This window comes from Streptomyces sp. NPDC021115, assembly GCF_044333065.1.
Taxonomy (GTDB): domain Bacteria; phylum Actinomycetota; class Actinomycetes; order Streptomycetales; family Streptomycetaceae; genus Streptomyces.
The window spans coordinates 1-47,595 of the sequence record NZ_JBIRQF010000036.1 but is presented as its reverse complement, the minus strand read 5'-3'; the positions used below and the strand labels follow the sequence as shown (position 1 = coordinate 47,595).

The 47,595-nt window shown below is 69.6% G+C and carries 26 protein-coding genes and 3 pseudogenes; 13 read left to right on the top strand and 16 right to left on the bottom strand.

What is annotated here, in order from left to right:
• The 10 genes from ACH4TL_RS45190 to ACH4TL_RS45145 all read right to left on the bottom strand — a co-directional run.
• Positions 1-5,187 (bottom strand): type I polyketide synthase (locus tag ACH4TL_RS45190; RefSeq protein ID WP_398425510.1); only part of this gene is annotated, 5,187 nt, incomplete at its 3' end.
• 428 nt (positions 5,188-5,615) lie between these two features.
• Positions 5,616-8,345 carry a LuxR C-terminal-related transcriptional regulator gene (locus tag ACH4TL_RS45185; RefSeq protein WP_398425508.1) on the bottom strand — a complete coding sequence of 910 codons (2,730 nt, stop codon included), beginning with the start codon at positions 8,343-8,345 and terminating at the stop codon, positions 5,616-5,618.
• Positions 8,346-8,399: 54 nt separating this feature from the next.
• Entirely contained in the window at positions 8,400-9,074 is a 675-nt protein-coding gene (locus ACH4TL_RS45180) for a LuxR C-terminal-related transcriptional regulator (RefSeq protein WP_398331549.1), read from the bottom strand.
• Between the two features lie 537 nt (positions 9,075-9,611).
• Positions 9,612-12,413 (bottom strand): AAA family ATPase, encoded by a 2,802-nt coding sequence (locus tag ACH4TL_RS45175; protein WP_398331552.1) that lies wholly within the window; start codon positions 12,411-12,413, stop codon positions 9,612-9,614.
• A gap of 4 nt (positions 12,414-12,417) precedes the next feature.
• Positions 12,418-15,000 carry an AAA family ATPase gene (locus ACH4TL_RS45170; RefSeq protein ID WP_398331554.1) on the bottom strand — a complete coding sequence of 861 codons (2,583 nt, stop codon included), beginning with the start codon at positions 14,998-15,000 and terminating at the stop codon, positions 12,418-12,420.
• A gap of 296 nt (positions 15,001-15,296) precedes the next feature.
• Entirely contained in the window at positions 15,297-18,131 is a 2,835-nt protein-coding gene (locus ACH4TL_RS45165) for an ATP-binding protein (RefSeq protein ID WP_398331557.1), read from the bottom strand.
• Between the two features lie 114 nt (positions 18,132-18,245).
• Positions 18,246-19,007: a DeoR/GlpR family DNA-binding transcription regulator gene (locus ACH4TL_RS45160; protein WP_398331560.1), complete on the bottom strand. Its 762-nt coding sequence runs from the start codon at positions 19,005-19,007 to the stop codon at positions 18,246-18,248.
• A gap of 330 nt (positions 19,008-19,337) precedes the next feature.
• Entirely contained in the window at positions 19,338-19,622 is a 285-nt protein-coding gene (locus ACH4TL_RS45155) for an integrase core domain-containing protein (RefSeq protein ID WP_398331563.1), read from the bottom strand.
• A gap of 53 nt (positions 19,623-19,675) precedes the next feature.
• On the bottom strand, positions 19,676-20,032 hold the full coding sequence (locus ACH4TL_RS45150; RefSeq protein WP_398331566.1) for a recombinase family protein: 357 nt from the start codon (positions 20,030-20,032) through the stop codon (positions 19,676-19,678).
• A 303-nt stretch (positions 20,033-20,335) separates the two neighbouring features.
• Entirely contained in the window at positions 20,336-20,776 is a 441-nt protein-coding gene (locus tag ACH4TL_RS45145; protein WP_398331569.1) for a hypothetical protein, read from the bottom strand.
• A 151-nt stretch (positions 20,777-20,927) separates the two neighbouring features.
• Here ACH4TL_RS45145 and ACH4TL_RS45140 point away from each other — a divergent pair, with 151 nt between their 5' ends.
• Together ACH4TL_RS45140 and ACH4TL_RS45135 are read left to right on the top strand one after the other, a co-directional pair.
• The gene (locus ACH4TL_RS45140; RefSeq protein ID WP_398331571.1) at positions 20,928-22,187 is read left to right on the top strand and encodes a sensor histidine kinase; all 1,260 of its coding nucleotides are present in this window, start codon (positions 20,928-20,930) and stop codon (positions 22,185-22,187) included.
• Positions 22,172-22,819 (top strand): response regulator, encoded by a 648-nt coding sequence (locus tag ACH4TL_RS45135; protein WP_398331574.1) that lies wholly within the window; start codon positions 22,172-22,174, stop codon positions 22,817-22,819. Before ACH4TL_RS45140 ends, ACH4TL_RS45135 begins: the two co-directional genes overlap by 16 nt.
• 66 nt (positions 22,820-22,885) lie before the next feature.
• On the opposite strand, the pseudogene ACH4TL_RS45130 reads toward ACH4TL_RS45135, so the two are convergent.
• The 5 genes and pseudogenes from ACH4TL_RS45130 to ACH4TL_RS45110 form a co-directional block, all read right to left on the bottom strand.
• A pseudogene (locus ACH4TL_RS45130) lies at positions 22,886-23,086 on the bottom strand (Tn3 family transposase); the annotation flags it as partial.
• 301 nt (positions 23,087-23,387) lie between these two features.
• Positions 23,388-24,203: an oxidoreductase gene (locus ACH4TL_RS45125; protein ID WP_398331612.1), complete on the bottom strand. Its 816-nt coding sequence runs from the start codon at positions 24,201-24,203 to the stop codon at positions 23,388-23,390.
• A 302-nt stretch (positions 24,204-24,505) separates the two neighbouring features.
• The gene (locus tag ACH4TL_RS45120) at positions 24,506-25,075 is read right to left on the bottom strand and encodes a TetR/AcrR family transcriptional regulator (RefSeq protein ID WP_398331577.1); all 570 of its coding nucleotides are present in this window, start codon (positions 25,073-25,075) and stop codon (positions 24,506-24,508) included.
• Between the two features lie 111 nt (positions 25,076-25,186).
• Positions 25,187-26,485 carry an SNG1 family protein gene (locus ACH4TL_RS45115; protein ID WP_398331580.1) on the bottom strand — a complete coding sequence of 433 codons (1,299 nt, stop codon included), beginning with the start codon at positions 26,483-26,485 and terminating at the stop codon, positions 25,187-25,189.
• Between the two features lie 75 nt (positions 26,486-26,560).
• Positions 26,561-27,664 (bottom strand): 4Fe-4S binding protein, encoded by a 1,104-nt coding sequence (locus ACH4TL_RS45110; protein ID WP_398331583.1) that lies wholly within the window; start codon positions 27,662-27,664, stop codon positions 26,561-26,563.
• A gap of 11 nt (positions 27,665-27,675) precedes the next feature.
• Here ACH4TL_RS45110 and ACH4TL_RS45105 point away from each other — a divergent pair, with 11 nt between their 5' ends.
• Positions 27,676-27,996 (top strand): integrase core domain-containing protein, encoded by a 321-nt coding sequence (locus ACH4TL_RS45105; RefSeq protein WP_398331586.1) that lies wholly within the window; start codon positions 27,676-27,678, stop codon positions 27,994-27,996.
• A 244-nt stretch (positions 27,997-28,240) separates the two neighbouring features.
• Here the strand turns inward: ACH4TL_RS45105 and ACH4TL_RS45100 are convergent, their stop codons facing one another.
• A complete protein-coding gene (locus tag ACH4TL_RS45100) occupies positions 28,241-31,213 on the bottom strand; it encodes a GH59 galactosidase (RefSeq protein ID WP_398331589.1) in 2,973 nt (990 codons plus the stop codon).
• 349 nt (positions 31,214-31,562) lie between these two features.
• On the opposite strand from ACH4TL_RS45100, the pseudogene ACH4TL_RS45095 reads away from it, so the two are divergent.
• The 10 genes and pseudogenes from ACH4TL_RS45095 to ACH4TL_RS45050 all read left to right on the top strand — a co-directional run bounded on the left by ACH4TL_RS45095 (position 31,563) and on the right by ACH4TL_RS45050 (position 47,251).
• Positions 31,563-32,661: pseudogene (locus ACH4TL_RS45095) on the top strand (integrase core domain-containing protein).
• A gap of 497 nt (positions 32,662-33,158) precedes the next feature.
• Positions 33,159-33,401 (top strand): annotated as a pseudogene (locus ACH4TL_RS45090) (integrase); the annotation flags it as partial.
• 327 nt (positions 33,402-33,728) lie between these two features.
• A complete protein-coding gene (locus ACH4TL_RS45085; RefSeq protein WP_398331592.1) occupies positions 33,729-35,507 on the top strand; it encodes a non-ribosomal peptide synthetase in 1,779 nt (592 codons plus the stop codon).
• Positions 35,508-35,511: 4 nt separating this feature from the next.
• On the top strand, positions 35,512-39,942 hold the full coding sequence (locus tag ACH4TL_RS45080) for an SDR family NAD(P)-dependent oxidoreductase (protein ID WP_398331594.1): 4,431 nt from the start codon (positions 35,512-35,514) through the stop codon (positions 39,940-39,942).
• Positions 39,939-40,463: a 6-pyruvoyl trahydropterin synthase family protein gene (locus tag ACH4TL_RS45075; RefSeq protein ID WP_398331597.1), complete on the top strand. Its 525-nt coding sequence runs from the start codon at positions 39,939-39,941 to the stop codon at positions 40,461-40,463. The genes ACH4TL_RS45080 and ACH4TL_RS45075 overlap by 4 nt, the downstream gene beginning before the upstream one ends.
• Positions 40,460-41,305, top strand: coding sequence for an alpha/beta fold hydrolase (locus ACH4TL_RS45070; RefSeq protein ID WP_398331600.1), 846 nt, complete (start codon positions 40,460-40,462; stop codon positions 41,303-41,305). Before ACH4TL_RS45075 ends, ACH4TL_RS45070 begins: the two co-directional genes overlap by 4 nt.
• Positions 41,306-41,330: 25 nt before the next feature.
• Entirely contained in the window at positions 41,331-41,942 is a 612-nt protein-coding gene (gene folE / locus ACH4TL_RS45065; protein WP_398331615.1) for a GTP cyclohydrolase I FolE, read from the top strand.
• An 11-nt stretch (positions 41,943-41,953) separates the two neighbouring features.
• Entirely contained in the window at positions 41,954-43,648 is a 1,695-nt protein-coding gene (locus ACH4TL_RS45060; protein WP_398331603.1) for an ABC transporter transmembrane domain-containing protein, read from the top strand.
• On the top strand, positions 43,645-45,393 hold the full coding sequence (locus ACH4TL_RS45055) for an ABC transporter ATP-binding protein (protein ID WP_398331606.1): 1,749 nt from the start codon (positions 43,645-43,647) through the stop codon (positions 45,391-45,393). Before ACH4TL_RS45060 ends, ACH4TL_RS45055 begins: the two co-directional genes overlap by 4 nt.
• Before the next feature lie 19 nt (positions 45,394-45,412).
• Positions 45,413-47,251: a condensation domain-containing protein gene (locus tag ACH4TL_RS45050; RefSeq protein ID WP_398331609.1), complete on the top strand. Its 1,839-nt coding sequence runs from the start codon at positions 45,413-45,415 to the stop codon at positions 47,249-47,251.
• The last annotated feature ends 344 nt before the right edge of the window (positions 47,252-47,595 follow it).

The following is a 47,595-nucleotide window of genomic DNA, read 5'->3' as shown; positions in this document are numbered from 1 at the left end:
CACCAACGTCGCCGGCAGCCGCAACCCCGTCGCCCCACTCAACCCATTACGCAGCTCCACCGCCGTCAACGAATCAAAACCCAGATCACGGAACGTTCGTCCGGGGTCCACCCGGGTCGCACCCTGATGCCCGAGCACCAACGCCACCTGACTGCGCACCAGGTCCAGCAGCACCTCCCCCTGCTCGACCTCGCCCAGCCCGCTGAGCCGCTGCGCCAGCCCGGTAGCGGCGGCACGGCGAAGGGGCGTACGGATCAAGCCACGCAGCAGAGGCGGCACCTCACCACGCGCCTTCAGCGTCGGCAGATCCAGCCGCATCGGCAGCACCATCGGCTCCCCAGCCCCCACCGCGGCATCGAACAGCGCCACACCCTGCTCGACAGACAACGGCGGGAAGCCCGAGCGATACATCCGCTCCCGATCGGCGGCGCTCAACTCACCGAGCATGCCGTCGGCCTGCTCCCAGGGCCCCCACGCCAACGACACACCCGGCAACCCCTGGCCACGCCGATACTCCACCAGCGCGTCCAGGAACGCATTCCCCGCCGCATAACTCCCCTGACCCGCGCTGCCCAACGTCCCCGCGACGGAGGAGAACATCACGAACGCCGACAAGCCCATGTCCCGTGTCAGCTCATGCAGATGCCACGCCGCATCCACCTTCGGACGCAACACCGCATCAACACGCTCCGCAGTCAACGCACCCATCACACCGTCATCGAGCACACCGGCCGCATGCACCACAGCCGAAATCTCCCGCCCGGCCAGCACCTCCGCCAGCGCCTCGCGATCAGCCACATCACACGCCACCACCTCAACCCACGCACCCAACTCCACCAACTCATCCACAAGCTCCGCCGCACCCGGAGCCTCACCCCCGCGCCGCGACACCAACACCACATCCCGCACGCCATGCTCGGCCACCAGATGCCGCGCCACCACCGCACCCAAACCACCCGTACCACCCGTGACCAACACCGCACCGGAGCCACCCCACACCCGCACCACAGAGTCGGACACACCCACCCGAGCCAACCGAGGCACCACCAACCGCCCCTCCCGCACCGCCAACTCCGGCTCACCCACAGCCAACGCCCGCGACAACACCGCCCCCGACACGGCACCGTCACCAAGGTCCAGCAAGGTGATCCGATCCGGATGCTCCGACTGCGCTGACCGCACCAAACCCCACACCGACGCCACCGCCAGATCGCTGACAGCACCACGCGCCACCACAACCAGACGAGACCCAGCGAACCGCTCCCCCTCCAACCACCTCTGGACCAGGCCCAGAGCCTGCGCCACCGTGGCGTGAACGGAATCCACCACCCCGTCACCGGGCCGCTCCGCCCCCACCACGGCCAACACCACATCCGGCACCGGACCCTCAGCCACAGCCAAGGCCGCCAGATCCACGCACCCCGCTACCGAGACCCCCGCACCCCGCAACCCATCGCTCAAGCCACCATCCGGGCCGACCACCCCAACCACCGACGGCCCGGCAACCGCCCCCTCAGCCACCGGGACCCACTCCACCCGGAACAACGAATCCCGGCCCAGCACGCCACCGTCCGTGAACTGATCAGCAGCGACAGGACGCGTGACCAAAGACGCGACGGACGCCACGGGACGACCCGCCACATCCACGACCTCGATCGACACCGTTTCCCGCTCGCCGTACGACAGCCGAGCACGCACCGTCGTCGCCCCAGAGGCGAACAACGACACACCCTCCCAAGCGAACGGCACACCACCGGCCGCCTCGTCATCAGCCAACACCGCGGCGTGCAGCACAGCGTCCAGAAGCGCGGGATGCGTTCCGAACCCACTGACGTCGACGTCATCGCCCAGAACCACTTCGGCGAACACCTCACCGCTGCGCCGCCACACCGCCCGCAATCCCTGGAACACCGGGCCGTACTCAAAGCCAGCCTCGGCCCGGTCCTCATAAAAGCCGTCCAGATCGACCGGCTCGGCACCCACCGGCGGCCACACCGCGGTATCGAACCCAACGCTGTCCAGTTCCTCCGCCGCGGCCAGGACGCCCACCGCGTGCTGGGTCCACGCCAGCTCGTCCGAGCCATCCGCCCGTGAGAAGACCTTCACCGACCGGCGACCGGAGTCGTCGGGGGCACCGACGAACACCTGGATCTGCACCGCGCCCCGCTCTGGCAACACCAGAGGTGCGGCAAGCGTCAGCTCCTCGACACGGTCACACCCGACCTCGTCACCGGCCCGGATCGCCAACTCCACGAACGCCGTACCCGGCACCAGAACCCGGCCCATCACCACGTGATCGGCCAGCCACGGATGCGAGCCCGCCGACAGGCGACCGGCGAACACCACACCGTCCGAGTCGGCCAACGACACCGCCGCACCCAGCAACGGATGCTCAGCCGAGGCCAGGCCAGCAGCCCGCACATCACCCATGCCGGCCAGAGTGGTGGGCCAGAACCGCTGCCGCTGAAACGCGTACGTAGGCAACGCGACTCGCTGGGCGCCCGTGCCCGCGAAGAACGCCCGCCAGTCCACGGCCACACCGGTCACGTGGAGCCGCGCCAGCGCCGCGACGGCAGCCGCCTCCTCCGGGCGGTCCTTACGCAGCACCGGCACCACCACGGCCTCGTCGGGCGCCGACTCCCGGGCCAGCGCCGACAGCACGCCGTCCGGGCCCAGCTCCACGAAGGTCCGTACGCCCTCGGCGCACAGCGCCTGGACGCCATCGGCGAACCGTACGGTCTCCCGCACATGCCGCACCCAGTACTCCGGCGAACACAGTTCGCCGACCGCAGCCACCGCTCCCGTGAGATTCGATACCACGGGAACAGTCGGGTCGTGAAACTCCAGACCGGCCACCACAGCACGGAAGTCGTCCAGCATCGGCTCCATCAGCGCCGAATGGAACGCGTGCGAGACCCGCAGCCGGCTCGCCTTCCGCCCTTGCTCCGCCAGCCTTGCGACCGTCTCGGAGACAGCGTCTTCGGCCCCGGCGAGCACCACCGACGACGGTCCGTTCACCGCCGCGATCGACACCCGGTCGGCCAACAGCGCCACGACCTCATCCTCGGTGGCCTGCACCGCCACCATCGCCCCGCCGGAGGGCAGCTCCTGCATCAGTCGAGCCCGCGCCGCCACCAATCGGCACGCGTCCTCAAGCGACAGCACGCCCGCGACGTGGGCGGCCGCTACCTCGCCGATCGAATGCCCGCCCACGAAGTCCGGTGTCACGCCCCACGACTCAACGAGCCGGAACAGCGCCACCTCGACCGCGAACAGCGCGGGCTGCGCAGCCCCGGTCCGGTTGAGCGCCTCGGCGTCGTCGCCCCACATCGCCTCTCGTACGGGGCGATCGCGGTGGGTGTCCAGTTCCGCGAGTGCCGCGTCCAGAGCCTCGGCGAACACCGGGAAGCGGGCGTACAGCTCCCGTCCCATGCCGATACGCTGCGCGCCCTGGCCACTGAACAGGAACGCCGACTTGCCGGCGCCCCGCTCCGCTCCCCACTCGGCGCCGTGAACGAGCCCGGGCGCCGACTGGTCCGTGGCCAGAGCGGTCAGCCCGGCGATGATCTCGACGCGGTCGGATGCGACAAATGCCGCGCGGTGCGCGAAAGCCGACCGGGAGGTGGCCAGGGAGAAGGCGGTGTCGAGGACGCCGAGTCCGGCGTCGGCCTCGGTTGCGACATCGACCTCCGTGGCGGCGTCGGCGCCCAAGGCGGACAGCAGCCGTGCGGCCTGTGCCCGCAGGGCCTCAGGCGTACGTCCGGACAGCACCACCGGCACCGTCGGCAGGACGGTCGGCGCCACCGCCCGTGCCGCCTCCGTTTCCGTCTGCGAGTCCGGTGCCTGTTCGATGATCACGTGCGCATTGGTGCCGCTGATCCCGAATGACGAGACGCCCGCCCGCCGCGGTTCTCCCGTCCCCGGCCATGCGACGTTCTCGGTGGCCAGGCGCACCGCACCCTGGGGCCAGTCCACATGGGAGGACGGAGTGTCCACGTGCAGGGTGCGCGGCACGGTGCCGTACCGCATCGCCATGACCATCTTGATCACACCGGCGACACCTGCGGCCGCCTGGGTGTGGCTGAGGTTCGACTTGATGGAGCCCAGCAGCAGCGGCCGGTTCTCGTCGCGGTTTTGGCCGTACGTCGCCAGCAGTGCCTGCGCCTCGACCGGATCGCCCAGGGTCGTGGCCGTACCGTGTGCTTCGACGGCGTCGATCTGGTCGGCCGACAAGCGGGCGTTGATCAGTGCCTGCTGGATCACCCGCTGCTGGGACGGGCCGTTGGGTGCGGTCAGGCCGTTGGAAGCGCCATCCTGGTTGACCGCGCTGCCGCGAACCACCGCCAGGACGGGGTGTCCGTTGCGCTCGGCGTCGGACAGTCGTTCCAGCACCAGTACGCCGACGCCCTCGGCCCAACCGGTGCCGTCGGCGGATTCGGCGAACGCCCGGCACAGCCCGTCGGGGGACAGTCCACCCTGGCGGCTGAACTCGACGAAGGTCGACGGGCTGGACATGACGGTCACACCACCGGCCAGGGCCAGCGAGCACTCCCCCGCCCGCAGTGCCTGGTCGGCCAGGTGCAGGGCGACGAGGGATGACGAACAGGCCGTGTCCACGGTCAGCGCCGGGCCGGTCAGGCCGAAGGTGTAGGCGATCCGGCCGGACAGCACGCTGCCCGTGTTTCCGGTGAGCTGGAAGCCGTGTGCGCCCTCGGCCGCGCCGACCTGGTAGTCCTGGGCCATGGCTCCCATGAACACACCGGTCTCGCTGCCCCGGAGCGTTGTCGGGTCCACGCCGGCCTGCTCGATGGCCTCCCAGGCCGACTCCAGCAGCACACGCTGCTGCGGGTCCATGGCGACCGCCTCGCGGGGCGAGATGCCGAAGAAGTCCGCGTCGAAATCGGTCGCATCGTAGAGGAAGCCGCCGGATGTGGTGGACGAGGAGGCGAGCGCTTCGGTGTCCCAGCCACGGTCGGTGGGAAAGGCCCCGATGCCGTGTTCGCCGTCGGCGACCAGGCGCCACAGGTCCTCCGGATTCGACACTCCGCCCGGGTAACGGCAGGACATGCCGATGATCGCGATCGGCTCTTGGGCCGACGCCTCCAGCTCGTGCACCCGCTGCCGGGTCTGCCGCAGGTCGGCGGTAGCCCGCTTGAGGTAGTCCCTGAGCCTCTGTTCGTTGTCCATCTCAACTCATCTCGACAGCGGCTGGCCGCAGCCGGTATCGCGACGGCAGCGGACAAGAGGTGGTCGGTGTGCGGATCCTTCGGCTCGGCGGAGCCCTCAGGGTTTCCGCACGGCGGCAGGTCGGGCGATGGGACGACCGGGGCGCGGACGTCCGTACGGGGGCTCCCGAAGGCTCACCGGCGGGCCCGGCCCCGGCTCGGCCGTGTCGCGGAACCCGGCCGCCTCGATGCGGGCGGCTTGTCCAACCCTCGTGCTCCAGCTGACATGCGAGGAGTCTCGTGCGGGGGTGACGGGAAAAACCTTAGTAACTGCCGGGACCAGCACTGGCGTCACAGCTGGGGAAGGGAACGGGAGCGGCCGGCGGCCGTGCGCCGCCGCGGAGTTCGGTGCCGGCCCGGGTCTTCGGTTGTGGGCGGGGCAGCCCTGCCTCAGACGGCCATGCCGTTCTCGTTCTCCCCGTCGATGGGAGGAGCCATCTCCATGAGCTGAGTGCGGCCCGCGACACCGAGCTTGCGGTACACCTTCGTCAGGTGTTTCTCCACCGCGCGCAGGCTGATCCGAAGCTCGGTGGCGATGGTCTGGTTCCCCTTCCCGGCCGCCACCAGCAAGGCGATCCGGCGCTCGCTCGGGGTGAGCGCGGCGTCGGACGCAGCCGTCGGCCGGCTGCCCGGCCGGTCGCCCGCGCGGTCCGTCTCGGAGGGCTGCGGCAGCTGCTCGTTCCGGGGGAGGTGCTCGACGGTGCCGGCATGGGAGGGGGCGAACAACTGGACTCCGAGCAGCAGTTGTGCCTTGACCATTGCCACCCGGTCGGCGGAGGCGTTGAGGCCGTCCACCGCGCGCAGCGCCAGCTCGATGCCCCCCTCGCCTTTGGTGACGTCGGCCCAGACACGCAACGAACGGCCGACCACGCTGGGGGCGCCCCACGCCACCGCCTGTTCGTACTCGCGGGCGATGAGGTCGTGCGCGAGGTCCGGGCGGCCGATCCGGTACTGCAGCTGCGCGGCCCACGAGCGCCAGGGCAGCACGGCGGGATTCGTCCAGCCCATGAGTTCGTGTTCGCGCCCGGCTTCGAGTATGTGGTCCAGCGCGACGGAGTTGTCACCGGCAAGCAACGCGAGCATCCCGTCGACCACGTGGCCGAGCCAGGGGGCGAGCAGTGCGTTGTCCTGGGCGCGATACCGGGCGAGTGCGTCGCCCGCCACCGCGGGCGGGTCTCCGCCCGCGATGACCAGCGCCAGTGCCTCGCAGCAGCGTCCCGTGACCGGGGCGAACTCGGCGTCGGCGTGTTCCAGCGTGCGTGCGGCCATGAGTGCCGCTTCCGTATGCCGACCACGTCGCGCCAGGGCGAATGCCCGTTCTGCGTCGGCGAGCAGTGTGTCCGGCATCCGCCCGCCATTGGCCTGGAGGGTCGCCACGGCCGTCGAGGCGAGCCAGGTGTCGACTTGGTCGAACAGGTCGGCTGCGAGCATGGCCCGTACCGCCAACGGCACCGCCGTGCGCAGATCGTCCGCGGTCGGCAGCTCGGCGAGCACCACGCGGCGGGCCAGCGCGGCCACCGTGCCGGAGTCCTTTCCGGCGAGCATTCCGGCGTAGGAGAGCACGGCGGCCCGGTCCCGTGCGGGGGCGCTGCGTACGTCCCGGGGGATACCTTCGAGCCGGAACGCGCGGACCGTCTCCGTGAAATACCGGGCGTGCCTGAGGTGCGTGACGCGCAGGCGTGCGTCGAGTGCGAGCGCCGTCTCGCGGGCCGAGCCCTCCAGCAGCGCGGGGTCACCCAGCCCGGCGGCTGCATCGGCTAGTTGGGTGGTGAGCCCGGAGGGCGGCAGCTCGCAGGCCAGTACGGGGATCCTGACGAGCTCGCGGGCTCGCTGTGCCGGTGTCGCCAGCCCCGGCAGCGCCTGCATCAGGCGCCGCAACGAACTGACGGGGGTAGAGGCCAGCTCGGCTCTGGCCAGGTCCACGAGCAGTTCGGCGCGCCCGCCGCTCTGCTGGGCGGAGCCGAGCAGAGCCCGGAGCAGGTACTTCCGTGCGAGACCGGGGTTTTTGTCCGCCAGTGCCGTGCGCGCGGCCTCCCGCAGCACCTCGATCTGCCAGCCGCCGGGCGGGTCACCCGCGGCCAGCACATGCCCGGCCACCTCTTCGGGCGGTCTGCCCGCCGCGTGCAGGGCCTGCGCGGCCCTGGCGTGCCAGGGCATTGTGGCCGTGTCGAGGGAGTGCGCGACGGCCTCGCCGATGGCGTCGTGAGCGAAGCGGGGTACCGGACCGGAGTCGAGCAGCCCCACCGACTTCAGCGCGCCGAGGGCGGCCGTGCCGTCCTCGGCGGTGAGTTCCGCCATGGTGAACAGCAGCCCGCCGTCGGTCCGCGGACCGACGACCGCGAGCGCTGTGGCGATCTCGCGTTCCGCCTGCGGCAGTTCGGCCAGGGCGCGCACGGCGTGTGTGCCGATCTCGGCGGGGCGCAGCGCCCGTACATCCTCCGGCCGGGGCGGCCACCGGGTTCGGCGGAGCCCCCGCAGCAGGGCGGCGAGGAACAGCGGCCTGCCGCCGGAGACCTCGGCGCAGGCCCGAATGAGCTCGCGCTCCGGCTCACCGAGGAATTCTCCGGCCATGGCGGAGATTCCGTCCGGTGACAGTGGCCGGAGGGCCACGCGTTCCGTGGCGGCGCCGAGGAATTCCTTCAGTAGCGGCGAATGCGCCGCCGCATCGGCCGAATGCGGCGTCACGGCCACGATCACGACCCGCGCGTCGGCGAGTTTCTCACCGATCAGCGCGAGCCAGCGCAGGGAGTTGGCGTCGACCCAGCGCAGGTCGTCGATGAGTAACAGCACCGGCATGGCGTCGGCCAGGCGGAGCAGTACGTCGCGCAGGCGAAGCGCCTCGCTCTCCTCCGTGGCGCCGGCCGGCGGGGCGGTGCCCCGATGCAAGCCGTGGAGCATGCGCCGGGCGACTCCGAACGGGACGTCGCTTTCGGAGCGGGCGCCCTCGGCACGCAGGACGAGCGCCTCGGACGGAGACGTCCGCCTGGCGAGTTCGCCCAGCAGTGCCGAGCGTCCGGACCCGAACGGGCCCGATACGGTAACGAGCGCACCCCGCCCGCCGCGTGCGCCATCGAGGGACCGCCGGATGACCGCGAGTTCCCGCGTACGTTCAAGCAACACAGTCCCGTCCTGTTCGGTTCTCTGGTGCACCGGCCCGGCACCCGGGCGGAGGAATTAGGAGGAGACGTATTCCGGGCGCACGCGCGGCGGCCACTGCCCCACGGCGAAGACGCCCATGGAGTAGCCCTTCGAGATCAGCGCGGGCCGGTTGGTGACCTTGAGCTTCCGCAACAGGGAGGCGACGTGGTATTCGACACCGCCACGGCTGAGGAACAGCTTCGCCGCCAGTTGCACCGTCGACTCGCCCGCGGCCACGCCCTCGAGGATCCGGGCGTGCACCGGGCTGAACAGCTTCCGGCGGCCGGTGACCATCTGCGGGCCGGTCTCGGATTCCTGCGGTTTCACCAACACCATGATCGTGCCGACCCTGCCCGCACTCCCGCGCACTGCGATACCGGTCATCTCGCCCAGGAAAACAGACTCCTCGGCGCCCATCGCGACGATCTGATCGGCGAAGCGCGGATTCTGACCATCAGCCAGTCGAATAAATTCGTTCTTCATTTTGCCCTGCACGCTGGGGTGCAGGAAATCGCAAATATTGCGCCCGCACACATGGCCAGAACCGTACCCGAACTGTTGGGCGAACAAGCGATTCGCCTCCAGGACCCGAAATTCTAGGTCGAGATTCGCTATACACATCCCGGACTGCTCAAAGAGGGACAAGTAGATTTCGCGATACTGCTCCGAACACCGATCCTGTGTTTCAGCGGAGATAATCTCTTTCGACACGAGACCAGGGTTACTCACGAGATTTCGACCGTTTCTCTCAGTTCGCATGAGTCGATTATCCGGAAGCGACTTTAACCCCCGCCGAACGCTTCCCAGATAAGTCATCGTCCATACACAAAAGAAGAAAGTCAAGCGTTTTGAGTTAGTTGGAAGTTAATACGCTTAAGACTGCGGCCCCCGCACCGCGCGGTTCGGTACGGCACGGTTCGGTGTGACAACATCACCCCTGAGCTGCAAAAACACGACCTTGATCACCCAGCGTGCGCGAATGCTCACACCACAACAGCCGGACGCAACCCGCCGCGAGCTTCCACGCGATCGGGCACGTTCCAACATCCGATCAGGCATCCACCGGGACACCGCGCCACCAGTCCGTTATTCACCCACACGCACGCCCAGAAACAACCGGAGGATCCAGCGAGGAATCACCTCGCACAGAAAATAACTCATGTAAACGGACAAAACGAGGGTTACCCTCAAGCGAGCAGGCCTGGATTCAAAGCCATATGCCGGAGCAATTCTTTCGCCACCCAGCGCTCATTCGCCGTGGCTATGAACCCCGAGTGCCGCGACGAGTGCGGAGCGTCCCTCGATACCCAGCTTGCGGTAGGAGTTGGTGAGATGCTTCTCCACCGCGCGTCTGCTGATCTCCAGCTCGGCGGCGATCTCCTGGTTGCTGCGACCACGCGCGGCGAGTTCGGCCACCGTGGCCTCACCACGGGTCAGTACGGACCTGACGACCGGAGCCGAGGTGGGCGTGACGCCTCTGACCAACCCTCCCGTATGCTCCCCCACCCTGAGTGTCTGCGACTGCTCGGCCAGCCGGCGCCCCCGGATGAGCAACTGGTCGCCCTCCGCCGGCGCGGCACTCTGCAAGCGCTTCCCGAGCGTGACCAGGGTCCGAGAGAGTTCGAGCGGGCTTCCCGCATCGTGCAGCACGTCCACCGCCTGCCGCAGCAGCTCGATCCCCTTCGGGCCATCGGTCACGGCACCCCATGTGTGCAGCGCGCGGCCGAGCGCGGTCGGCGCGCCCCAGGCCAGCGCGCGCCGGTGGTTCTCCTCGGCCAGCTCGATCGCCTCTTTGGGCCGACCCAGCCGACGGTGCAGCAGCGCAGCCGAGACCTGCCACATCGACACCGCCGCCCCGACCCATCCGACCCGGTCGAGCACGCGGCCGCAGTCGAGGAACTGCGCCAGCGCCGCGGGCAGGTCCCCGCGCGCCGCCGCCAGCCTGCCCCTCAGACACCGCCGCATCAAGAACATCCGCAGGTCCGTATCCGATCCGGCGATCTCCAGTACCCGCTCGGCCAGCGTGTTGTCTTGCAGCTCGAGCGCGAGCTGGCCGACCGCGACGGCCGGCACCAGCATCGTTTCCGGCTTGTCCCGGTCCGCCAGCTCCAGCCCACGCAGCGCACATTCCCGCGCCACGACGGCGTCCCCGCGGCCGAGCAGGACGAGGCCGCGCTGCGCCTCGATCAGGGCGGCGAGCGCCGGCTTGGTCTGCCGCTGGGCGTGGGCCAGCGCGGCATCGAGCCAGGACGAGGCGACATCCCCGGCATCGGCGACGAGCAGCATCCACGGCAGGATCTGCAGGGCCGCACTCATCGGCGCGGTGTGGGTCGGTTCGTGGTCGAGGACCTGCTGGGCCATCCGTACGATGTTCCGGGTGCCGACCTGCCCGTTCAGCGTCGCGGCCCGCATCAGTACCACGCACAGTTCACGTTCTGCGCGGCTGCCCAGTGCGGCGTCACTGCCGAGTTCTGCCAGCCGGTCCCCGGCCGACGCCAGCGCTTCGGGATCCTGGATCGCCGCATAGCGCGAGCGCGCCTCCAGTCGAAGGGCGAGCTCCCTGTTGTAACCGCGCAGCGCGCCGGGGTCGTCGAACCGGGCAGAGACCTCACGGACGAGGTCGGCGAGCCGCTGGTCGCAGCCCGCCATGTGCAGCGGGGTCCGGGACACCACCTCGGCGCACCTGCGGTGATTGGGCATCAGGCGCGCGGCCTGTTCGATGTGCCGGACCGCCGAGGCCGGATCGGTGTCCCACTCGACGGCGGCCAGCTCGACCAGCAGATCGGCCCGCTCACGGCCGTCCATGGGCAGATCCAGCAGCGCCCGGCGCAGGTAGCGGACGGCCGCGTCCGGCGCGCCCCGCCTGCGCGCGGCCACCGCTGCGGCTCTGAGCTGGTCGACCTCCCAGCGGTCGCGCACCGTGTCAACGTGCAGCAGCCGCACGGCGATTTCCTCCGGCCCGGCTCCGTACTCGTCCAGCAAAGCCACCGCGGCCCGGTGCAGGCGCGAGCTCTCCTCCGCTCCCAGTGATTCCGTGATGGCCCGGGTCAGCACGGGGTCGTGCACCGCGAGCCGACCGGATCCGCTGAGCAGCCGGGCTTTCCACAGCACCGACCGGGCGGCGGCGCACTCGTCCCGGCTCAGCCCGCTCAGCTGTACGACCAGGTCTTCGGTGGCCTGGTCCGCCAGCACCACCAGCGCCTTCGCGAAGGTGTGGACGACACAGTCGCGCCGCAGCAGGCGCAGCAGCCTCTCCCGCCGGAACGACCCGCCGAGTGCGCGTACGCGCTCCACTTCCGCCGCCCTGCCGCGCAGCCGCTGCGCCTGAGCGCGGTCGAGCAGCACACGGAGCTCCTTCGGACTGCCGCTGGTGAGGTCGTGGCAAGCGGCGGCGAACTCGCTGTCGGATCCAGCGCCGAACCGGTCCACCATGAGCCGAGCCGTCGCCTCCTCGGAAAGCGCTTCCGCGCGCAGTCGGTAGGTCGCCGCGTCCGTGATCTCCCGGACGAGCGGGTCACGCGAGCTCTCCCCGTCCTGCAGCACCACGCCGACGAGCACCCGCATGCCGTCCAGTCGCGCGGCCAGGAAGGCCAGCGCGCGCAGCGATGCCTCGTCCACCCAGTGCAGGTCGTCGACCACGACAACCACCGTGCGGCCGGCGCTGAGACCGGTGAATGCCGTGTGCAGGCCGTGCAGCACGGAGGCGAGCGCTTCGGTGCCGAGCTCGTCGCCCGGGCTCCTGCCGACCGCATCGGAAACCACGCCGAGCATCGCCCGGGACGCGGCGGGGACCAGGTGATCCGGCGCCGCGAGCAGGGGCAGCACCAGTTGGCGTACGACCCCCAGCGGGAATTGACGCTCGCTCTGCGCACCGCCGGAGCGCAGCACGCGCGCGCCGGCGTCCTCGCCGAGTCGCACCAGCTCGCGCAGTAGCGCCGTCGTGCCGGCCCCAGCCTCGCCGCCGATCAGCAGCAGTGCGCCCCCACCGGACTCCACCTCGAGTACGGCCTTGCGCATGACCGTCAGTTCGGGTTCGCGTTCCAGCAGCATGGCCTCAGCCGTTCCGGCGCGTGGGGGCCAGGTGGGCCACCAGTTCGGCTCTGCCCTTGGCCCCGAGCTTGCGATAGATCTTGGTCAGCCGCAGCTCCACGGTCCGCGTGGCGACCTGGAGTTCGTCGGCGATCTCGCGGTTGGCAAGCCCCTCGACGACGAGCCGCGCGACATCACGCTCGGGCCGGGACAGCCCGGCGAGTGAGGAGGCCGGTATGTTCGCCTGCTCCGGGACCGGGGGACGTGGGAGTTCGACGCCGAGCTCGGCCAGCGTCTCCACCGTCTGGCCGCACATCCGGTCGACGGCGCCGGCGGTGCCCCAGCGGTCCAGTACGGCATGCTCCTCCGTGCGCAGCCGGGCCGCGGTCTGCGGAGCGCCGAGCATCTGGTGGGCCACCGCGGCTGTGCAGCGCCAGGGCAGAACCATGGGATTCTTCCAACGCCGCGCGCGCAGCAGCCGACCGCACTCTTCCAAGAGCACCAGAGCGCCTTCGGGTTCGCCGGTGACCAGGCCGAGCTCCGCCTTGGCGTAGAGCAGGAAAGCCCAGCCGACGCCCTGGTCGGCGGTGTGAGTGAGCGGGCGGGCCGCCAGTCGCCGGGCCCGGTCCAGCCTCCCGCAGCGGATCTGGGCCATGATCTCGCTCGCCACAAGCCTCGCTGCCAGCGCCGGATGCCAGGATTCCAGCGGTAGCTCCCGCGTTGCGGTGGCCAGGTCCCGAAGTCCCTCATCGGGGCGGTGGAGGCGCAGCGCGGCGCCCGCCCGGTAGAGCAGTGCCCGCGCGGCGGTAGCCCGGGCGCCCCGTCTGCGTGCGTCGGCCACCACGGTGTCCAGACCGTCCATGCCCATGGCGATGTCGTCGGCGCACAGCAGCGCGCAGGAGGCCGCGATCCGGCACATCGCCGGCACTTCGCTCGGCGCGTCGAGCGCGGCCACGGCCAGCTTCCGCGCCCGGTCGCGTTCCTCTGCCGACCTGGCCAGCTGCCAGGCGAGCGCCCCGGCCTGGGCCGGGTCGGCCGGGCGGCGGGCCGGGGCGGGCAGCGGGGCGACCGGGATCTCCGGGTCCGTGCCCGCCTCCTCCCCCGCGAGCCAGCCCAGCGCGCTCAGCGGGGACAGTTCGTCCCGGGACATCGAACCGGCCGACGTTTCGTGCAGTTCGGAGATTGCCCGCCGTGCCGTCTCGACGTCACCGCGGCTGAGCAGCAGGTCGGCTGCCCGGACCACGGAGGGCCACGAGTCGCTGTTCGCGTAGCGTACGAGAACATGCCGGAGCCTTCCGTCGCTGGCCTGTGGCGAGAGTACGACCTCGATCGAGGCGAGCCGCGTGAGCAGGTGCGCCCGGTCGGCGTCGTTCATCGGCTCGCGCAGCGCGCGGCGCAGCGCCGTGGCCGCAGCGTCCGTTCTGCCCCGCCGCATGCGGTACGTTGACGCTTCGGCCAGCGTCTTCCCGGCCCAGGGCAGGCCGGAAGCCGGCGCGTGGCCGAGGAGGTCGGCGACAGTGCCGACCCCGGCCCCGACTTTCCGGGCCAATTCCGCCGCTCGCAGGTAGAGGTTTTCGCGCTCGGAGGGGGTCATTGCCGCGAGTATCTCGGCGGCGAGACGAGCACAGGGCACCCGGGGTGCGTCGGGGTCGATCACCAGCCCGGTGACGAGGAGGGTGTCGAGCGCGCGGTCCAGTCTGGCGGCACGCAGTCCGGCCAGGGAACCGGCGATCTCGAATTCGAAGTTGCTGCCGACGGCGGCCAGTACACGCAACAGGGCGAGCGCGTCGGCGGGCATGCTGAGCATGGCGCGGTTGGCCCGTACGGACCACGCGGTCCAGGCTGCCTCGATCAGCTGCGGAATCCGCTCGTCGTCCAGCGGCAGGTTCCGGGCGGTGAAGTGGTCTGCGACGCCGCGCAGCATAGCCGGGCGGCCCCGCGTCATGTCGGCCGCAACGGCGGCCACCCTCGCGCCGATCTCACGCCCGGTCAGTGTTTCCAGCAGCTGCCGGGAGTTGGCCATGGACAAGGAGGCCAGCGGGAGCTCCCGCATCTCGGCGAGACCCGCGCCGTCCAGGAGATGGTCCTCGCCGAGAAGACGGGAGAGCGGACCGTAGGAGGAGCCGATCAGCAGGACCGGGGCGTGGTGCGCGCGGCGGGCCATCGCCGCGAACCAGCGCAGCGACCATGTGTCGGCCCATTGCAGGTCGTCCACGGCGAGCAGCAGCGGACGGTCAGCGGCGAGCGCCAGGAACTCGTCGCACAGCAGCGGCACCGAGGCAGCGAGGTGGTCGTTACGCATACAGGCGGTGGCCAGTTCGACCATCCGTGACGGCGGGCGGAGCCCGGCGAACAGCTGGGTCACCGCGGCGTAGGGGACTCGCGACTCGACCGGCGAGCAGCGCGCGAAGCCGACGGCCGACCCAAGAGCGCGTGCCCGGTCCACCGCCCGGTGCAGCACCGCGCTGCGTCCCACCCCGAGCGGACCGGTCACGCCCGCCATGCCCGACCCGCCGGCCTCGAGCGTCCCGATCAGCTCCTCCAGTACGGTCAGGGCACTCTGACGGCCTACGAATTCGTCCGCGGCGAGGGAAGGCGCGGGACTCATCGTGACACGTGCCCGGGATGTGCCCCCGCGGCATGGACGGGAGCAGAGAGTGCTGCGACAATGAACCGCGCGTGACAATTCCGCATGTACGCCTCTCGCATCACTCGCACCAGCGATCCTCAATGAAGTGAATACACCGGAGATTACAACTGTGCTTGTGCCTGTGCAGCATCACGCGAGTTACGCTGAGCTTTCCTTGAGGTTATGACAATCTCTACGCGCATCGACGGGAGCTCATCACGCGCAACGACCCCGAATTGGGGCTCTTTTATCTCAAACCGTTATCAGAATGGCCTTTATGTCTTCCGCAGGACGCGGGCGAGCTCCTGCCTGCCCCGGATGCCGAGCTTGCGGTACACGCTCGTGAGGTGGAACTCAACGGTCCGTTGAGTGAGGAACAGCGACTCGGCGATCTCCCGGTTGGTCGCCCCCGCGATGGCCTGCTCGGCGACCCGGCGCTCGCTGCCGCTCAGTGTGTCGACCGGCGAGGCGGTGCTGCGGCGCAACCTGCCGCCCGCCTCGCTCAGCGCGGGCAGCGACTGGTTGAGCTGTAGCTGGTCCCGGCACAGCACGGCCAGGTCGATCGACCGGCGCAGCCGCTCGCGCGCGCCCTCGGCGTCACCCCTGCGGCACAGCCTGCGGCCCAGCAGATACTCGGCCCTGGCCTGCTCCAACCTGCCGGGCGAGTCCGCGAGTGTGTGCACCGCGTCGGTGAGCAGGTCGATGCCGGCGTCGCCCGCGGTCAACACCCCACGGGCCATCCGGAACATGCCCAGGGCCCGCGTGGTGCCCCAGCGGTGCACCGATTCCTCCACCCGTTCGATGAGGTCCAATCCTTCGTGGTGGCGGCCGAGTTCGGCGAGCACGTCCGCCGCGTCGAACCACCACGGCGCCAGCACGGGGTTACCGATGCCCCCTTCGGCCAGGCTGTCGGCGCACCGGTAGAAGTGGGTGAGGGCGCCTTCCAGGTCACCCAGTGCCGCCCGGCTCCGCGCCCGCGCCATCACGTACCAGTGGTATTCCAGAGTGAATCGGTCCAGCCGCGGCCGAGTGATGAGGTCGAGCACCTCCTGCGCCCGCGCGGGCTCCCCCCGGCGGATCAGCGCCGAGGCGAGCGCGGTCTGTGGCATCACCACGTTCGGGGCCCAGGACTCCTGGAGCACGACGTCGAAAGACAGTTGCGCGTCGGAAAGCGCCTCACCCACGTTGCCCGCCCACCGGTAGACCTCGGCACGGGTGCTCGCGCCGAGGGTGTGCGTCCACGCCTCACCGGTGCGCTGCGCGTGCTCGATCAGGGCGGTGAGCGCGACCAGCGCGGGATCGATCTCGTCGGCGAGGTAGAGCGAGAGGCTGGCGCTCAGCACCGCCCATCCGCCCGGTGCGACATCGCCGATGCGCAGGACCTTCTCCGCTTGGGCTGCGACCTCGGTGGCGGGCCTGCACTGGAAGGTGCCGAGCGAGGACAGCATGCCCAGCAGCTGTCGCTCCTCTGCGGTGTCCCCCTGCGGTGGTGCGTAATCGCGAAATCGCCGCCCCACTCTGTCCACGGTGGATTTCTCGTCGAGGCCGGAAATCAGATACGCGAACTCGACGAGCGTGCGCAGCGCGCGGTCCGCCGGGGTGACTTCCGCACCGCCCTCCGCTTCGATCGCGTCGAGCACCTCGTCCACCAGCTCGAAGGCCCGCAGGGAGTTCTGCACTTCCAACGAGGTCAGGGCGTACTGCACCACGAGCAGGGCTCGGGTGCGCGGATCGCGTACCAGGCCCAGCGCGTGCTCCAGGTACTCCAGCGCCTTTGCGGGCTCGCTCTGCCCGAGCACCCTGGCCAACGCGGCCAGCAAGGTCACGTCGTCCGGGTCGTGCTTCAGCGCCTGCGAGAGGTAGTGCGCGGCCGCGGCGGGCGCTCCCCGGTGCTCCGCGCTCTCCGCGGCCGTCAGCAGCACTCCGACCATCCAGGGCGCCGGGTCGCCCGGCAGCAGCATCAGCTGGACCGCGACCTCCTCGGCCGGGCGGCCGGAGTCGTTGAGCAGCCTGGCGGCCCGCTCGCGCAGTGCCACCCGCTCGTTCGCTGACGTGGTGTCGAGCACAGCGCTCCGGATCAGATCGTGCGCGTAGTCGAGGCCGTCGCCGAGCAGCAGATCGTTGGCGCGCAGGACCTCCACCGCCACTCCCGCCGGACCCGGCTGTGTCCCGGCCAATGCCGCGATCATCTCGATGGTCTCACCGCCCAGCACCGCGATCGCCGTGGCGACCGCGTACGCGTCCCTGGGGAGCCGGTCGAGCAGGGAGCGCGCGACGACATTCCATCCGAGCTCGTCGAGCAGAGCCGCCTGCTCGGCACCGGGCGGGATCTCGTCACCGCGCAGCCGGCTGACCACCCGCCGTACCAGGAAGGGATTACCGCCGGTGATCTCAGCGCATTTGGCGGAGAACGCCGAGTCGAGTTCACGGTCGAAGGCCCAGTGCAGCATTTCGCCGACGGCCTCGGTGGTCAGCGGCGGCAGGTCGACGATCAGGCAGCTGAGGGTGTCGCTGATCTCGTCGAGCACCTCGGGCCGGGACTGTTCGTGGCCGGTGCGCTGGGTCATCAGCACCATGAGCGGCAGGTCCTCCGCGCGGCGCAGCAGGAAACCCAGCCAGCGCAGGGACGCCTCGTCGCACCACTGGACGTCGTCGATCGCCAGCACCACCAAGCCGTCGGTGCTGAGCCCGGCGGTGAGCCAGTGCAGGCCGTGCATGACCGCGTACGTGTCGGTGGGACCGGTCTCGTCCGTGCGGTCGGGAAGCAGGGCGGGCAGGGCGAGCCGGGCGCTCCCGCTGAGCAGTGGCGAGCTTTCGGCTCCGTCCTCGGTGAGGCGCAACGGCTCGAACAGGCCACGAACCGTCTCGTAGGCGGTCGAACCACTCTCCGGGCATTTGACGGTCAACACTGTCCGGGCGAGGGGAGTGAGCTCGTCGAGCGCGACGGAGAGGAGCTTGGTCTTGCCGATGCCCGCCGGGCCGCGCAACAGGACTGCCTGGCCCGCGCCGAGCGAAGCACCGCGGGCACGCTCGACCAGGAGAGACCGTTCCCAGTCGCGGCCGGCCAGTTCCGTGGCCGGTTCGGATTGCGGACCGCTGCGCGCGACCACCGTGACTCCTCTTGCTCCGGCGACGGCGGTTGGGCGTCCTCAAGCGGCCGAAAACACTTGGCCGCCGCTTGGATGATCAGTACGCCGCGATCGTACCGCTTCGCAGGGCGCGATTCACACGGTCAGCACGCGCGGACCCGCCCGCTCGATGTCCCTCGTCACACAGGAGTCCGCCCGGTCGTCGGTGATCAGCGTGTCGATGTCGGCAAGGGCGCCGAATTGGGCGAAACGAGTGTGGCCGATCTTGGTGTGGTCGGCCAGCACGACGGTGTGCCGGGTCGCCGAGATCGCCGCGCGCTTGACCATCGCCTCGGAGGGGTCGGTGGTGGTCAGGCCGCGTTCGAGCGAGATCCCGCCGGGGGCCAGGAAGGCGACGTGGATATAGATCTCGCTCAGCAGGCGCAAGGCCCAGCTGTCGACCACGGCGAGCGGACGGGACTTGATCCGGCCGCCGACCAGCATCACGGTGATATTGCCCTTGCCGGTGAGAGTGAGGGCGACATCGATCGCGTTGGTGACCACAGTGAGCTCCCGGTCGACCGGTATGAGGTCCGCGAGCTCGCCCATCGTTCTACCCGCGTCGAGCAAAATGGCGCCCGTCTCGGGGACGTATTCCACCGCGGCCCTGGCGATACGCTGCCGCTCGGTGAGCGTCACCGGGTGGCGGGCGGGCAGATCCGCCTCGGCCGACCCCGTCGTCACCGGGATCGCTCCACCGTGCACCCGGCGCAGCAGACCCCGCCGCTCGAGTAGCGTCAGATCCCGGCGCACCGTCTCCGTGGTGATGTCGAACCGCGACGCCAAGCCTGCCACGTCGACCCTGCCGATTCTCCTCACCACTTCCAGGATCGTCTGCTGGCGCTCCTCTGCGTACATCCCCGTTACTTCCCCCACGGCCTACCCCGACCCGGGAGGCTACTCAGCCGTAAGGAGGCGCACAACGGTTCGGCCAGGGTTTCGGGGCGTCTACGAGTGAACAGCACCTGATCCCCACTCCGTTCAGCGGCTCAAGGCCCCGCGACGCCCCGGTACCCATCCGACCGCGCCCGGGATCACAAGGTTGCTCTATAAGCGATGGAAGACACTAACACGCGGTGAGTAGCCGAAACGAGGTGACATAGTCGCGCTGACCTGCGCGAATACCTCGCCATCCGCCTGCGGGCGCCCGTGTGCCGTTCAACAACCCATAGCGGCTTGTCAGTCCGCTTATCTGTACTCGCTGATCAGGCCGCCGAGGACACGAGTCCGGCATAGCCGCCGCGTGGTGTTCAGGTCGGACAGCGGTGCAGTCTGGTGTTCGGCGAGAGGAGGGCGTTGCGCCCGCGCCTGATGTGGTCGACGCCGGTTGTAGTGCCGCGCGTAGCTCTCAAGAACGTGTCGAGCACGGGCCTCGTTCCAGACCAGCACGTGGTCGAGGGCCTCGCGTCGTAGCGTCCCGATGACGCTCTCGCAGTGCGCGTTCATCCGCGGGGCCCGTGGGGCGGTCGTCACGGTTTCGATGTTCTCGGCCTGAAAGACTGCGTCGAAGGACTCGTACTGCGCCGTCAGAAGCTCACGCCACGTCGGTCCGAACCGCGGGGAGCCGCACCGATACCGGCCGCGTTCGGGCCGGTGAGGAGTTCGAGTTCGATGTCGTGGTGGCGCAGGTCCTCGGCGATGGCCAGTAGCTCGGCGGCGCCACGGCCGAGGCGCTTCATCTCGTGGACGGTGAGGATGACCCGTTGGTGCGGGACGGCCTTCTTGATGGTGCGGGCGAAGTCCATCGCCTTGACGAACTCCGGTCGCACCTTGATGCGGGTGCTGATCTTCTCGGAGAAGACCGGGTCGCACCCGGCCTCGGCGAGCGCGTCGAGCTGGCTTTGGAGTTCCTGCTGGGCGGTGCTGCACCTCGCGTAGCCCACTCTGGTGGGCTACGTCGCCGTCTCGGGTGCTGCGGCGTCGATGGCGGGGCCCATTTCCCACGCGCGTGTCGGGGCCGCGGTCGGCGGAGGTCTTCACCTCCAGCTCGGCGCGGAGCTGAGGGACGAGCATGAAGCGGGGGGTGTGGTACTTCGGGGCGACCTTGCCGCCGCGGGTGCGGCAGGTGCTTCCGGCGGGCACCTCACAGGTCGGACAGTCGAACTGTTCGACCGCGGCGGCCGGTTCGGGGGTTCTGGCCCGCGGGTTCCTGGGCGAGGGCGCACGGAGCGGTGCCCGACGCCCGATCAGCGCCCCTTGGGGAAGGCCGCACGCAGTGCAGAGCCGCGGGTCATGAACGCGACTCGGATGACGGGCAGCATGCAGACGACCTGCATCACGGCGTACCACGCCGGGCAGACACCCGGGACCAGGTCGACGCCGATGATCGCGATCGGCATGATGACGGCGAGAGCCCTCACGCGCTCGAAGGCCCGTCGAGACCCCCGGGAAGCGGATCCGGTCATCCGGTAGATCAGCACAGCGACTACGGGCAGCAGGGCTGCCCGGACCCACATGAACGTGTTCACCATGTGACCGCTGACCGATACCGCGATGACCGCCAAGAGGGCGACGGCGCTCAGTGCGCCGTAAACCTTGATGCTGCTTTTCGCTGTGTCGAAGGCCCCTTGGGCGCGGGGGGTGCTGAGGAGTGCCGCCTCGGCCGTGGAGTGCGCGTTGGTTTCCATACTCACCGACGCTATGAAGCGCTTGGCTGACGCGGTATCCGCCTGGACACACAGGCGGGTGGGGGTAGCCACACTCCCTGGCTGACCAGGTAAGTAGCCGGCTCCGCGCGGTGCACAGTGGAAGCACCGAACGGTAAGCGAAGGATGAGTCATGAGACAGCTGGGTTCGTGGGTGGCGCGCGTCGGCGTGGGGTTCGTGCGGGCATGCGTCGTGGCGGTCGTCAGCATGCTGGTCCCGGCCGTGTGGGCGGCCGCCGTGGCGCTGGGGATCTGGTGGGGGGCGGGAAACCCGTGGTCGTGGGTAGCGCCGCTCGTGCTGGTGTGTGGGGGCACGCTCGCGATGTCCCGCCCGGTCTGCCGGATGGTCCGCTTCGTCGTCGCAAGGTGGACTGCCACCGTCATCCTCGCCGGATACCGGCAGGCCGGACCGGTGACGCGGATGTCCACCGGGTACTGGTGGAACGGCTTCTCCTACGAACGCACCCGTCGGGACGCCCTCCTGGACCAGAAGTGGCGGGTCCGGTGGAGAGACCCAGCCAACTGGCGCGACCTGCGGTTCACGGGGATCCTGCCGCTCACCGCGGGCGTGGTCGCTGCCTTCCCGCCGGCCGGGGTGGGCGCGGCGGTCCTCGGGCTCGGCCAGCCGGGTCTCGCCGCGCGCCTCGTCGGGGCACTCGGCCTGGTCGTGGCCGTCGCCTCAGCCCCGTACGCTTGGCGGCTCGTCGAGCCGGTGGCCGTCCGCTTCCTGCGTCCGTCGCCTGCGATGGCACTGGCGGACCGGGTGGACGAGTTGACCGCCCAACGCGCGGACGCGACGGTCGCGCAGGCTGCCGAGATCCGCCGGATCGAAAGGGACCTGCACGACGGAGCGCAGGCCCGCCTGGTTGCACTCGGGCTCTCCCTGGCAACCGCGGAGAAGCTGATGGAGACCGACCCGGAGCGGGCCAAGGCACTGATGCGGGACGCGCGGGTCGGCGCCACCGCCTCGCTGGCCGAGCTCCGCGAGCTGATCCGGGGGATCAGTCCACCGGTGCTGAACGAGCGGGGGCTCGTCGACGCAGTGCGCGCCCTCGCCCTTGACATCCCCCTCGACGTGGCCGTCAGCGCTGACGCCCGGCTGACCCTGGACCCGCCGATCGAGTCGGCCGTCTACTTCGGCGTCGCCGAGATACTGACCAACGCGGTCCGGCATGCCCACGCGTCGCGGGCGCGCGTCTGCCTCGCCAGGGACGAGGCCGACCTCGTCGTCGAGGTTGAGGACGACGGCCGGGGCGGGGCCGACGAGCGAGCCGACGGCGGGCTCGCAGGCCTGCGCCGCCGCCTCGCGGTCTTCGGCGGCACCCTGGAGATCACCAGCCCACCAGGCGGCCCGACCCGTGTCAGGATGGCGCTGCCATGCGAATCGTTGTAGCCGAAGACCTCTACCTCCTGCGCGACGGGATGGTCCGCCTGATCGAGGCGTACGGGCACCAGGTGGTGGCGACGGCGACCACCGGACCTGAAACGCTCGACGCGCTGCGGACGTGGCGCCCGGATGTGTCCGTCATCGACGTCCGCATGCCACCGGACCAGTCGGACGAGGGCCTGCGGGCGGCCCTCGCCGCCCGCAGCGAGATGCCCGGGCTTCCGGTCCTCATCCTCTCCCAGCACGTCGAGCAGCTGTACGCCCGCGAGCTCCTGGCCGACGGCTCCGGCGGCGTCGGCTACCTCCTCAAGGAGAGTGTGTTCGACGCGGACCAGTTCATCGGCGCCCTGGAGCGCGTCGCGGGCGGCGGGACCGCCATGGACCCGGCTGTCATCGCGAAACTGCTGTCCAACAGTTCCCCGAACCGGGGACTCAAGCGGCTCACCGAACGCGAGTACTCCGTGCTGGCCCTCATGGCCGAGGGGCTGTCCAACCAGGCCATCGGCCGCCGCCTCTTTCTCAGCGAGAGCGCTATCAGCAAGTACACCACCTCCATGTTCGGCAAGCTCGGCATCTCCGACGATGACGACACCAACCGCCGCGTCCGCGCCGTCCTTACCTACCTGAACAAGCCTTAGATTGCCCCAGCCGGGGTCGTACGCCTCGGGCCGGATGCCGAGTTCGTGTGTGGAGTACTCGCCGAACCGGTTGATGTGCTCGGTCAGGTACGGTGAGATGCGGGCCAGGTCCTCCGGCTCGATCGTCGAGCCCTCCTCCAGCAGCTGCCGGACGATCTCCGCGATGTCCAGGGCATCGTGGAACACAACGGCGTTCGTGAGCAGAGCGTTGAACTTCATCGCCTTCTCCTGCTCCGGCGCATCCTCCAGTGCCGGGAAACAGCCCATGCGCTGATACGACTTCAGTATCAGCAGTAGAGCCAGCAGATGCCCATCCCCGTCCGTCGCCCCGGCCGCCCACTCCAGCTCATCACGAGTCGGCGAGAAGAATAGATGCAGCTCATGCGCAGTGATCAGCCGCCGAGCGCTAGGACTTCAAGGTCAGCTCGTTGCCCCTTTGAGGCGTATCTGCGTCACCCCCCTACTGGTCGATGGCTTGCCGCCGGTCGGGAAGACCAGGGGTCGGGATCTCCGCCATGTGCCGCTCCCTGTGCGTCTCATTCTTGCGGGGCTTGGGTGCGGGCAGGCGTCAGCCGGCCAGCCGGTTGAGCTTGCGGATCTGCTTGTCGAAGACCCCGGCAGGAGCGATGCGGCGCAGTGTGCTTGCGCGTCCGGCAACGGGACCGGCGGTGTAGCGCAGCTTCGGCTTCGGGTCGGTCGCTGCTGCGACGATCACCTTGGCGACGATGCCGGGGTCGTCGCCGTCCTTGATCGCTGTTTCCATCATGCGGTCGAAGGCGCGCCGCTGGTCCGCGTAGACCGGCAGGGGCGTGTCGGGCCGCGGGCTGTTGGCCTCGAATCCGGTGCTGGTGTAGGCGGGTTCGACGAGAAGCGCCCGGACACCATGCTCGCGGATCTCGTGGTCCAGGGACTCGGAGTACCCCTCGATCGCATGCTTGGACGCGGCGTAGACGGCCATGTAAGGCGAGGGGAGGAAGCCGAGCACGGAAGAGAGGTTGATGATGCGTCCGCGTCCCCGGGCACGCATGTGCGGCAGGACCGCCTTCACCATACGCATCACCCCGAAGACGTTGACGTCGAAGACTCCCTGGGCCTGCGCGACGGAGTTCTCCTCGGCCGCACCCATCAATCCCATACCGGCGTTGTTGACCAGGACATCGATCCGCCCGAACCGGTCGATCACCTGCTGGACCACGGCGGTGACCGACGTGTCACTGGCCACGTCGAGGTCGAGGAAGGTCACGCCGTCAAGGGGGGCGGCGCGCGAGGTGTCGCGGCTTGTGCCGACCACATCGAAACCCGCTTCGACCAGCGCGAGCGCGGCCGCCTTCCCGATACCGGAGGACGCACCCGTCACGAGTGCCACCGGCCGATGTGTCGTCATCATGGACTCCCGGAACCATTGAGAAACCGATCGGTTTCTTCAACCGTAAACCGATCGGTTTCCACGCGCAAGCCCAAGGAGGGGACGATCCCGGGCCGCATCGCCGGCCAGAGGTGGAAGGGCCGCGAGCAGACCCTTCCTCCCATGCGAATGCCTACGCTCCGAGACATGCCATCGCGGCAACCGCAGGCTTCCTCCCGAGCGCCGGGAAGGTGAGGCCGTGAGAGCTGCTCCGACTGCCGGGGACAGGCATTCACTCGTAGAGCACAGCAGTCACCGAGGCTGCTCGAAGAGTCGATGCGTCAGCGCATGTCTGCAGCATCGAGCAGGGTGACCACAGTGGGTGCGATGAGCCCGGTGAGGTTGTCGGCTCCAATTCCCGCGCGGGCGCTGGCGCCGTCGAAGACCAGGCTGAGCTGTCGGGCCAGCAGGTCGGGATCGCTCGCGCCGCCCTGTTCGGCCTCGGCACGGAAAAAGGCTGTGAGGTTTCCCTTGATCCGGTGCGCCACCTGGCTCGCAGGGTGGCTTTGATCCTTGAGCTCGATCTGCACCGCCAGGTACCGGCAGCCTCGGAACTCGGGAGCACCCGCCTGCGATTCCACGTTCTCGAAGACCCGTAGGATCCGCTCGCGGGGTGAGCGCCCATCGTCCGCCGCGGGCAGGAGCCTCGCCACGAAGGCGGAGGCACGCTCCTCCAGGCTCGCCGCCAGTAGTTCGTCCTTGCTGTCGAACAGCTGGTACAGGGAGCGCTTCGACACCCCCGCCGCCTTGCACAGCGCCTCGACACCGATGCCGACACCGTCTCGGTAGGTGAGCGTGGCCGCCGCCTCCAGCAGCCGCTCTCGGGAACTTGACTTCACCTCGGTGGTCATACTGGGAGGGTAACTCGATTTCATTGAATTAGAAACCGATCGGTTTCCAGGGTGTGTCGGGGCGATATCCCGCGCCGCGCACAGCCGAACCTGTCCGGGGGTGACGTTCCGCTACGCCGGGACGGCGGTCTCATCAGGCTTCGTCTCGGCGGGGATGCGGTGCAGCCCCTTGCGGTCGTACCAGCCGGTCACGCCGAAGCCGAACAGCGCGGCCACCACGAGACCGGCGGCCATCATCACCCATCCCCGGGCCAGGCCGGCGTCGGCCTGGGCGTCGTAGTAGAGGATCGAGCGGATACCGCCGGTGATCTGCCGCAGTGGCTCGAACTCCGCGAGGAAGCGGTAGAAGCCCGGCAGCGCCTCGATCGGGGTGGTGGCACCGGCCGTCGGCACCGCCATCCCGATGAAGACCAGCGTGACGACCAGCATGCCGGGCGTGCCGCACACGGCAAGGAGGGTGAGCGCACCGATCCCGGAGACCGCGATGGTACACACCGAGTACAGCCACAGCAGCGGCAGGTGGGAGGCGTCCATGCCCATGACGCCGACCGCGCCGACCATGACCAGGGTGCCCATCAGCAGCGACAGAGCGATCATGAGCGTGCTGCTGATGGCCAGGGTCTGCACCCTGGTCGCCCGGATCAGCGGGCGGTGCAGGCGCAGTGGACCCATGTCGTTGTGGGTGTAGCCGAGGGCGTGGTCCGCCTGGCCGCTGATGACATTGGCGGAGAGCATGCCGCAGACCACGAGGACGAGCGCGTAGTAGAACGCGGTCAGGCCCAGGCCGCTGTGCGGGTCGAGCGGATGGCCGTCCTTGACCGTGACGGCGGCCGGGTCGGCCAGCAGGACGCGTGCCGCGGCGGGCAGTTTCGCCTGCCCGGTCCCGCCCTGCGACGTGAGTTCCTTGCCCACCTGGAGCGAGGCACTTTCGGCCGCCTGCGTCGTCGCCGTCCGAGCCAGGCTGGAGCCCATGCTGCCGGCGGACTGGTTGGTCAGCACCGTCAGCGTCGGGCGAACCGGGCTCTTGGTGCCTGCGGTGCTGGTCAGTGCGGTGATGGAGGAGGTGAAGTTGTAGGGCACGACGAGTGCGCCGTACAGCTTGCCCTCGCCGATCTCCTCCTTCATCTCCTTCTCGTCCATCAGCTTCCAGTCGATCTTGTCCTCGCTCGTAGTGGACTTCTTGATCGACTCGGTGATCCGCGTCCCCAGGTTGACCTGCTTGCCACCGACAGCGGCCCCCGGGTCGGCGCTGACCAGACCGACAGGCAACTTCTCCATGTGATCGACCGGATCGATGTTGGCACCGACGTAGAACACGGTGAACAGCAGCGCGAGGACACCCGTGATGACGCCATTGACGATCCACAGCGGCTTGGCCCGCAGGACGCGGAAGGGGTGAATTTCATTCATGACTTACTCCGAGGGGTTCGTCGTGGGCGCGAGCACAGAGCCCTCTTAGGCGTCGTACACCGAAGAACCCTCGGGTCAGGAGGATGAGGGGCGTTTCGCCGGGGGCTGCCAGCCGCCGGTGACTTCCTTGACGGGCTTGTGCGGAAAGCGGCGCTGGGCGTATTCCTGCGCGTGTGAGCCCGGCAGGACGTAGAGGGTTTCCTTCTTGTCCTGGAGCGGTCGCAGCACGGTGCCCATGAAGGTCTTGCGGTCCTCCAGGTACGGGCCCAGGACGTCCTCGCCGCCGGGACAGACGGCCATGCAGTAGCCGGACTTGTAGCCAGGCGGAGAGGCCAGGCTCTGCCACATGGAGGCACTCTCGGAATCGCTGACCCGGGAGCGGTAGTCGGCGGCGTCCTCGCTGTCGGCCACGGTCTGCGCCCAGTCGGTGAACCCGCTCATGAACTCACGGTAGTTATGCGTGGTGCAGGCGAGGAAGTCGAAGTCTCCGTCCTTGCTGATGGCACCGACCGGACAGGAGGCGACGCACAACTTGCAGTCGATGCAGGGGTTGTAGTCCAGCGCCTGCCCGTACTCACTCACCTGGGCGTCCACCAGGACGGTGGCCAGCAGTATGAAGTTGCCGAACTTGGGGTGGATGACGTTGCGGTGCAGACCCATCACGCCGAGCCCCGCTGCCACCGCGACCGTCTTGTGCGCCACCACCCAGATCCGCTCACCGGGGAAGCGGTCCATCTCCTGGGGGAAGCCAACCGACGGATTGAGCGCGCGGTAGCCGGCGTCCTGCAGCGCTTGGGTGACACTGCGAGCGGCGTGGTTGGCCTGCTCGTCGGTCTGGTGGAACTCCTGGTTGGCCACACTGCGGGCCGGGGAGCGGCAGTTGTCGCGGTTCATCCGGACCACCATCGCGATCAGGGTGCGCGTGCCGGGCAACGCGGCCAGCGCGTGCTCCCGCTCGCCGACAAGGTCGGGGTGGTCCAAACTGACCGCGGCCGCGTCGTCCGCACCGGCCGCCAGGCAGAGTTCGCGCAGCCAGGCCGCGTCGATCACCGCCGACGGCTTTGCGTCCTCACCGGCCCTGCGCCGGGCGAGTACGGCCTGCACCGACGGGTGCGCAGCCAGCTTCGCCGGAAGCCCCGGATCCGGCCTGTGCCGACCGGCGTCGCGCGCGGTAGTCATCCGATCTCCTGGTGAATCTCGTTTTCACACTCGCCCCCACGGCGAGAAACCGATCAGTTTCCATCACCGTAAACCGATCAGTTTCAGCATGCAAGCCCAAGCGGCGGGCGGTTCCCGACCACGCGGCGACGCTCATCGGGACGCTCCGGCGCAAGGTCCTCGATCATCTGCTGATCTTGAACGAAGCCCACGCTCGACGGGTGCTCGACACATACGCCTGCCACTACAACGACCATCGCCCGCACCAAGCCCGACAGCAGCGGCCTCTACAGGTGCCGATAAATCATCCGCGCAGGTCGGGAGCCTGTTCACGGATCTTCGGCTCTCGTTGAGGTTCGCCCCAAGTGCCTTCACCCGCAAGGGCTGGGTCGGCATCATGATCTGTCGTGCTGCTGCGCCCGGCCTACCTCGCCACGACCAACGCCCTGTCGTTCCTACGCCTCCTGCCGATGAGCGACATAGAGAAGGACATCGAGATCCTCGTACTCCGGCACCAACTGCCGGCCCTGCAACATCAGGTCGGCCAACCGACCCTCACCGACAGAGACCGTGCCTGGGCCTGCGGGTCCAGGGCGCCTACTGGGCGGCGGTGCCGGCATTGCGCACCAGCCGGTCGTGAGCCTCTTCGAGCCTGTCCGTGATCTGCTCGACGCCGATGGCGTCAAGGCCCTTCTGCCCCGCCACGGCAGCCTTCGCCGCCGACGACGCGGAGTCGAACAGTGCCCAGGAGTCGGCCGTGTACTCCGCCCGCGCCGGACGTCCGATCTCCTCCAGGGCGCCCCGGATCGGTGTCGTGTCCACAGTACTGTCCACGTCCCCGGAGATGGCGTTGAACGCGTCGAGAACGATCTTTCCGGACTTGAGGACGAACCTCGCCGTGTGCGCGCCGTCGGGCAGACCGCGGAGCGCGTACGTCGCGAGGCGCTTGTCGGTCGCGGCCGTCTTCGCGTCCCGTGCGATCAGCTTTCCGTCGACGTAGACGTCGAGGACGGCGGTGCTGTTGTTGCCGCCGATGACATCGATACCCGTGCCGGTGAACGGGACGGTGAACGACGCGCCGGCGATCGTGCTGGTCGACGTCGACCGGTACCAGTCCATCGCGTCGCCGAGGGCGGCGTTCCTGTTCCACGTCCCGTCGTATGTGACCGAGCTGTCCATGTTGTCGAGCTGTGCGCGGGCGTAGGGCGTGTACCCGTCGATCTTCTCGACCTTCAGGTTGTCGAACGCCGTCTTGTGGAAGTCGGTTCCGAGCTTGACGCGGCCTTCGGTCTGCGGAGTCGGGTCCTCGTACGTGGAGACGGCTTTGCCGTCGATGTAGGTCGTGATCGTCGCGCCCTTCGCCTCGATGGCGAGGCGGTAGCTGTCGGATGCCGCGACCGTTCCCGACGCGACGGCCGTGCCGTATTCGTAGAACGTCCAGGCGCCGGTCGGTCCGATGCGCACGTTGTAGGCGGCGTCGCTGATCGCCATGCCCTTCTGCTGACGGACGCCCAGGGCGGCGAGTCCGCCGTCCGGGTCCGGGAACGAGACGTCGACCGTGGCCCGGTAGTTCTCCCAGCGGAAGTCGCCGACCGTCGTGTTCGGGGTGTTGCGGTTCCAGGCGCCGGTGTCCTTCATGGACTGGTCCATGTACTGGTACAGGACATTGTTGCCGCTGGCGTCCTCACCGACCTCCCAGGCGCCGGTCTGGTCGACCATGTAGCGAGGCTGATTGCCGCGCGACCTCAGGTAGGGCTGGGACGCCTTGTGCGCGCCGTTGCCGGTGCCGACCTGGACCTTGCCCTCCTCCTCATAGCCGAAGTCGTCGGCGTACAGGACGTTGTCGCGGGTGTTGTGCTTCTTGCCGGTCGCGTCGGTGTCCAGCACCGTACGGTCCCGGGACTCGGGCAGGCGTTGCTTCGTCGCCTTGTCGTGGCTCTTGTCGAGCGTCGTCAAGGTCACGATCGACCGCGGCTTGACCGTGTAGGTGTAATATCCGTCACCGCCGGGCCGGATCTCGTCGACGAGGCGCTTGAAGTTCGCGTCGTAGGGCCGGCCCGCGTCCGGCCCGCGGGTTTCCCAGATCTCCATGGTCGGGTCGGAACCGAGTCGCATGTTCTCGGCTTTGATCCGGTAGGTCTTGGGCTGGTCGCTGTCGTTGACGACGATCGTCGAAAAATCCTTCTTACGGGGATCCGCGAGCGTCATATAACTGGGGGCCCCGTTGGAGCCGTCGAGGTCGACGGTGCCGCTCACCCCGCTGTAACTGGCCTCCGGCACGGTGCGCCAGATGCCCGCCGTGTTCGTGTCGTTCTCCCAGCCAGTCCTCGCGAACTGGGTGAAGTGCTGCATCACATAGAGGGCCGCGTCGTAGTGGAGGTAGCCCGACCACGGGTCACGCGCGCTGACGAGTTCCTTGTGGCTGTACTGCGCGCCTTCGTAGAAGGAGCCGATCGCCGGCTGGAAGATGTAGTGCGTCCGCTTCGAGTTGGCGTAGCTCTTGACAGAGCGGTTCGCGAGATCGAGGGCGCTTTGGACGCCGCCGATGCCGGTGCTCGTTCCGTTCGCGCCCTCGGTGTTGTTGACGCGGTAGTCGGTGTAGCCGAAGGAGGCGGTTCCCTCGCTGTACCAGACTTCCTTGTCCTCGTCGTACTTGTTCTCACCGGTCGCCAGCCTGGTGTACGGCAGATTGGTGTCGCTGCCGGCGGCCCCGTCGCGCCGGTCCTCGGTGGTGTAGTGGTAGCCGACCGCGTCGACGATGCCGAAGAGTTCCGCATCGCTCAGCATGGACGGCCCGATATTGAGGGTGTTGTTCTCGTCGGAGGCGATGATCTTGATGTTGTGGTAGGCCTTCTCGGCCTTCTCCCGCTTCGCCGCCGGGATGCCGTAGCGGGGATCAGCGAAGTCCGTGTCGGTCAGAATCGCGTTCTTGTACCACTTGATGAAGGCCTCGTTCGGATCCCGCGTCTCGTTCGTGTCCGGGTCGACGTAGTCGACCATGTACCCGTATTTCTCGTAGGCGTCGAGGATCGTCTCCTTGTACCACTTGTACATCTCGTCGGCGCCGGTGCCCTTGTTCCATTCGTTCTGAACCCATTGGGGCATGACCCAGCGGAGAATCGAGACCTTGAGCTTCGGGTTGACCTTCCTGGCGTCCGCTGCCAGTTGGAAGCCCGGGGAACGAGACGCGTCGGCGAGTTCGTCCGCTGTGCGCATGGTCGCCGGATCGGAACCGGTCGACGTGTTCGTGTCCGAACCCATCTCGATCTTGACATGGTTGATCAGGGGGTTCTTTCCACCGAACAGCACTCGGATGAGCTGCCAGTACCGGCCGGGGTGCTCCGCCTTGTAGTCCATCAGGAGGTTGCTCGTGCTGTTGCAGCTGAGCACGCCGAGGCCCTTGTAGGTCAAACCGTTCACGTTGTCGGCGCGAACGTCGTCCCCGTCGACCACGACCTCTACCGGATCGTCCGCGGCGTGGGCGGCGGGGGCGGCGATCACTCCGGCCGCGAGTGCCATGGTGGTTGCCGCGACAAGCGACATCCAGCCGAGTCTTCGCTGTGCACCCATCCCGCCTCGACTCCTTCTTCTCGTAGCGCGCACCGTCGCCAGAGGTTCGAGATACCGAAAGATGTCCGCGATTCCGGAAGGACCGTACGCAGTAAGCGATTTCTACGTCAATCCCTGTGCACTCACGGCAATTGAGGTCGCCTGGGCACCCTCACCGGCTGGAAAGCGCTTGGACGCCGAGGTGGCCGTCGCAGGAAGAAACCTCATCCGCCCTGGTGGAGACCTGCGCTTGCCGGAAACCTCATCCGCCCTGGTAGGGGGCGGTGCATCGGGTTTCCCGAAATCTGGCCGCGGTCGCTCGAGTCGGCGCTCTCGCGCAGTTGCTGTCAGCGCGTCATGATGATCGATCGTGCTGCTGCGATTGGCTTACCTGGGTGTGTCGAACGCGTTCCTGATGCTGCGCCTGCTGCCGATGACCGACCGGGACAAGGACGCGGAGATCCTCGCCCTGCGCCACCAGATCACCGTGCTGGAACGCCAACTCGGCGAGCAAAAAGTCCGGTTCACGCCGAGCGATCGAGCGTTCCTGGCGGCGCTGTTGCACCGGCTACCGCTGCACGTTCTGCGAAGATTACGGATGCTCGTACGCCCCGACACGGTGCTGCGTTGGCACCGCAACCTCGTCGCACGCCGCCATGCCGCCTCCTGCCGGTCCAAACGCCCGGGACGACCGCGCACCGTGCGCTCGATCCGCCTCCTGGTGCTGCGGCTGGCGAAGGAGAACCCGAGCTGGGGGTACAGGCGTCTGCACGGCGAGCTGCTTGTGCTGGGGGTGAAGGTGGGCGCGTCCACCGTCTGGGAGATCTTGAAGGAGGCCGGCATCGATCCTGCGCCCCGAGCGGAACTCCAGTACCTGGGCCACCTTCCTCCGCGCTCAGGCTGATGCCCTGGTGGCCTGTGACTTCATGGAGACAGTCATCCTGTCGGGGTTACGGATGTACGTGCTCGTGGTGATCGAACACGGCAGTCGCCGGATCCGCGTCCTGGGCGCCACCACGCATCCGAGCGCCTCCTGGGTAGCGCAAGCGTCGAAGAACCTCGTCATGGACCTCGAAGACCTCGGCTACCGCGCACGGTTCATGATCCGGGACAGGGACGGGAAGTTCCCCGCCCTCTTCGATGCCGTCCTCAAGGACGCGGGGATCGACGTCGTGCTCAGCGGCATCCAGATACCACGAATGAACTCGATCATGGAGCGCTGGATACAGACCTGTCGCCGCGAGCTCCTGGACCGGACGTTGATCTGGAACCAGCGACATCTCCTCCACACGCTGCGCGAGTTCAAGCAGTTCTACAACGGACACCGACCACACCAGGGCATCGCGAACGCCAGGCCGCTGCACCCCTTGCCCCCACCGATCGACGACCCTGACGCGATAGCCCGCCTCGACATACGCCGACACGATCGCCTCGGCGGCATCCTCCACGCATATCAACATGCGGCGTGACCTGCACGGATGAGGTTTCCGGCAAGGGCAGTCGTAGGCCCGGTTGATGCGTCGGTGTATCCGGGGCGCGGGGTGGTGGGCGTCACGTAGACCTTGATCCCGGCGGCGTGCGTTGGAAGACCTCGTGGTAACTGCGCAGGATCCGGGCCGCGTCGCAGCCATAGGCGCCGATTGCGCGGGAGCTCGGTGGTGATGCGCCGGGCCAAGTCGTCCGGCCATCGGCGGCTGGTTCCCGTCTCGGTGCAGCCCGGCCCGCGGTTGGTGCTGCCGTTCCCGTGCCGCTCACGTCGGAGGGGTGGTTGCCCGAGCCAGCCGGGGTGAGGCAGTTGGCACGGAAGGCGCTTGTGTGCTGGCCAGGGGTGTCGCTCGAATCGGCGCTCTCGCACAGCTGCTGTCAGTGCGTCATGATGATCGATCGTGCTGCTGCGACTGGCTTACCTGGGTGTGGCGAACGCGTTCGTGATGCTGCGCCTGCTGCCGATGACCGACCGGGACAACAGACCTGTCGCCGCGAGCTCCTGGACCGGACATTGATCTGGAACCAGCGACACCTCCTCCACACCCCGCGCGAGTTCGAGCAGTTCTACAAGGACACCGACGACACCAAGGCATCGCGAACGCCAGGCCACTGCACCCCTTGCCCCCGCCGATCGACGATCCCGACGCGATAGCCCGCCTCGACATACGCCGACACGACCGCCTCGACGGCATCCCCCCACGCATATCAACATGCGGCGTGACCTGCACGGATGAGGTTTCCGGCAAGGACAGAGCCCGAGTAGGCCGGGGCCCGAGCCCGCCGGACCGGACCCGGTGTCGGTGCGTCGTTTCTTGATCGACCTCACTCTTGACACAGGCCTCGCCCTGGCACACCATCCTCGAAGCGCTTCGATAGTTCGATCCGAAAGAGCTGATCACCTAGGGGAAGACGAAGGGGTCGGTCGCAGTCTTTTGCGCGAAGCACGGAATCCTCCGAAGCGCTTCATCTTCGAAGCGCTTCACTCGGTGAGGTTCGTCAGAGCACGTTCGAGACCCAGCTGAGGAGTTCCGCAATTTCCATCGACTTATTGGCACTCTGTCTGGGGCTGCCGCTCGAAAGCCCCGCGGCGGCGCCGGAGGCGACGGCGCTGAGGGACGGAGAGGCGAACCTGACCTACGCCAGACTCCACGATCTGGTCGTCGAAGAGGCCGCCGCACTGCGGCGGAACGGCGTGGGGCCCGGCTCGCTCGTGGCCCTGCCCCTGCCGGAACGGCGCACCGCCCGCACCATCGTCTCCCTGCTGGCGATCCTGGCCGCCGGCGCGGCGTTCACCCCCGTGCCGACGGGAGCGCAGAGCGAGCCGGTGGTCCGCGCGATCGTGTCGGACTGTTCCGCCTGGCCCGGCCACCTCTCGCCGCTCTCCGCGCCGGCCTACGTCCTGTCCACCTCCGGCAGCACCGGCCCGGCCAAGCACACGGTGGTCACCAGGGAAGGCCTGCGGGCGGTCTTCGCCGGCCTGTACGCCCGGTTCCGCGACCAACTGCCGCCGCTGGCCACTTGGACGCAGATGCATCCGCTGACCTTCGGGTTCAGCGTCTGCGAGGTGCTCGGGAGCCTGACGTTCGGCGGGACGCTTGTCCTCGTCGAACGCGAGGAGCCGGTGACGTTCACGGCCCTGTCCCGGATGCTGTCCGAGGAGACCGGCCCACACGTGGTGTGTCTGACCCCGTCGGAACTGTCGGTCCTGGTGAGCGCGGAGAAGGCGCCACTTCCCTCGTACCTGCTCCTCAGTGGCGAACCGGCCCACCGGGCACCGCTGCGTGACGTCTTCAGACGTACGAGGGGCGTGCCGCCGGTCGTAGTGAACACCTACGCCGCCACGGAGACTTCCGGGCAGATCACCGCGGACCTCGTCACCGCCGAGCGGCTCGACGCGGTCCTCGCGGGCCATGTCGGACGCCCGCTCCCAGGAGTCGAGGTCGTACTGCTCGGCCGGGATGGCGTGCCGGTTCCCCCGGGCGACACCGTCACCGAGGGGGAGATCGAGGTGCGGGGCGCCACGGTGTCGGCGGGCTATCTGGACGCCGCCGCACACGGGGCGAAGTTCGCCGCCGCCGACACGCAACGGGCGTTCCGTACGGGCGACTGGGGGCGCTGGGCCCCCGACGGCGGGCTGGTGGTCACCGGGCGCAGCGAGCGCCGGGTGAAGCTCGCCGGACGCTGGACAGCCCTCGACGAGATCGAGCGGGCCCTCACTGAGGACGGCCTCGTGGCCGAGGCGATCACGGCCGTCGAGGAGTACCCCGTCGACGACGGCGCCTCGGCCGGACGCCTTCTGGTGGCCGTCGTCCCCGCGGGGGCGACGCGGGCCGAGACGGCAGCCCAGGTGCGGCGGCGGGTGTTGCGGCTGCTCGACGGTCCGGTCACCGTCCGTACCGTCGTACACGAGACGATCTCCCGTACCGCCCACGGCAAGACCGACCTGGCCGCGCTGCGGCGGACGCCGCGGGCGTCGGACCGGGGCGCCGGGCTCGCCGCCACCGTGATGGTCGTGTGGACGGAGCTGCTGGGGAGCGGGTTCTCCGCCGACGCCAACCTCTTCGAGAGCGGTGTGGACTCCCTCGGGGTGGTCGCCGCGTCGGCCCGGCTCACCCGGGAGCTGGGGCGAGAGATCTCCCCGTCGTTCCTCCTTGACCACCCCCGGATCACCCTCCAGATCAAGGCTCTCTCCGAGCAGCCCGACCAGGTCGCGCCAGCAAAGTCACGAGTACGTCAGGCAAACCCGCAGGGCAGCGTCGCCGACCGGCGGCGGGCGACCCGACGCCCGGACGGCGCCCCTGTAGCGCCGTCCCTCAAGAAGGAGTGATGCAGTGAACGACCGCGATGTCGTGGTCCTCGGATACGCGTGCCGGGTTCCCGGCGCATCGGACGTCGCCGCGCTGTGGAAACTCGTCTCCGAGGGCAGGGACGTGGTTACCCGTGCCGCAACCAACGTCGGCGCCACCGCCGGCGGCCGCGTCCACGCCTACGGGCTGGTGGAGGCAACGGAACAGTTCGACGAGGACTTCTTCGGCTACTCGCCGAAAGACGCCGCCGAGATCGACCCACAGCAGCGCCTGCTCCTGCTGTGCGCCGTGGAAACGCTGGAAGCGGCCGGGCTGCGGCCCTCCGTGATCGACTACGACATCGGGGTGTGGGCCGCCACCGGCCTCAGCTCCTATCTCCTCCAGACATGGGATCCGGCCCTGAACGGCACGGAGGGCATGTCGGTCCTGATGGGCGGCGACCCCCACTACGCCGCCACCCGCATCGCCTACAAGCTGGGCCTGACCGGACCGGCGATCTCGATCGGTTCCGCCTGCTCCTCCTCGCTGCTGGCGATCCACTCCGCGTCGCAGGCCATCCGGGCCGGGGAGTGCGATCTGGCCCTGGCTGGTGGAATGGACATCGAGCATCCGCAGCCCATGAGCTACCTCCACCAGGAGGGCGGCATCCTCGCCGCCGACGGCGTCTGCCGGCCTTTCGACCGGGACGCCACCGGCACGGTGTTCGGCTCCGGCGGCGGCCTGGTGCTGCTGGCCGATAGGGGCCTGGCCGAGCGGGAGGGATGGCCGATCAGGGCGGTGCTGCTCGGGTCAGCCGCCAACAACGACGGCGCTGCCAAGGCGTCGTTCACCGCCCCGAAGTCCTCCCGCCAGGCCGATGTGATCCGGCAGGCGCTCGCCGCCGGCGGCGTGGAGTCGGGCGAGGTCACCTACGTGGAGTGCCACGGAACCGGCACCAGGCTGGGCGACCGCAGTGAGCTGGACGCCATGACCGCCGCCTACGGCTCGGGATCCCGGATCGCGCTCGGCTCGGTCAAGGCGAACCTCGGGCACCTGCGCGTCGGCGCCGGTGTGGTGGGCTTCATCAAGGCGTGCGAGATGCTGCGGCACCGGACGCTGCCGCCGGTCGCCAACCTGGTCGAGCCGTCCGGGTCGGTGGACGAGGCGGGCTTCGTCGTACCGGCCGCGGCGGCCCCCATGCCCGATCCCGACTCCGCGGTCATAGGCATCAGTTCCTTCGGCTTCGGCGGCACGAACGTCCACGCTGTCGTCGGCGGTGTCCCGGCCACGGCGGGCGGGGCCACGGACGCCCGGCAGGCCGAAGACTCCGAGCACACCGAGCACACTGATCACGTGGTGCTCCAAGTCTCCGCCGCCACTCCGGACTCCTGCCTCGCCACCTCCGTACGGCTTGCCGATCACCTCCGTGCCGAGCCACGGGTCCGGCTGGACGCGGTGGCCCGGACCCTGCGCCGGGGCCGAGAGCCCAAGCCGTACCGGCTAGCCGTGATCGCCCGGGACCGGGAGGCCGCGCTCCCGGGGCTGGAGGGCGACTCCGCCTTCGCCGTCGAGGACTGGGCCTCCGCAGCGGTGACCCCCGTCGTCCTCGTCCCGGGACAGGGCTCCGACCTCGGCCCCCTCGCCCGCGCGCTGTGGCAGTGGGAACCGGTGTTCACGGACGCGTTGTGCCGCCACTGGTCCCGGCTGGGCGAGCTCCGCCCCGGCACCCCGGACGTCGAGACGGCGCTGGCCGACTCCGAGCGGCTGCCCCGGGGGCAGCGTCATGCCTGGCACACCGCGGTCGCGCTGGCGGTCGTCGAGCAACTACGGCACCGAGGGCTGCCAGACGGCCCCTGCGCCGGATACTCCCTGGGCGAGTACGCCGCGGCCGTCGCCGCCGGGGCCCTCGACGCCGACCGGGCCCTGGCCCTGCTGATCGACCGGGGCGAGGAACTCGACCGCACCGCTCCGGTCGGCCGGATGCTGGTGGTGCAGGCGGGCCCGAAGCAGACCACCGAAGTACTCCCGGACCTAGTCCCGGCGGCCGTGCTCTCCGACGAGCGCACGGTGTTCGCAGTCGCTGCCGACGCGGCCGACGAGCTGCGCGACCGGCTCGCCGCGGCCGGTCTGTCCAGCCGTGACGCCGACGTCGACCTCCCGTACCACTCGCCGCTGCTCGGCGAGTCCGCGGCCGCCTTCGCGACCCGGGCCCGGTCGGCCGCGCCCGGGGAGACGAGCAGCTGGATACCCACGCTCGGCTCCGACGGACAGCTGTCCTCGTACTGGGAGCGGCACCTCGTCCAGCCGGTGGACCTTCGGGCGGTCGCCCGCTCGGTGGGCGACCTGGTGGAGGAGACCCGTCCGGCGCTCGTCGACCTGAGCCCCGACGGCTTCCTCGGACGCGCGGTGCTCTCCGGCGCGCCGGACGTCGTCACCGTCCACCCCTGCCGGTCCGCCGACGACCACCGCGCCGCCTATCTGCGCGCACTGGCCGGGCTGTGGACGGCCGGGATCGAGCTCGACCTGAGCCGGCCCAACGAGGCCGCGACCACGGTCGACCTGCCCTCGCGGGTGTGGGATCTCGGCCCCCACCTGAAAGGACGCCCGGAGGGCAGCGAGCCGGCCGCGGTCCGCAAGGGCAAGCGCATGGTGGTGCGGGAGCGTTCCCTCGACCGCTGGATGTATCACCCGAGCTGGCGCATGCGCCGACGCTCTCCGCAGCCGGAGGACGTGGCGGGCCAGCGCTGGCTGGTGTTCGCGGGACGTGACGGGTTCAGCGACCGGGTCGTCACCGAACTGCGCGCGCTCGGCGTCGAATGCGTCCTGCTGCGCCCCTTCGACGACGTCGTCCCGGGCGACGAGGAATCCGTCAAGTCTGCGCTCGCCGGGCTGGACCTGCGCTCCCGGCCCGTGCAGCGAGTCGTGCACCTGTGGTGCGCGGATGCCCTGACGGACTCCGGAGAGCTCGACGGCCGGCTCGCCGCCCTGGACACCGAACTGGCGCACGGCTTCTACACCTTGCTGTTCGGCTTGCAGTCCCTCACCTCCCACCAGGGCGCTGCTCCGGTGCGGCTCGACATCGTCGCCCACGGTGTGCATCCGCTCGACGGCACCGGCCCGGCCGTGTCGCCGGAGCGTTCCCTGCTCGCAGGGCCCGCGCTGGTCATCCCGCAGGACTTCCCGTTCGTGACCGCACGCTCCATCGACATCAGTGCGGCTCCCGACGTCGCCGAGACGGTGGCGGAACTGTGCACCCCCGCCGGGGACCACGCGGTCGCCCTCACCCTGGGCGGGCGCTGGGTGCGCGCCTACGAACGCGATCACCTGCCCGAGGTCGAGTCGGGACAGCTGCCGCTGCGGCTGCGCGAGCGCGGCGTCTACCTGATCACCGGCGGGCTCGGCGGCATCGGCATGACCCTGGCTGACTACCTGGTCCGCACCTGCCGGGCCCGGCTGGTCCTCACCGGGCTGGACGCGGTGCCGCCCACCGAGCCCGGCGCGGCCCCCGACGACGATCCGGGGCTCGCGGAACGGGCGGAGCGGATCCGCAAGCTGGAGGCGCTCGGCGGCGAGGTGCTCGCCGTGCGCTGTGATGCGGCCGACCGGGAACAGACGGCCGCCCTGTTCGAGGAGATCGACCGACGCTTCGGCGGACTCGACGGAGTCGTCCACGCCGCCGGTGTCTTCGAGACCCGACGGGCCTTCCGCAGCCTGGCCGAGACCGGCCGGGACGACTGCGAGCGACGGCTGCGCCCCAAGGTGCAGGGCACCCTGATGCTGGCCGAGTTCCTGCGGGGCCGCCGACTGGACTTCGTCCTCATGCAGTCCTCCCTCTCCTCACACCTGGGCGGCCTCGGCTTCTACGCCTACACCGCGGGCAACGCGTACATGGACGCGTTCGCCGAACGGCACCGAAGCGATGACATCCCGTGGATGACCGTCAACTGGGACGGCTGGATCTTCCGGGAACGCGACGACGATGCCCCCCACGAGTCCGTGGTCTCACCGTCCTTCGCCTCCCCCGACTTCGGCGTCGTCGCCGAGATCGCGATCCGGCCCAGCGAAGGCGCCGAGATCTACGGCCGGCTCATGAACCTGACCACGCCCCATCAGGTCCTCGTCTCCACCGCCGACTTCGACGCCCGTATCGACCAGTGGGTACGCGGCGCCGAGTCCAGTCCCTCGACCGAGCCGGCTCCCGAGCCCGCCGACACCGCCTGGGCCGACCCGGTCGCGGCGCAGGTGGCCCGGGCCTGGGCCGACCTCCTGGGCGCCGACGACCTGCACGCGGACTCCAACTTCTTCGCGCTCGGCGGCGACTCGCTGCTCGGCGTCTCGCTCGCCCACCGGCTCAGCCAGGAATTCGACACAGTGCTCAGCGCCATCACCCTGTTCGAAAACCCCACCATCACGCAGATGGCAAAGGAGATCACCCGAGCCACGACGCACGGCCAGGACAACCAGGGGGAAGCATGACCGACCACGCCGTACGACCGGCAACGCGGGCCGACGAGCCCGGCCCGCTCCACCACCCGCCGACCAGGTTCTCCGTCACCAAGCTCTTCGACGACCTGCCCTGCACCCACCGCTCCTGGGCGCACGACGGCAAGTGCTCATTCCTGCACGGCTACGAGCGGAGCTTCGAGATCGAGTTCGGATGCGGCGAACTCGAAGCGAAGACCGGCTTCGTGGTCGACTTCGGCGACCTGAAAGAGGTCCGCGCGCTGCTCCAGCAGCAGTTCGACCACACGACCCTGATCGCCGTCGACGATCCCCAGCGGGAGTTGTTCGAGGAGCTCAGGAGCTCCGGGGTCATCGACCTTCGGATCATGGACCACACCGGCATGGAGGGCGCCGCCGAATGGGTGCACGAGCGCGTCGACCGCCTGGTCCGCGAACGCACCGCCGGCCGGGTACGGGTGCTGCGCGTCGTCGCCCGCGAGTCCCGGAAGAACGCAGTGATCTTTCAGGCCCTGGACGCCCAGGGACCGATGTGAGCGGCTGTGACGGCCGCTTCGACGACGAGGCCGCCGCCGCGACGGGCTCACTGATCACGGCGGCCGTGCCGCGGCCGGGCGGAACCCCCTGGCTGCTGCTGCCCGGATGGCAGCAGTCCGCCGCGCACTGGACACCGGTCGCCCGCTGGCTGACGGGCGCGCGGATCACGCTCCTCGCCGCCGACCTGGCCGGTGCCGCGGCCGGCTGCGCCGCCCCGAGCGGCACCGTGGCGCGCACCGAAGAGCTGGTGGACCGGCTGCTCGGCGAACCGGTGACCGCCGAGGCCGCGATCGTGGTGGGCCATTCGGCCGGGGCTCCGCTGGCCGCGCTCGTCGCCGCGGCCCGGCCCCGTGTTCGAGGTGTGATCATGGTCGAACCCCTCGCCTCCCACTTCGGCGCCACCGAGCCGCGCCCGGCCGTCCCGGGCCCGGCCCGTGCCACTGGCAGGCCGAGCGGCCTGCGCGAGCAGTACCCCATGGCGGCCGAGGCCACGCTCCGCAGCATCGTCGCCGCGGCACGCAGACTGCCTCACGCCGCACCGGAACCCCCCAGGCGGACGCCGTCGGACGCCGACGCCGAACGGGCGGCGCTCGCGCGCCGGGCGCTGGCCGCGACCCGCGTACCCGTCCTGGTGCTGCGCGGCCAGGCCTCGGCGCTGCTCACTGCCGAGGACGCCCGGAACCTCGCCGCCATGGCGCCCTCCGGGCGCTGCGTCACCGTTCCGGACACCGGCCACTCACCCCACATCGACCGGCCCCGGGCCACCGCGGCGCACCTGACCGCCTTCGCCGCCGAGGTGATCGACCACTCCCCGACCTACGCAGGAGCATTCCGTGAGTGATCAGAAGGACGTAGTGGCCGCCCGACTGGTGAGCAGCCGGGACACGGATGTGCGCACCCGGGGCACGGTCGACCTGGCCCGTATCGAGGACGCCGTCCGCGACATCCTCGTGGCGGTGGGCGAGGACCCCGACCGCCACGGTCTGAAGGAGACCCCCAGACGGGTGGCCCACGCCTACGCGGAGCTCTTCGCCGGCCTGCGCGTCGACCCGGCTGACGCGCTCGGGACCACCTTCGAGGAGGGCCACCAAGAGCTGATCATGGTGTGCGACATCGAGGTGCAGTCCTTCTGCGAGCACCATCTGCTGCCCTTTGTCGGCAAAGCCCACATCGGCTACGTGCCGGGGCCGAGCGGCTGTGTCGCGGGGCTGTCCAAACTCGCCAGGCTGGTGGAGATCTATGCCCGCCGACCGCAGGTCCAGGAGCGGCTGACCACGCAGATCGCTGACTGTCTGCACGCGGCGCTCGACGCCGCCGGAGTCATGGTGGTTATCGAGTGCGAGCACACCTGTATGACGGTACGCGGGATACGCAAGGCGGGCGCCCGCACCATCACCTCGGCGGTCCGGGGCACGCTGCAGAGCGACCCCCGCACCCGTAACGAAGCCATGGAGCTGCTGCGACGCGGCGCCGCCTGAGGGGGAGTGCGATGCCCGTTCCGTACCACGAGGCGGCGGACCTGTCGGCCGCCACGACACCCCGGAGACTGATCGCCCGGGTCCTGCGCCCTGGGGCCGCCCGCGTGGCCGTGGCCGTCGTCGCCCTGGGCGCGGCGGCGGTCGTCCATATGGTGCTGCCCTGGTTCCTCGCCCGGATCATCGACGAGGGGCTGGTCGCCGGAGACCGTGGCGCCCTGCTCTCCTGGTCGCTCGCCATGTTCGCGGTCTCCCTGATCAACCCGCTCACCTACGTCATCGGCTACCGGCAGATGGCGCTGGCCGAGGCTGAGAGCCAGCGGCGCATCGCTGGCTGCCTGACCGAACGGCTCGGCGAGCGGGCGAGCCGGGAAGGGCGGCGGATCCCGGCCGGCGACATGGTCAATCTGGTCACCGGGGACACCGAGGCCACCGCGTCGATGTACTCCACGGTCGGACACGGCGCCATGAACCTGATCGCGTTCGTGCTCGGCACGGTCCTCGTCTGGCGCATCCACCCGTGGCTCGGTGTCACCATCGGCCTGGGCGTGGTCGCCACCACGCTGATCGCTGGACCGTTGCTCGGCCAGCTGCAGCGACGGCAGCGGGACTACCGCGACGAGCTGGCCGACCTCACCGGCCAGGCCGCCGACGTGACGGCCGGGCTGCGGGTCCTGCGCGGGATCGGCGGCGAGGAGCGGTTCCTTCAGCGCTACCGCCGGCAGTCGCGGCGGCTGCGGGACTCCGCCTACCGGGTCACCGACCCCAGCTCCTGGGTGCAGGCCCTGCAACAGGCGGTGCCGCTCACCTATCTCGCCGCAGTGACCTGGGTCGGCGCCCGGCTGGCGCTGTCCGGTGCAATCAGCGTCGGTGATCTCAGCGCCGCCTTCGGCTATGCGACGGGGTTGATCATGTACTCCAGTTCCCTCCTGGGCAACGCGCACGCGGTGGTCGCCGCACACGTCGGCGCCAGCCGGCTCGTGGCGGCGCTCGCCGTCGCGGACGGCGCCCCAGGGGAGAGCGTCGAGCCGATCCCGTACGGCGATCTGCGTGACGCTCCGACGGGGCTGGTGGTCCCGGCGGGGAAACTCACCGTCGTCGTGGCCCACCGGACCGCTCAGGCCGCCGCGGCGCTGGAGCGGCTGGCCGGCTACGGCGGCCCGGACGCCGGCGTCACATGGGACGGGCGGCCGCTGAGCGGGATCGAGCCGAAGGAGATGCGCCAGCAGGTGATGCTAGTCGCCGACGACGACTACCTGTTCGCCGGCCCGCTCCGCGACGTGCTCAACGCCCCCGACGACGAGACGGCCCTCGCCGCCCTCGACACCGCCTCCGCCAGCGACGTCCTGGCCCAGCTCGGGGGCACTCTGGAAGGCGCGGTCGCCGACCGGGGCCGCAACCTCTCCGGCGGCCAGCGCCAACGGCTCACGCTGGCCCGGGCGATCGCCGCCCGCCCCCCGGTCCTGCTGGCCGTGGAACCCACCTCGGCCGTCGACGCCACCACCGAGTCGCGGATCGCCGAGCGCCTCGCGGCGGCGCGGCGGCACAGCACCACCGTCGTGGTCAGCTCGTCCCCGCTCTGGCTGGCCAGGGCCGATCACGTGGCGCGGCTCACCGTCGACGAGCACACCGGCAGCGACGGGCCCGCAAGCGCGGCCGCGCGGTCCGGCGGGCTCGTCGCCACCCGTACGAGGAAGGGAGCACCGTGAGCGCCACGGAGTCGTTCCGGTTGCCCGTCGCCGAACCGCGCGACGTCCGCCATACCGTCTACCGGCTGCTCGGGCACGAGAAGGCTACGGTCGCGGCGGTCGGCCTGCTGTACCTGGCCGCCGCCGGGGCTGGCGCCGCCCTGCCCGTGATGCTCGGCGGCGTTGTCGACGGCATCCGGGACGACTGGGACGCCACCCGGGTGGACGCCGTCTGCGCGGCGCTGTTCGGCTGTGTCGTGGCGCAGATGACGCTGACCCGCCTCGGCCGGCGTCTCGGCCACCGCTTCGGCGATCGCTCCTCCGCGCGCATCAGAGAGCAGACCCTCGAGCGTGTCCTGCGGCTGCCCATGCGCACCGTCGAGCGTGCGGGGACCGGTGATCTGTCCACGCGGACCACCGGGGATGTCGACACTGTCGCCAGTCTGCTGCGCTCCACCGGGCCCGAGGTGCTCGCGGCCGTCATCGAGGTGCTGGTCGTCGTTACCGCGGCATTCTTCGTCGACCCGCTGCTCGCGCTCATGCTGGCCGTCGTACTGCCACCGCTGCTGCTGGCCGCGCGGGTGTACGTACGGCAGGCGCGACCAGCCTTCCTCGCGGAACGCGCGGCGCTCGGCGACCTCACCGAGGCCCTCACCGCGTCGGCTGCCGGCGCGCGCACCATCGCCGCCCACGGGCTGCGGGACCAGCGCACGGCCGTCGGACACCGACTGGCAGGCGCCCGGTACCGGCAGCAGCTGCGCGTCATCCGGATGCAGAGCTGGTTCCTGCCCACCCTCGACCTCGCCTACACCCTTCCGGTGTCCGTGATCCTCTGCGCGGGAGGACTCGCGGCGCTCGGCGGCAGGGCCAGTGTGGGGGCGGTCGTCGCCTGCGCGATGCTCGCCTACCGGCTCTCCGGGCCGCTGGACCGAATCATGTACTCGCTCACCGAGTTCCAGGAGGCCGCCGCTGCGCTGGCCCGCGTGGAGGGCATCGGCCTGGTCGAGCCGGAGCGGCGCACGGCACGGACGGAGGGCAGCGATGTCGCCCTACGCCAGGTCACGTTCGGCTACGACGACGCGCCCGACGTCCTCCACGGGCTCGACCTGTACGTCCGGCCCGGCGAACGTCTCGCCGTCGTCGGACCGTCCGGGGCCGGCAAGTCGACCGTGGCCTGGCTCATCGCGGGCGTCGAGCGGCCCCGCGGCGGAACCGCGTCGATCGGGGACGTGCCGAGCGCGGACATAGCACTGGAAGACCTGCGCCGCACGATCGTCCTGGTGACCCAGGAGCACCATGTGTTCGCCGCCAGCCTGCGCGACAATCTCGCGCTCGCCCGGGAGGAGGCCGACGACGTGGCCTTGCGCGATGTGCTCGACCGCGTGGGCGCCACCTGGTTCGAGGACCTCGCCGACGGCCTCGACACCGTGCTCGGAGAGAACAGCCACCCCCTCACCCTGGCCCAGACACAGCAACTGGCGCTGGCCAGAGTGCTCCTTGCCGACCCCGACGTGGTGATCCTCGACGAGGCGACCGCAGGGCTCGACACCCGTTCCGCCGGTGAGGCGGAGGCCGCCTTGGCCGCGGCCCTGGACGGCCGGACCCTCATCACCATCACCCACCAGTTGAAGGCAGCCGAGGGAGCCGACCGCATTGCGGTGGTCGAGAAGGGCCGCGTCACCGAACTGGGCACCCATACCGAACTCGTCGAGTCCCGGGGCACCTACGCGGAGCTGTGGGAAGCGTGGAGCAGTGGCCGTTCCTGACAACGACAGGAGTGTGTGCATGGACGTCATTCGTTCCGGCCCGGTGGGCTGGGCGCAGCACTGGTACTGGCTGCTGGACAGCGAACCGGTACGGGGCGACGGGCCGTTGGACGCCTACGCCAAGCGCATCGCCGTTCCCGCGGGGGCGACGGTCGACGAGGTACGGCACGCGTTACGGACTGTGCTGGAGAGGTACGAGGCACTGCGCACCACCTACGACAGCGACGCCTCCGGCGCGCCGCGCCAGCTCGTGCACGCGGAGTGCGCGCCGCAGCTGATCGTCGTGCCCGCGGACGGCACCGGAGACGACGTGTCTCCGCTGGAGCGATCCGTCCCCACGACCGGGGTGTTCGAGCGCTCCTCCTGCTTCGCCGTCGTCGGCGTGGCGGAGGAACGGGTGACGGATCTGCTCGTGGTGTTCCGGCAGATCTCCGTCGACGGGGTCGCGATCGAGAAGGTACGCGACGACCTGGAGCTGCTCCTGCGGGAACCGGGCACGCCATTGCCGGCGGGCGGGCCGGGGCCGCATCCGCTGGACCATGCCGAGTGGGAGAACGCGGCGGAGCAGCAGAAGGCCAACCGGCGGGCGCTCGCCTACTGGCAGCAGCAGTTGAGGCGCGGCCCGCATGCCTCGATCCCCTTCTCCTGGCCGGCGCCCGATGGTTCCGTAAGCTACGAGACGACGGTGGTCTCCCAGCGCGGCGCCGAGCTGTGCGCCCGTATCGCGCAGACCTGCCAGGTGACCGGGCCGACCGTCGTGCAGGGCGTGCTCGCGCTGCTTGTAGCCGGATGGACCGAGCACGACGTGTGCGTAATGACCTCGGTGTTCGCGAACCGATGGAACAAGACGACCCAGGACAGCGTGTGCCGACTGGCCGGGGGAGGCCGGATCGTCTTCGACCTGCCCCGCGACCTTACGGCCCGCAAGGCCCTGCGCACCTGCCATCTCTCCTTGCTGGAGATGTACATGAACGCCAGGTACCACGTGGGGGACCTGGTGATGCGCGAGTCCCGCGAGGCACTGCGGCGTGGTGCCAGGATCCAACCCGGCATCATGTTCGAGTATCACTACGCCAACAAGGAGCCGCTGTTCGCCGACAGGTCGGCCGAGCCGGAGCGCGTCGCGCGGACGAGGATGGACTACCGTGTCGCCGGCATGCTCGTGGACGCGTCCCTGTCGGACCGAGGGCTGGAGATCGCGGTCAGGGCACCCACGGAAGTAATGCCGGAGAGCTCCGGAGTGCCCTGGGTGGAGACCTTCCTCAGGCTGATGTCACGGATCGCCGAGGACCCCGACGCCCGTGTGGGTGAACTGGTGTCCTGTGTGGAGCTCGACGCCCCGTGGAAGCAGCGCGGATGGGTGTCACTGGACAATGCCTGGGTCCACCTCGACAAGATCGCGGCACTGCTGACCGAACACCCCAGCATTGCCGAAGCTGAGGTGTTCACCACCCCCCAGGAGGACACCACCGAGCTCGTCGCCCGGGTCGTGGCGAAGAGCCCGGACCTGACCGAGCAGGACATTGCGGAGTACCTGCGGGACGTGGCCGGTGATTTCCCGTCGACCGTCCAGCCGCACCGCTATGTGGTCGCGCATACCGGAACCGCCGCAGCCCCAAGAGAGAACACCGAAAGCGCGGCGGAGAAAGCCCTGCGGGAGGCCTTCGAGGCCATCTACCCCGAGGTCGCACTCAAGACGTCCCGGACGTACGCGGAGAACGGCGGCGAATTCCTGCGCATACCGTCCGTCCTGGCCGAGGTGTGGAAGCGCGGATACTCCGGGCTCCGGTACGCCGACTTCGTCGGTACGGCGCCGCTACGCCGTCTGGCGCTCAAGATGACAAGGGCGGCGGCGTGATCGTCTCCACCACCGCGTTCCTGAGAAGGAACAACGGCCACGGGATACTCCCCGAGAGCAGGCCGTACGCGTTCAATTACCGAAGCCCGGCGGATTCCGCGGATTCCGCGAAACCCTGTGGCTTCCGGGAATTTGTCACCTGGGCTGACCTGTTGCTTCGGATCTGGCCAGATCTCAGCCATCGCCGCAGCGTGTGGACCGCTCCTGGGCCGCATTCCTCAAAGCCCGGTCCTCCGCGATCGTAGCCACTGAAGTTTCCCCGTGATCCTGGACACTCTTCTTCTACGCTGCGAGTGTGTGGCTGTTGCGGAACCGTTGGCGCGTCTCGTGTGGTGTGAGATACC

What these genes read in the sequence shown, in the direction of transcription:
- ACH4TL_RS45100 (WP_398331589.1), bottom strand. Translation starts at nt 31,213, where the DNA reads ATGGGTGCACAGCGAAGACTCGGCTGGATGTCGCTTGTCGCGGCAACC.
- ACH4TL_RS45075 (WP_398331597.1), top strand. Translation starts at nt 39,939, where the DNA reads ATGACCGACCACGCCGTACGACCGGCAACGCGGGCCGACGAGCCCGGC.
- ACH4TL_RS45115 (WP_398331580.1), bottom strand. Translation starts at nt 26,485, where the DNA reads ATGAATGAAATTCACCCCTTCCGCGTCCTGCGGGCCAAGCCGCTGTGG.
- ACH4TL_RS45140 (WP_398331571.1), top strand. Translation starts at nt 20,928, where the DNA reads ATGAGACAGCTGGGTTCGTGGGTGGCGCGCGTCGGCGTGGGGTTCGTG.
- ACH4TL_RS45120 (WP_398331577.1), bottom strand. Translation starts at nt 25,075, where the DNA reads ATGACCACCGAGGTGAAGTCAAGTTCCCGAGAGCGGCTGCTGGAGGCG.
- ACH4TL_RS45170 (WP_398331554.1), bottom strand. Translation starts at nt 15,000, where the DNA reads ATGAGTCCCGCGCCTTCCCTCGCCGCGGACGAATTCGTAGGCCGTCAG.
- ACH4TL_RS45060 (WP_398331603.1), top strand. Translation starts at nt 41,954, where the DNA reads ATGCCCGTTCCGTACCACGAGGCGGCGGACCTGTCGGCCGCCACGACA.
- ACH4TL_RS45050 (WP_398331609.1), top strand. Translation starts at nt 45,413, where the DNA reads ATGGACGTCATTCGTTCCGGCCCGGTGGGCTGGGCGCAGCACTGGTAC.
- ACH4TL_RS45125 (WP_398331612.1), bottom strand. Translation starts at nt 24,203, where the DNA reads ATGACGACACATCGGCCGGTGGCACTCGTGACGGGTGCGTCCTCCGGT.
- ACH4TL_RS45135 (WP_398331574.1), top strand. Translation starts at nt 22,172, where the DNA reads ATGCGAATCGTTGTAGCCGAAGACCTCTACCTCCTGCGCGACGGGATG.
- ACH4TL_RS45145 (WP_398331569.1), bottom strand. Translation starts at nt 20,776, where the DNA reads ATGGAAACCAACGCGCACTCCACGGCCGAGGCGGCACTCCTCAGCACC.
- ACH4TL_RS45160 (WP_398331560.1), bottom strand. Translation starts at nt 19,007, where the DNA reads ATGTACGCAGAGGAGCGCCAGCAGACGATCCTGGAAGTGGTGAGGAGA.
- ACH4TL_RS45110 (WP_398331583.1), bottom strand. Translation starts at nt 27,664, where the DNA reads ATGACTACCGCGCGCGACGCCGGTCGGCACAGGCCGGATCCGGGGCTT.
- ACH4TL_RS45175 (WP_398331552.1), bottom strand. Translation starts at nt 12,413, where the DNA reads ATGCTGCTGGAACGCGAACCCGAACTGACGGTCATGCGCAAGGCCGTA.